We start from the raw sequence: 57,671 nt of genomic DNA, 5'->3' as shown, positions 1-57,671 counted from the left end.
ATGAGGCTTGTAAAACGGCACAGGCGGACCCGGATTGCGTTTCTCGCTGCCAGGACAATGCAAAAAATGAATGCCGCCAGGCTGGTGAATAAATGCGGTTTGTGGGTAAAGGGTCAGCTTTCATCAGGGAAAGCATCATTGTAAACAGCCGGCAGGCTGTCTTCATAATAGCGCTCCCCTTGAAAGATCACTGTTTTCCCTGACAGGGCGGCAATGCGTTGACCAGGCAGGATAAAACCGACAACGTTGAGCGGGTCAACGGCCGCAATGTGAATGGCTTCCCGATGAGGCGCTTTGTTTTTAATGGCCCGTAATGAATCAACGGCATAGGGAAGCGCAAACTGTTCGCCTAAAAAGCCACTGACAAAGCGGCCGCCGCGGATTTCCCCCCGTGCCTCCAACCGGCGGAAAACAAGGAGTAACTCGCGCCAGGTAGGAATTAATTTTTCACGTGCAATCAAATCACGAAAGACAACCCCGTAACGTTTCAACAACAGCCAGCAGAGGGCTTCCGTCTGGTTGTCGGGGTTGGTCTGGGGTGTTTTAAGGAGACTCCAGCGTCCGGTGCTGTACTGATGGCGTAAGGGGCGACGACGCTTTTTGTTTAAACGGCGTTTTGGATCAATCAGTGATCGCAGGTTATCAAACCCATCCGCTGTGGTTAATCCAGCGGTTACCAGCTCCCATAAAGCCATTTCAATTTCTGATTTCAAGGCGTGAACCCCTTCGGCTATCTCATTGAAAAACGAGGCCCCCTGGTGTTTAAGAAAGGCGTAAACGAGGCGTGCAACATGGCTTAGATGCGATAACTCATCCTCCTGTTCCACCGGTTTGATGGCGGGCATCCAATCGGCATTATCGCGTACAAAAAAGGTGATCGGCGCCACACTGGTGGGAATAACGCGCTTATTTTCGGATGCCATGTCGCTGGTCTTTGATAGACGGCCCCAGCCAATAATACCCATGAGGCAAAGCCGGTCAAGCATACCGGGATCATAGTGCGCGACGCGTTTGGCAAAAATATCCTTTTCCCAGGCTTTAGCCGGAATCTCAACACCCTGAAGCTGGCTTATTACCTCAATCAACCCCTGTTCATCCCGTAATTGCGTACCCGGTGTGACATGCTGCCAGGTGAGTAGCCACTGCATGAATTTAATGGCAGTCACCGGCTCAATTTCCCGTCGCAGTTTGCCAAGGGTTAAGCGATGAATACGGGCCAGGAGCCGTCGCTCGCACCATTCCTGTTTCCGACCAGTAAAAGACCCGCGCAATATAACGCCGCTTGCTTCAAGACGGAGCAGCGCCTGCTCCGTTTCGCTTGGGGTAAGCGAAAGAATCCTGGCTAATTCCTCTGCGCTGATGGGCCCGCTTGAGAACATCCAGCCACGGATTAACTCAATCAACGCCTCCTCACGCAGCAGCGGCTTGTCTTCAATGGCCGGCAGGGCATCCTGAATAACGGCCTCAGGGTAAAGATGGGCAAAGGTTTTTGCTTTTTCAGCCGCAAACCAGAGTGTCTCGCTTCCCAGCGTCGCAGAACCGGCTCGTTTTTCCTGCCGTAACTCATTAAAAAAAATCGGCCACTGTTCATGAAGCGTAAGCGTTTGCAGAAACCTTACCGGTAAGGCAATCAACGTTTGCAGCGCATCCTGCAGCTCGTCCTTGTCGCGGACATCAGGCCAGACCTGTTGTTTGACCTCGGCAATGATGTCTGGATCGAGCTGGCCTATCTCATCCAGCAGCGACTCAGGCAGAATACGCCTTAAAGTGACTGCCCGGGCGCGCCGCTCTTCCAGGGGGGCATCGTCTAGGAAGGCATAGGGATTGGCATTTAAAATTTCATGGGCAAAGGCCGATGGGGTCGGCGTATCGACGGCCAGGTAATTGATCTCTCCGCGTTTGAGGCGGTCGAGCACAGTGATTAGCCCCTGCAAATCCAGGGCTTCCGTCAAGGCATCCTTGATGGTTTCGTTAATCAGCGGGTGATCCGGCAATTCAATGTCGCGCCCGCCGAGGTTATCCTGACATGCGGCCGCATCTGGGAAAACAGCGGCAAGCAAATCATCGGCGAGCATGCGCTGGATGTTGGGCGGTACTTTTTTGCCATTCCGAAAACGAATCAGGGCCAAGGCGCGGCCGGCATCCCAGCGCCAGCGGGTAGCGAACAGGGGGGATTGTAAAACGGCCTGGGTCAGGACCCGGGTGATGCTTTTGGGATTTAAAAAGGCGAAGACATCCGCTAAGGGAAAGCTGTGCTGTTCAGCCAGGGCGATATTAATGCCGTCGTCGGTGGCTGAGGCCTGTAATTCAAAATTAAACGAGCGGCAAAAGCATTTGCGCAACGCCAGACCCCAGGCTTTATTGATACGGGCTCCAAAGGGGGCATGAATTATCAATTGCATCCCTCCGGCTTCGTCAAAAAAACGTTCGGCGATGACGGTCTGTTGCGTGGGTACAGCGCCTAACAGCGCTCGCCCCTGCAGGATATACTCCACCAATTGCTCAGCACCTGCCCGGTTGACCTGGCAATGATCGATGAGCCATTTAAGCGCGTCCTGCGTGAGCGTCAATTGTTCACTGGCCGGGGCAGCCGGCAAACACTCAGCCGGCAACAGGTCGCTTAAGCGCTGGCGTAAGGCCGACACCTGCAGTGACAGTTCGTTTGTTCGTCCTGGGGCTTCACCGCGCCAGAAGGGCACAGTGGGCGGTGCACCATGTGCGTCTTCAACCAGCACGCGGCCGGTTGCGCTTTCAATGCGGCGAATCTGCCAGGACGTACTGCCAAGCAGGATAATGTCGCCGCGATTGCTTTCGACGGCAAAATCTTCATCCAGTGTCCCCACCATGGCGCCGGTGGGTTCGGTGATGACGGTAAACAGGCCGTTTTCAGGGATGGCGCCGCCATTGGTGATGGCGGTTAAGCGGCTGCCGCGGCGGCCTTTGACCCGACCATTGACCCGGTCACGGAATAAATAGGCGCTGTAGCGGCCACGTGAACCGGCAATGCCTTCAGCCAGCATCTCAAGCACCACATCAAACGTTTGCCTTGACAGGGCGCGATAAGGGTAGGCGCGCCTGACCAGGGCGAATAAGTCGTCTTCCTGCCATTCATCGGTGGCACAACTGGCTACCAGTTGTTGAGCCAGAATGTCCAGGGGGGCCTCAGGAATGATAAGTTCATCCAGATCCCCGTCACGGATAGCGTAAACCAGGGCCGCGCACTCCAACAATTCATCGCGGGTGGTGACAAACAGGCGGCCTTTGGACACCGCGCCATGCCAGTGTCCTGCCCGTCCTACCCGCTGAAGCATCACGGCAATGGCCCGTGGTGAGCCTAACTGGCAGACCAGATCCACACTGCCGATGTCAATTCCCAGTTCCAGGGACGCGGTGGCGACCAAGGCTTTTAATTCGCCATTTTTTAATTGATTCTCCGCTTTCAGGCGTAATTTTCTGGCTAAACTGCCATGGTGAGCCGCCACCTGATCCGCGCCTAAACGCTCGGCCAGATGATGAGCCACGCGTTCAGCGACCCGCCGGGTATTGGCAAAAATCAGGGTGGAGCGGTTTTGTCTGGCCAATTCAGCCAGGCGATCATAAATTTCATCCCACATCTCATTGGAGGCCACAGCCCCCAGTTCAGACGAAGGCACTTCCACAGTCAACTCCAGGTGTTTCGCATGGCCAATGTTGATAATCACCGCCTTGTCTTCCCGGTTACCCATTAAAAAATCAGCCACCCGCTGCAGAGGCTTTTGGGTAGCGGATAACCCAATGCGCAGTGGCGGTTGATGGGTCAGTGCTTCCAGACGTTCGAGCGAAAGGCTTAAGTGACTGCCGCGCTTGTCGTCGGCCAAGGCATGGATTTCGTCAATAATGACCGTTTTTACGCTGCGAAGGATTTCACGGCTTTTCTCCGTGGTGAGCAGAATGTAAAGTGATTCTGGGGTGGTCACCAGAATGTGCGGCGGTTTTTTGGCCATGGCGGCGCGCTCTTTTGCTGGCGTATCGCCGCTTCGGACGGACACATTGATTTGAGCCATGGGCTGCTGGTAAGTTTCAGCCAGTGCCAGTATGCCGTTTAATGGGGTCATTACGTTTTTTTGAATGTCATTGCCCAGGGCTTTTAATGGTGAGACGTAAAGCACCTCGGTTTCATCGCTTAATGTGCCGGCTAAGGCTTTTCGGATTAATTGATCCAGGCAGGCTAAAAAAGCGGCAAAGGTTTTCCCGGAGCCAGTTGGCGCGGAAATCAACGTGGCCTTGCCGGCGAGAATGGAGGGCCAACCCTGACGCTGCGGTTCGGTCGGTTCGCCAACCTGATTGATAAACCATTCGCGGACCAAAGGATGAGCCCAGTCGAGACTGTGTGCCCGTTTCATGACTGATAACGCTTAGAGGATGATATTGTGTAAAGTATACACTATATCGATTTTGAGATACCCGGAAAAGCATTATAATGGGGAGAAAAAAGGGGGAAGGCATGCAAAAGCTACTTTACGCGGTTGTTTTTTTTATCCTCAGTGCGGCGGCTCACAGCGACGAACGTTGCTTTGATTATAAAAAAGGCAAGGCTATCCTGAAGGAATTAGAAGGCATGGTGGAGTATACACTCTGTGCTGAACCGCTTCCCGCGGAACGGGTGCGCTCAGGAATAAACGCCGTGTTGCCGAGGGTAATGAATAAAGCGTTTCTTGGGGTAGACCCGCCTGACAATTGGCAGGCAATGGTGAATGAGGTACAACAAACCTGCCTTAAGGATCATGGTAATCTGTGTTCAGACGCTGCCCAAAGGGAAGTGGAGGCCTGTGTTTCTGCTCAATTGCCTGCGTTAATTCTGTTCTGGGCCCCCTGGTTTGCCGAACATTGCGAAGCAATCAATAAAGCCGTTATTTTAAACTGGAAGCAAAAGAAACCTCAGGTTCAACAGTGGATCAATGCGTTTAAACAGCAAGCCATTAATTAACTGACGGGGAGGATTTTTCCTCGCTGTCACGCAGAACAGGGCCTTCTTTTTTTTCATCGTAGTCATAGGCGGCAAACAGGTCTTCATCCTCAAGCGCTGTTTCTTTGATCCCCTGTTTAAAAGGGATATCCATGCGCTTCGCTGTCCAGGCGCCATGGGTGTAGCTTGTGTATTTGCCGATTCGCTGATTGGACTCAGGCGACACGTCCGTGGAAGGGCGGATTCCTGCTTCCTTAAAGGCCTCTTCAATTGCGACAATGGCTTCTATCCATTCCTGTGCTTGTTTCTCCGGGTTGGCATTGCAATAAATGACGATTTCACGGCCAATCATGTGTCTGCCTGGATCCCTGCTGGTAAGCTCTGCCTGCCCCTCGGCCATGATTTTAAACACACCCAGATTGAATGTTTTCGCACAGGAGGCCATAATCACAAAGGCTTTTTCCAAATCATCCTTGTGGATGGCCAGGTTTAACTTCCAGTCGAGTTCATCAATGGCCTTGATGGGGGGATGGTGTCGCTCACACACCAGCCAGCGGGTGGCTTGAGGCATCATGTCTGACGTGTGGAACATACGCAGTTTCAGATTCAGGGCCGGGTGTTCTTCCCTCGCATAGCTTTTTTCCTCCATATCCAGCCCCTGCGAAGATTTGCGGTAATAGGCGCTGATTACCCCCTTCAGATTATCAGCGCCCTGTTTTTCAGTAGGGCGCTTTTCAGGTTTAAAGAGAGTAAACACCTGATTAACGGCTGCCCCGACGGTGCGGGTAAAAGAAAAGGTGTCTTTGTTGGCATTATTCTCATTGCTTACCGCCGTTTTTTTGATAACAGGACGGCCTTTACCCTGGGCAAGTTGCGTAGCCTTGATGGCGGTATTGTCTTTTTTGTTCTGCGAAGCGGCAAGTTGCAGAAGCGGCGAATGGCTCACCAGGTAGACAAGGTTGCTGTTGGTGTATTTCGCCGAAGGATCATAGGGTTCGCGACGCAGCAGTTCGAGGTAGGCTTCATGCAGGACGACCAGATCCGCAATCTGTTGCTCCGTGTAAGTGGATTCACTCTGAGTATACTGTTCAGAGGACTGGATCACTTCAAAGGCTTCATCCAGGAGCTTTAATTTGAGACAGATGTCCTTTATCCCCTGCAGGCGCAACATGACAGCATTGGCTGTCATGGGCTTTTGTTTTACATCACCCAGCAGGGGAAAGAGGACAAGCTGATCCAACGGTTCGGCGGTATTAAAGTAACCCCTGTTTGAGGTATTAAGCAGGGTGATATACACCGTGATGATCGCCTCGAGATACTCGCTCTTTTCCTTGACGCTTAAAGGACTGGACAACACGTAGTGTCCAAGGTCTATCAGAAGTTTAATCTGGTTTTCCTCGCTCAGCAGGGCCTCGCTCTGAAAGGTGATGAATTGCTGTTGGAGTGCTGAGAGTTGCCTGGTTATTTCTTCTGCGCTCAAGGGTTTTTTATCATCAATCGCCTCGCTGCAGAGGACAACGTGTAAACCGTTAAAAACCTCCGGCGGGTCGTTTTCAAAAAACAACTGGCAATACAGGAACATCTCTTTGGAAAAGAAGGCTTTAAGCAAATCCCTGCCTGAAGGGGCATCTTTGGCAATCAGATCAGGAATATTGAATAACAATTCCTTTTTGTTATGGAGCTTGTAAATGGCCGAAAACGTGTTTTCCTTAAACACCTGCGCCATCACCTGAAGAAAAGCGGCTCTCAATGTCATTATTTTTTGAAAGTTTTCCACCTCAGGGGGAGAGTAGGGGTGGTGATTTATGGCGGAAGTAATGGCATTTAATTGATTAAATGTCAGGGATTTAATGTGTGTTTGTACCGGTTTTGCAAACGACAGGGAGGAAGCCTCCTCCGCGTCTACATCGCTCCCTTCCCTGCTTTTTTCAATGATTTCCGTGAGTTTTTTCAGTTGCACGGGCGTGACGTCGATTTCAACCGCAGTGGCCGTGGCTTTATCAAAATAATACACTTTGTCATCACTGGTTAAGACATAAGCACCGTCATCCGGGGTGGTTTGCACCAAGGCTTCCCTGTCGAGCGGTGCCTGTGCTGCGATAAAACTGACCGTGCGTTTGGGTTGCTTAATGCTGCTTAATGCTTCTTCCAGAAAGGTAAATTGTTGATGAACGTCAAAATAGGAGCTTCCATCCTCAGTCTGATAGGCATGGGCCATGTCATACAACCAGTTTAAGACGTCTTCGGTTGTGGGTGGAGAGGAGGATTGAAATCGCCCTGGCAACGCATTTTTGATTTTTAATTCGCCTAAATCCGTGTGCGATTCACGGTAATAACGAATTACGTCAGACCGTTTAAACGCCTCCTTGAACACCACATAGAGCGGCGGGATAACGGAGGGGATAAAGGCGTCTGCGTGTTGCTCCAGCCGGTAGGCGAGCATGGAATTTTCATCTGTAAGGAAGGCATGGGCCTCAGAGTAAGGTTTTTGAGCCAGAAGCCGCAGGTAAGTCACCCGGATAGCCAGCAGGGCTTGAAACTGGGTTGGGGTTAAGCTTTCCAAGGGATCGTTCCAGACGTATTTACTGAGGTTGGCACGATTGGCGATGGCAAAAAACAGCTTTTCCAGCTGGGTCAGTTTTTCTTCCAGCGTAAACTGGTCATTCAAAGCCAGTTCCTGATGGAAATCAGGGACTTTACCGCGATCAATGTCGCTCAACCAGGGTAAATCGCTGACATACTCTCTGTAGGCTTTTTCCATGATGTCCTGTTGCGAGGCATTGAGATGACTCAAGAGTTGTTTCCGCCGCTGGTTAATGTATTTCGTGGACTGTTCGCGGTTTTGATCGAAGCGATATTTCTGTTTATGGAGGTCGATAAAAGCTGACGGCTGCAAATCGAAATCAGCCGCTTGCGCCAGGGTGTCTTCCATGGTCTGGTAGGATTGACTCATGGCGATGATTTTAGTCGGCATGTCGCTTAATCTGACCCAGCTGATTTTATCCTGGACGTCGAGAGCAATAAGCCGTTTGCCTCGATTCATCGCATTGCCGGGCATTTCAACCTGACGCAGGGCGGCTAAATTTTTATCTTCCTCGTAGTGTGCGGGCAAATAGTCAAAGACATGCTCGTATTTGGCAAGTTCCCCCAACGCCGCAAGGGTGTACACGGCGCAATTATAGCTGTCGCGCTGCAAACCGGTACGGCAGGATTTGATTTCGAAAGGCAGTCCCATGCTGCTCAGCTTTTTATACAACAGATTGACTGCTTCGAGATGCCTGGGATCGCCCGCTGACTCAAAGCAAAAAACCCGGTAATTGCCGTCTGAGTCACGCTCAACATCAAAGCCAATGGCATGTTCCTCATTCAAATGATAATAGAAAAATTGTTTTCGCTCGCCCTTGGCCAGGTTAGCAATCGCCTTGGCCATTTTTCTTACTGTGGATTCGGAGGCATAATCGGCGCAACGGATGACCGCAAGATTGGCATGCCGCCCCAGCATCGCAAAACGACGGTTTTTAGCCATGATCAGCGGCAGAACGTCGCTTTCAATGAGCTTGTGCTCGCCTTTAAGCCGAAACAGCAGGGTTTTATAGGTTTTTTCCAGGTGCAGGTAGTCGCTGCTGCCAAGCTCATCGACTACGTATTTAGGTAGACTGCGCTTTAATTCCTGTTCCCGAATATAACCCGTCAACACTGTGTTAACCTGATTGAGCAGTTCTTGCGATGGATTGTCGGCATCAATGGCATGAGGTTCGATGATTTTCTTAAGCTGGTACTTAATAAACGAGTTAAAATGAAGCCAATAAGCCAGTTCCTTGAGGTTTTTTTCTTTAATAAGCTGGCCTAAACGGGTTTGGGAAGCGCTTTCGGCGAGGGGGTGGCGTTCAGCGCTGGCAATCATCAATTGCGCAAGAATCAGGGAATACGGGTTTTTAAGAGGCGGGGCCTCTTTTTCTTTCTTTTCGGATGTCATAACCACTCCGAAGTGTACACATGTATTAAATATAGACAACCAGAAGTTTAATTATTGGATTTCCTGTCATGAAATTATATAGTGGGCTTAAGGCTTTCTTAAACCGGTGAAAAATGCCTCTTTTTTTATTTAAGGACATCGAAGAAAAAAGTTGTGACGCAGCCAAGGAGCAATTTGGGATTAGTGAGGATGCTGTGGTCCTCGATGAGGACTCGTTGCCCTCACTTGGCAGCGCCAAGTCGCCCTTTGTGGTCCTTGGGCATACGCAGGAAGTCATTTACGATTATGCCCTGTGGCAAAGCAAAAAACAGACATTAGGCAGCCTGACGGCGGATGAGATGGCTGAGCGTTTTGCCGACATGATCCCCAAAGAGAAGCGCGGCGAACTGAAGGATTTGTACCTGATTGCCTGTGAAGCCGGCTTAAACGACTCCGCTGAAAAGCCTTGTTATGCACGCGAACTGGCTTACCGATTATATCGCCAGGGGTTTACTGCGGTTGCTGTGCATACAGTGACCAGTCCGGTGTTGAAGGGCACGCCATACGTTGGCATGCGGGTGGAGCTGGTGACCCAAATCGGCATTGAGGGCAAACTGGAAGGAATACAGCTTGGGCATGCTCGTGCATTTCTGACCACGCAGGACTACGAGGACCTCTCTGAAAAAATCAGCGCGATGGAAATCGAAATGCGGGAGATCAAAGCGCACACGCCTGAGGCGGTAAAACGACGATCAGATTTAAACCGGCAGATTTTAAGCGGCAATGGGCAGTTGCATACAAAATCCCGCGAGCATTTGATCATGGATGTGGCGGATTTAAAAAAAGAGCTGGACCGGCCCGAAAATACGTTTCGCGCTCAAGACTCGCTGAAGGCCATTGAGGCGAAACCCAAACAGTTATCCATGGAACGGCGTGGTGTCGAACAACAAAAAATTCACCGTCAGCTTAAACCCGTTGTCTCGCAAAAAATGCAGGATGACGTCTACGGTCCCCTGATCGAACACGCGCGTTCAGACAAACGGTTGCTGGCGGTTCTGTCCGAATTATCCGAATTACAGCGCCGTTACCGAAACGATACGAAATACCTGAAAAACATTGACGTGCTTGTCGCCCGCATGAAAGAAAAACAACACAATTGGCAACAGGCCATTTTTGAAAAAATGGATGCCTACCACGAATTATCCGTTTTAGAGCAATTAAAGACCAGACGTTCGACTTCTTCTTTCTATGATCTGATGCTGCATCTGGTGAGGGAATACCGTCTTAAGCGCATGGATATCGATGCTTCTCTGGAGGAACGGATTAAAAAAGCGGTCCCTGAGCAAGCAATTGAGCAGGTTATTTTCAACAAAAATAAAGAGAAGCTCGCGGTGACCCTGGTTTCAAGGGTGGGGGAGAAAGTCTCCCTGATTGAATTCTCCTTGAAAAAGCACGAACAGGGAAAACTCTCACCGGCGCTGATTAGGAGAAAAATCGAAAAAGGCCATAAACGGGAAGAGGAGAATAAAAAAACCTACGCCGCGCAGGCCACGCGTTCTTCCGACTGGGAGGAGGAGCCGTTAATTCCAAAACCTGCCCATCCCTTACCGGCTGTGAGCCATTATTACCTGTATACCAATCGCCATCATTTCTGGCCGGCCACTATCGACAAGGGCCGATTTGCAACCCTTCGTGGTGATCAATTAAAACAGGCCATTCTCGCTGATTTTAAACAACAAATTGAAGCCTGCAATAGCGACAATGGTCTTAAACAATGCTCAGGGCGTTTGCGTCAAAGCGCAGAGTTCCAGGTGTTGTCCATGGCACAGGATCGGTTCACTCATTTCTTCAGATGGCTGCCTTGGGTTAAAACCTCTTCAGAAAAAGCCTTTGAACAAATGCTCAGTGATCAGGCGTCCTATTTGAGTTTGTCCAGGAAAAACCAATAAAGGGACGTGAGCAGGGCAGGGTAATCGGAGCGTTTCTAGTGCGAGCAGTCCTATTCCAACGGCGGAAACGCCTGCAGTGGGGTTGAGGAAAAATACCCTGTCTTCATGCAGGCTAAGGTCAAAAGCATTTGCTGTTTTAACAGGGGGGTTTTGCAAAAAGGCCCGTGCAACGCATCCCTTAATCGTCCCATGAGGGGATGAGAAGATTGAAACCAGGGAGTCACAAACCGGCTTGCGTTTTGATAGAACCGCAGTTGCGGCCGACGTGCTCTGGAATAACAGGCTAAGGCTTGCGGCACCTCACCCTCCGCCAGGCACTGGGCCAACACCCAGGCATCAATTAATCCCAGATTGGCACCCTGGCCAAGTTGTGGGCTCATGCCATGGGCTGCATCGCCTATCAGGACAACGCGTTTTTCATGCCAGGGATACATCCTGACGTCTAAATAAGAGGCCAGGGCAAACTGGTCATGACGGGTAAATTGGTCGAGAAAAGCCGCCAGTTGCGGCCAGAGCGTGACAACCTGTTCTTTCCAGCGCGTCAATGGCGTAGTTTGCCATTGACTGAATTGTTCCCGCTTAAGACTCCAGAAGAAACTGATTAAACGTCGGTTGTTCTTATACCCCATCGGCAGCATGCCGGCCATGATCTCGGTTCGGTGATAAACCTGTTCCAGCGTGTGCTTAAATCGATCGTCCTCATCGTTTCCAATAGCCCATAAAGCACCCCACTCATAGGGTTTAACCCGTGCGGGGATAGTCAGGCCCTGGCGAAGCGTGGAACGCGAGCCATCTGCCAGAACGACACAGTCATAAGGACCATAGCGGTTGCCTTCACGATCGAAGAGGGCGGCATGATGAGGCTGGTTGTCAATGCGGGTAATTTCACAGGGGTTTTTGATGACGATCCCCTGCGACTGCATGGCCTTGAATAATTCCTCGTACAACACGGCACGATGCAGACCTAATCCCATATGATGCGGAACCAAATCCCGGTATTTTAAATCCAGGACCACCTTGTTGTTATGGTTTCTGCCGTGCAGCCCGTGGATGGGAACACCTTTTTCAAGCAATGGCTTGACAAGATCGAGCTTTGAAAGAACATGAAGACCGGCGGGTTGCAGGAGAAAACCGGCACCGACTGGTGCCAGTTGGCTGACTTTGTCAAAAACCGTGACTTGAGCGCCGCTTTTTTTAAGAAACAGCGCTGCCGCGGGCCCCGCAATACCGCAACCGACAACGGCGATATTGAGCATGGTCTATTCCTCGTTAGTCAACCACCGGATTGACTGATAGTGTGGCTTTCAATGTATTGGCAATAAAACAGGCGGTATGGGTTTCCTTGAATAACTGTTGTAAAGTGGCTTCATCCGGTTTTTTATCGGCCTGAAAGCTTACTTCAGGTCGAAGAATCACTTCAGAGACAGCCATGAGGTTCTCATCGAGACTGCAGGTGGCCTGGTCGCTGTAATGGTCTACCACATAACCCTGTTTGCAGCACAGGGCAAGGAACGTGAGTAAGAAGCAACTGGCCACAGAGGCGGCTAACAATTCTTCCGGAGCCTGGTATTGAGGATTGCGCAGCAGATTGGCGGACGAACTGACTTCAATTTTTGGACCACCATAAAAATAGACCGCGTGCCTGCGATCATAAGAGTGGTATTGAAAATCAGGCGTTGTTCGTTGCCATTGCAGCCTGACATTGTAATCTGACATATAAAAAATCCAATTGCCGTGATAATACAATTGTAAGGCAGCTTACGCTGTTTTGTTAGTCATTCTGAATTAATTTTTATTGGAATGCCCTCAAAAAACAGTGGAAAATACGGCCAGTGAAGTATTTGTTTACAAAGGTTTTTTTGCTCTTTACAATGGGCTAATGATCTTTGAAACAGATCAGAGTGGGTGCGGCTCTATTGGGACAAATAGGCGGCCTCTGAAATTCTCCGAAGTATTAAATATCATCACAGAAGGACTCTGAATGAAAAGTAAAATCGGTTTAGCTCTGGCTATAGCATCAACGTCAGTGTTTGCAGGAACCATGGGGCCTGTGGTTGCATCAGAAAAGTTTTTTCTAATCGAAGGCGGTCTGGCTTTTACCCATGCATTCTATAAAGACAACGCGGTTTTCGCTGAATCCTTTACGCCCGTAACCCCGGCTGGATTTTCAATCAATCCCAACAATTTTTACCCTAAAAATTTCTGGGGCGGTTACATGGGGCTGTCTTTTTATTTCCCAAGCTGGCTGCTAAATGCTAGATACAGCCTTTATGAGAGTAAGGAAGAGACCAATTACGCAGCGGGTACGGTCATTGAACTGCAACCTGCAAAGCTGGCCTTCACCGCCGACAAGGTATGGGGAAATATTAATCAGCTTTCTTATGGACTGGGTGGCGGTGCGATTGTTGAGACCTTGAATAAAGGGGAAGCGCGAATCCATATTTCCGCTGACAACCCGGTATCAGAAACATTCCAGGGCCGCACTCAGATTAACCCTCTGGTTGAAGGCTTTGTTATGTACCGCTTCGCTAATAATTTTGGTGCGAAATTCAATCTGGAATATCAAATTCCGGTCAGCAGAACCTTTGGTGATGGTGATTTGAATTTAAGTCTGGGCATTAACTACGCATTACCTGTTTAATTAACCTAAGGAAGCTAACATTATGGACAATTTAAACCGTCAGGATACTCTCGAAGCGGAAGTTTTGTTTGACGACAGTGAATTTTTCGAGCCTTCACTGTCTTCCTGCTGCTGCTGTTGCACCGCGGCGACTTCAGAGATGGCTGATACCACGGATGCTGCGAAGTAAGTCTCTGACTTCATCTCTCGGAAAAGCCTGGTCATCAGCCAGGCTTTTTGGTCGGATAAAACAGATTCCCTTATAAGCCCGTTGCACCCTTCTTGCAAAGGGTGTCGCCTTTATTCATTCCAAGACGGTGTATCATGAAGTTAACTGTAAGCCTTAATGGCAATTTTCTTTGTCCTTTCCAGGCGTTCGTTGATATCGCCAAAGCTCTGTCGCCTTTACCCGCTCTGCCGATGCAGGTTTTTACTCCAGTCTGTGAACTGACCACCATCAACGACTGGATTAACCTGGAATCCTTAGGCCAGCCTACTGCCATTCGGGCGCAGGCTTTAAGTCTGCAGGTACAGGCTTTGCTTCGCGCAAAAGAGGTGAATTCGCTGGAATTGCATGTGCAAACCGACGAAGGGTGGTTAAGTCGCGATAATCTCTACCTGTTTTTATTTTTAAACCATTCAGTCAGGGTGCGCTTTGTTTTTTATGTAAAGCCTGAACACCTGCAGAAACTTAAGCAGACCCTGTCATCCGTCGGGGAAGCGTCCTGGGACATTGACTATCAAACCGATTGGACTCCTACCGTCCCGTGTCAGGACGTGCCTCAGACTTTGCTTGAGGCGGTGGGTTTTGATTTTAATTTTGAGAATGCGTTGACGCTTACCGAAGCAGAAGTGCAAAAATTAATCGGTTATGCCTGGGTTTGCCTTAAGGCCGGTGCGCCTGAAGCAGGGGGCCGTGTCCTGGATGACGTTTTGGCGCGTTATCATTTATCGACTCCCCAGCGGGAAACCCTGCTGATGCACCTGTTATTGACCCGCTTTCTTGCCCACCAGTATGAAGAGGTCACCGCCAAACCGCTTCCTGATGTCCTGGTGAGCCTCAGTCCGGCAGATGCCGCAAGCCTGCATTTTATCAAGGCCTACTCTGCTACGCTGACCCGCAATCTTCCTGTGGCTGAACGCCATTTTAAAGCCTGTCAGGTTCATGAAGGCATGCCGCTTACGGATGAAAATTCGCTCTATCGTCTCAATCTTTATGCACTCTTTCTGGTTCTTCAAGGCCGAGAAGACACCGCATTAGCATTGGAAATGCGCATTAAAACGTTCATTGAAGACCATCAGATAACCATTACGGGCTTAAATTACGTGAATTTCATTAACATTGCCCGTTTGTACAAAAAAGCGAAACAATTCGATGACGCATTGCACTATTATGAGCTGGCTTATAAAGAAATCAGCGGCGGGGGCTACACCGTTTACGATCAGATTTATTACTGCATGAACCTGGGCGCTGTTTACGAGGCGCAAGGACATCATGAAAATGCATTGCATTTCTGGGTAAATGCCGCCTTGCACTGGCTGGCCTGCGACAATCCCTACGCCTTGTCCTGGCGTCCACGCCTGATTCTGGCTCAGGAAAAAATAACCGATATTTTAAAGCCATTGTCGGTGGCGCAGGCAGATGATTTTCTGTACAGAAAATTGATGCAGCTGTTGACGGCAGGCGGTATGGACGTACCCGCTGATAAGGAATGTCTGTATGGGTTTACCGCCAAAAAAACTGCCGTAAACACCGCCTATGCGAACCGCCACGTGATGGTTTATTCGACAGCAGCCTCGTTACCGTCTCGCCCTGATTTTTCGCCGGCCCGGCAACGCCTGCAGGCTTTTGTGTCGCGATTCCTGAAACAGACGCTCGCCATGGATGAGAACCATACCGTCCTGTATGTCGATAGCGGGCAGGAAAGGCTTGATGTTTCAGCCGATGAGGCCTTTCTGATTGCTGCGATCAACGGATGTGAAGCCTGTTATTACCGGGGCAGACGGCTTGCCTTGAGTGAGGAAAAGAAAAACGCGTTGCTCAATGAAGTTCAAGTGCAGCTCACGCCCGCGATTCAATCGATAGAAGCGAAGGAGGGGGGCTTCGAATTAAAATACCACCGCAGTTTCTTAAACAAGCGCCTTTCGGATCCGCTGGCGATCGAATTAATTAAGCGGCTTAAGTCCAGGGAAGGGCTTTATTATCATCAGTTTAAAGCCAATGAACAGCTTGCCTTGCAAGGCCTGGTTGAAAAAAAAGTGGTTATTTTCAAGAGTGTCCTGCGGCAGAAACTTGAGGCAGCGGCGAAAAGACCCTGCACTGAAGAGGCCTAAACCCTGATTTAAAAGGCCAATCGTTGACGTTTTGTATAAGGATGAATGCGGTGTATATCATTAATGACTATGAGTTAATCGAAACAGATCTGGAATTGTATTTAAGTAACTACGGCAAGGGCATCAAGATCCCGAGCCAAACCTTAAAGGCGGTGTTGTATGCTTTAAAAAATCAACCCCGGCTTGAAATCAGCCAGGACCATCTGGCAGCCCTTGCCGTGAATCATGGGGTTGATGTAGACACCCTTAAAAAAGTATTAATAAGCCAGCTTAATGTGTTAAAACCCATGCAGGCAAGGAAGTTTCCCGCGATTTACATTAACAGCGACGACACCCTGGTGGCGGAATTACTTCAGGACACGCTGAAAAAAGAATACGATTGCCATCTTGTAACGGCATCGCATCCTCATCACTACTCCCCCTCAAGCCTGGTGATTTTTTATCGTAAAAATTACTCGCATGCTGATTTTAAAACCTTGTATCGGGAGATGCCGTCTCAGGTCTATTTCATTACCGCCGGTGTGCTGCACAAGCTGCTTATCATTGATAATCTTTATTTTAAAGACAGCGGGTTACCCAGCCATTTTTCAAACCTCCATCAGCTGATCGGCTACCTGAAAAGCGACATCCCTGCAACAAAAAACAATTGGTTATTGTTTTACCGCGAGCTGCTAAAACAGGGAGCGGATCAATTCCCGGATTCACCGGTTAATGCCTGCCAGCAAGGGTATATAGCTTACTGCCTGCACCAGTTTGCCGCGCAGTTCACCCAGTTATGGGGCGCGCCAACCCCGCTCGATAAAATCAATTGGTTCTGGCATGTGGATTTGAGCAGTTTTACCGTGCATCAGGAAATCGCTGTGCATTCGCCCTTTGCCGAAGAAGACAGGCGGCTTGACTTATCCAATCGGCAAGAGGAGCGTGTTGAATGAGCGCCACGTTTAAAAAGCCGTTTATCAGCGGGTTAGTGGAAGGGCATCTGGACGCGCAGGTTTATCAGGATATTCTGAAAACGCATGCCAAAGAGAGCATTACCATGCTGGATTTTGGTAATTTGGCCATTACCAATGTGGATCAGCGCGCCATCAGTCGGGTTCAGTTCACTGAATGTGAAATTTCGCCATTTCATCACCATGACGTGGCCTGTCAAACGCCGGAAGAGGCCTTGTTTTCCCGCGAGGCGTCCACCACGCGTTTTGCGCAAAAAGCAGTTGATTTCCCGCTGATTGAAACCCTGTTGATTCATTCGTTTTCACCCAATGACAGCAATCATCGCCCTTATCCTTCGGCAGGTGGGTTGTACCCGGTTGAACCGCTGGTGTTTCTGTTTGAGGAGCGACTCACTCACTCTGCCTCAGTCACCTCTGGCGCTTATCATTTCAGACCAATCAGCAACACATTGCAACGCATAAAGACTCTGTCGAGCGCTGTTTTTTTTGAGCAATTACTGCACGGATTAATGACGCCGGAGAGTTGTCCTGCCTTTGCTGTTTTGTATATCGCTCACATTGGCAAAGCTCTGTTTAAATACCGCTACCGCGGTTATCGTCATGCGGTCATGGAAGCGGGATCCATGTATCAGCAGGCGTTGCATACAGCCCAGACGTTGGGCCTGCGAAGCACGGTGTGGTCGTCCTTCAGTGATCATCAATTAATGCACGCACTGGATTTGGATCCGACGGTCTACCTGCCTTTAACCATGCAATTATTTGGATACGGTGCGTCAAATGACTGACTTGAATTTAACCCGGCAAAAGCATCTTCCTTATGCCTCAGCGTCCCATGCCTCCATTCACCATGCCACGAAATTCAAGCTGTGCATGGACAGCAACCTGTCCACGCCGCGATCAGCGGTGATAGACGGCATCATCAGCTATGGCGGGAGTACGGGCATTGGACTTAACCTCCCCAGAAAAGCCTATGGCGAATTTTATGAACGCAATCATTTGTTTACCAAAGTACCTGTGGATGCCAAGAAAAAACTGACCGACGTGAAACCGCTTTCCTGGCAGAAAAAATTACTGTCCCTGTGTCAGGAAAGCCGGGATGCCGAGGCCTGCCTTGCGCATGAATTTGCCTTTACCCGGGTGTATAATCTGTTTGACAACACGCCCACTGATTATTTCCATAATGCCATTTCGTTAAATGGGCGAAAAGAGGATGCACCTTACCTTCATTTCAGCGACAGTTGCGCCTGTGCGTCTCACCCTGTTCGGGAAAAAGCCCTTTACAATTCGCTGATGGAATTCATTGAGCGCCAGGCGCTCCTGGGCAGTTGGCTTTCACAGCGGTGTCACTATGCCATCGACCCGCAATTACTGAAAGAACTCACGCCCTACAGGGAATTGACAGAGCGTTTGCTCGATAACGGGAACCTGTTCATTTTTGCCAATGGCAATCATCTGCCAGGCCATACGGTGATCCTGTTTTATTTTGCCCATTCCCCGAACGACATGGTGCAGTATTCCATCGGTTCAAGCAGCGGCCTGACGCTTACGGAAGCGTTAACCTCTTCCCTCGAGGAGCTTTATCAGTGTTATACCTTTTTGTATAACATGGAATGCTCGGAAGGTTTGGCCAATAAAGCCGGCGCTGGATACCACCTTCAATTTCAGCAATGCAATCATGCCGGAATCAAAGAAACGATCCCGTTTTTTAAAACAGCGATTCCGTGTAAAGTGGCAACCCTTGATGATGTGCATGCGCTTAAAGAATACCGGTATGAAGAGGTCTTATCGGCTTTAAGCACCTTAAGTACCGATATTTTCTATTACCATGCTTACGATGAGGCGCTGGGGCTTCATGTTACCAAAATCATGAGTCCGGATTTCTTTGCCCACATGTCGCTCAATAATGGACTTAATATTGATAACACCTATGCCAGGGCGTTAAACATTACTCGTGAGAATGCCTACCTTGCAAAAATTCCCTTTCCCTAGGCAGGATCGACGATTTTTGCTGTGGTTGCAGGGCCGGCTGGCAGCCGGCCCTGCGCATCGAGGTACCCGTATTGCTGCATGATTGCGGCATGCTGTTTCACAAGCTGGTGTGCTTGCGTTTCCGTCAGCGTATTGAGCCAATCGCCGGCAATGCCTTTACGGAAGAAAGACCCGTTTTGTTTTTCCTTAAAACCAAATTGCCGCTCAAAATCCTGCAGTTTTTCAAACGACGAATCCTCAATGGCTTGAGTAATTTCTTCCAGGGTGAAGTGAAGATTCAGAAAATGCAATGCCTTGCTGAATGAGGTCACTGGGTCCATCAACATGTCTTCGTAACGCAGAACCAGCACCGGGAAATCCGGCAGCAGCGTCCAGCTTTCAACATGCAGGGACCAGGACAATAATTTCTGGCGTAGTTGTTTGTCACGTTGGCCGGGAAGGGGGACTTCGAAACCGGGCTGTCCCATCATGTGGATACTCCAGTCCAGTGGGCATTGCACATGATGTGCCAGTGAAATGGCCACATCGAGGGGGTTGCGGATAAAATAAATCGCACCCAGACAGCCCTCGTTCGGAAAGAGCGGCTGATGTTCATCGATGAACGTGTAGGCATCGTGGACTTTAATATACACTGGGCGCTTAAGCGTCGCCGCGTAAGACGCATAGGTTTTGGGACGTAGCTTGTCCACGTCATCATCGCTTAACGCGGCGCTGTCAAAACCTAAGGCTTTATTCATCCATCCGCGGTTGGCCACCATCGGCGAGCCCAGGATACTGTCCATTTCGTTAATGACGGTTAAGTGGGAAGCCGGCTGTAATAATTTCGACAAGACAATGCGAAACCAGGTATTTCCAGATTTCGGATACGAAGCCAACCAGAAAATACCTTGGGTTTCAGGCATAACGACCTTCCTTTCGTGTGAATGGATTAACATCGCGGGTGCGCTTGAGTTTGTGCAACAAATTCCTGCTCAACAACATCACCGCCAGAATAAAACCGCTTAAAAACCCAAGGCGCAGACCAATGGGGCCGCCGTGCAGGGGAAACGCGGCTACCGCGGAGAAGGGCAATGAAACGCCCCATAAAGCCAGCAAATTAATGCGGCTCGAATGGCTTGAGTCATGCAAACCACGCAAGGCAGAAGAGAGCAGATTACGCAATCCATCAATGACAAGAAAACTGGCACTCAACAAAAAGAAAGCCTTGGACAGGGAATAAAATGAATGCGGCAGCAGCGCTTTGCCAAAATAAAAACGGGTTAGTTCGTTAGAAAAAAACGAAAACAATACAACAACGGGCAGCATGTATGCCGCAAAAAGGCACACGGCTGCGAGAAGAATGTCTGGAAAGGCCGGTTGCTGCTTTCGTCGTTCCTCACTGATTTTTAGTGCCAGGGCTTGGGATAAACCAAAATTAAGCATAAAAAAGAGGAGAGCATACTGATTGGTTATTTGCAGTGCGGCCAGGGCATTGACACCAAAATAACCCATCAGGTAGGTGGCAAAAGCCATGACTGCCAGTTCCCCGCCGAATTGGATGCCGATAGGCAGCCCGAGAGTGAGAATCTCGCGGCACAACCGCCAATCGGGTGTCTGAGCCTCGTTCAATAACCGTTTGTTCTTGCGCCAAAGTAGGTAAAACAGGCCGCACGCCATCAGGAGTTGTACGCATAAACTGGCGAGAGACGCCCCGGCGAGACCCCAATGCGGTACCAGCCCATAAGCGGCGGCAAGGGTCAAGGGCATACTGACCAACTCAAGCCATAACGCCACCCGCGCGTTACCGGTCCCTAAATAAAATTGCACTATAACCGTAAGCCACAATAAGGGAAAAAGACCCAAGGCTGAAAAGAAGAAATACTCTCGCGTTAATGCGACTAAGGCGGCGTCCTGATGAAATAAGAGCAGTAATTTATCCATACAAACCAGGCTTAAGGCCGCAGGCAGGGCAATGGCTGAGGCTAAAAACAAGGCATTCACAAGGAGTCGCTGAGGGTAGTCGGAAGGCTCAGGCTGCGAGCGAATAAGGATGCCAGTAGCGTAAAAGATGGAGGTGGTCAGGGTTAAGATAACCATGTAGCTTGAAATGGCCAGAGAACCGGCTGCGAGTTGCTCTTCACCGAGCCGTGCAACCATCATCATCACCGTAAAATGACCGCAAACATGAAGCAGCCGGCTTACACTGATTGGTAAGGCAAGACGTAAAAGCGCCAGAAAGGGAGGCTTGCTTTTTTTTACTTCCTGTAAAGGGGCGATGTCCATTTTTTATGACGAATCAAGGCGTTAGGCGCGGTAATCATAAAAGATTATTGCCTGTTTAACAAGACGGGATAGAACGGGATGAATAACCGCTGGCGTCCCGGCCGAGTGTGATGGGTCTGATGACTTCAAGGGGTGCCCGGAGGGTGGTTCGCTACGATTAATCGACAGATTTCATGGTGTTATTCAACCAGAGAGGGCCTCATGTATTATACTGTTGAAAAGTCTGTATTGAGTAACGATGATGCCGTCCACCCAGGCCCCCCTGATTTCGTTGATGAGAAAATTTGGCTATACCGCAAATCATCAAGGGATATGCGCGGGCTTAATCTGCATGATGGCCTTTGCGGAGTTGGTTGATGAAGAAGAACGCTTTGACCAGCGCATCGAGTTAATCAACCAACTTCACGCCGCAAAAATAACGTATGAAGGCACAACCGATGTCAGGGAAATGCTGCGACTGATTCGTGATAAAGTGAAGAAACACAACAAATTAACGTCCTTTGAAAAACGGATGATGGGCATTGATGCGTTTTTTGCCGGCATAGAGCTTGCCCATCATACCGAGCGGTATCGGGATTTTTTGGGTGAATTTATCGCCAAAGCGGACATTGAACAATTATCCGACGTGATTGGATCTAAAAAAATCGCTGCACGGGGCGGTGTGGAAAAAGTGTATTCCGAACCGTTTATAGGTAACGAAAAAAAATTAAAGCGTTATCTAAACGGCTTAAGCGAGGTTTTAACCGAGTATGAGAAGAACGCTGGCGACAAAACCAATACCCGGCTTTCCATCAGCCTCTACAGCCCTCTTCATCGCCTTCGCATCAAATACCTCCCGGCCGAAGAGGCTTGGCTTTTTACCGATCCCAATCAATTGCCCACAAAAAAAATCCCTTCCAGGCAGTTGGCGTCTGAGATAATCAGTGCATTTCATGACAAAACGAACAGCGCCTTTGAAGTGCAGGTTTTTACGGTTGCAAAAAACCCATGCCTTAAGCCCGTGCGCGCGCAGTTTGATCAGTTCAGGCAATTCCGGACAATAACCAAAGACGACGCAGAGAAAGCAACCAAAAAAACCGCGGTGCAAACCGGAGGCACACGCATTGCCCATGTGGCAGCCATGCACGGCGATGTGAAGACCTTAAGGCACTTGGCGGATTTAAACGGAAAATACCTTCAGGTTGAGGACAATGACGGTTATACCCCCATGCTCTATGCTGCTCAGTATGGGCATGAAGAGGCCATAACCTTCCTTGCCTCACAACACAGGAGTGACTTGATAAAAGCAACGGCCCTGGGTTTTTCTCCCATGGATTTAATTATCCTGAATGACCACGCGCATCTCATCAAACCCCTCGCTCCCTATGGCACCTTATGGGCCGGGTTGCCAGAAAGCGAGTCGCTGATTTTTAAGGCGGCAAGGCAGGTGAAACTTGGGGTTCTGGTTGCGCTTCTTGAACTGGATCCTCCATCAGTGAATCGGGCTGACTCTCGCGGTGAAACCCCCGTTCATCTGCTAATGAGGGGGGAGATCGAGGCGAGTATGATTGAAACGCTTGCTCGTCATGGCGCTGATTTTATGAAATCCTCGGCTCAGGGGGTGACACCGCTGTCGCTTGCGATCAATAGAAAAAAATGGGACTGGGTGGCCATCATGCTGCTTAATCAACCCCCGGCGATCGAAATCCCTAAGAGCATGGATGCGGCTGCCCTGAGGGAAGCGGCTCTGACATACCTTCAGTCCTTGCCGGATGCGGACAGGGAGCTTTTTATCCAGGGGATTAAAACGAAAAGCAATGGGTTCGGTCAATGGCTTTTTAATCAGTCTGCAGCGCTTAAGGCCCCGTCCTTAAGGCTGTTCAAAGAAGAAGCGACGCCGTTTGCTGAATTTGCAGGTGAATTGGACAAACGGTTTCCTGCCGGCGGCGGTTTAACCCTGTAAAAGCGGCTTCTTTTGTATTCACCTGTTTGGAAATCAAAAACAAAAAGGCAGGCATGCTGCAATCGTTGGCAGAGTAAGATAAGATAACCGTTCAGAAAAGGATTACTCGTGCAGCGAAGACAGGGATGAAACAATGACGTATTTAAAATTCTGTTTGGGCGCCGGCTGCTTGCTCCTGAGCTCGCCGGCGTTGGCGATGTCGGAGGGTCAGGGCTGGTTTGTTCGTGCAGGCGCAGGCCTTGGCGAACCTGATTTCCATTCCACCATGACCGTTAATAATGGTTCCGGTTTCCCGGCCCCACTGAACAACGATGTGTATTCAACCCGCAAAAAAACGGCAACAACCGTTAATCTGGCAGCAGGCTACCGTTGGGCTCGCCAGCAGACCTGGTTGCCTGTTTTAAGTGCAGGGTTAACTTACCAGCATTTATTCAGCAACGAAATCAACGGCACAATCACGCAATATTCCTTACCGCAATTCGCCAATTACCGCTACACGTGGGCAGTTGAAAGTGAGGTGTTGGCGATTTTTGCACGCGCGAATCTCAGGCAATACCAGCGTTTTCTGCCTTATCTGGACGGCAGTATCGGATCGGCATGGAATACAGCGTCGCATTACCGGGAAACCGCTTTTTCCGGTGTGACGCCAAGAATCAGCCCAATGTTTCGTCATCATACCGCGACGGACTTCACCTATAGCCTGGGGGCAGGCATTGACGTTGTTCTGACAGACAAAATCATGCTGTCGTTCGGGTATGAATTCAGAGACTGGGGCACCCTCACGTCCAAATCCGGTGAATTAACCTGGTCGCAGGAACAGTTGAATGCCGGGCATTACCGTACCCATTCAGGCTTGATCACTGTGACTTATCTGTTTGGCCAATCCACAGCGCCTTTATCAAAATAAGAGATTCTGCCATGTCTAAAACCAATTGTTTATTACGTGTTGTGTTATCCCTGTTTCTGAATGCCGCGTTTGCTTCCGATCCCGTTTCCTGGACATTGACTCCGGCAGGGGGGTTCATCCCCACGCAGGTGGGGCATCAATCGCATGTCACATACACCTTAACCAATCATTTGCCTCTGGCAGCTACAATTGACACATCCATCACGTCCACCGGGGGGAATTTTTCAGTAGTGAACGGCTGTGCCGGCAAAAATCTGGCGACCAACGCGCATTGCAATATCACCATTGCGTTCGCTCCTTCCGAAGTGGAAGTATCCACCCTGCAGTTAACCTACGGTTATCACAATAACCGCATCCCCTTGCCCACCTTGAGGGCACAAGGGACAGGCGCGCCAACAGGCGGGGTGCAGGGCAGTATCGCCGGTCTCCCGGCGGTGATGACGTTAAACCCACTGCAAACACCTGACTTTACATTAACTTACACCAACACCAGTGAGGTGGCGATCACGGGTTTTGCCGGCAATGCCATGGGTACTGATCTTGTTACTGTGACGCCGGCTGTTGCCAATGTGGCTGTGTTGGAGAATAACTGCGGAACGCCGGGAGTCCCTGTGGTATTGCAACCGCATGCTTCCTGCACGGTCACAGGACAAATCACCCCCACCCACACCGGGCAACTGGCTTTGCGCGGGTTATTTACCTATGGTACTCGTTCGGCAGAGGTGCGGGCTTCTGCCGTCGTTGAGCAGGGCAGCGGCAGCTGCACCGTGCATGGTCAGATGGCATTGCCCTTGCCGGCAGTCACTTACCAGTACAGCGACAATACGGTTAAATTCATTTTTGAAAACGAATGCAGCGCCCGCGCCGCGGCCTTAGGTCAGGTGCAGGTGACGACCAGTTTTACTCCGAACAGCGGGCAGAGGGCCACGACCACGGTGTTGCCGATTTATGATACCTGTTCAGGCCAAACCTTGCCGGCTCAGGGACAGTGTTATGTGATTGCGTCGGTTATTCCCCAGGACACGGCTCAGGAAATGAAAATACAGGCGAGTGTTCTGGCCGGCGGCGTCACGGCCACGGCATCGACTTCAGCGCCCGTGCGTGCCAATAACAACAGCAGTCATACCGTGCATTTTGTTAACCAGTGCCCTTTTAATGTCTGGTATGGCATTGCCAACGGGTCGGGCGGTATGTTTTCACCGGATCCAACCCCGGGAAGCCAGAGCAGCAGTGGTGCGCCAGCGAGTTCTTACCTGCTTCCCAAACAGGTGACCGGTCAATTGCCCAGCACCATTGATATCGCGGTGAGTGCTTACGTCAATGGCGCCATCTGGCCACGAACCGGTTGTGCGTCGGATGGGGTCAATTTCGCCTGTGAAACGGGCATGTGCAATACACTGTCAGCCACATCGGGGACCTGCGTGGTGAGAGGCGGAACACTGGATCAGCCGTCACCGCCCTATACCAAGTTTGAGTTTACCATCAAGTCAACCCCGGCCACCGATGGCGTGTACGATGTGTCGGTCATCAATGGCATGAATGTGCCGGTCGAAATTAAAGGGCTTGGGCCTGTGTCGGCGGGTGCTCCTTTCCAATGCACCGGCGCGGGTGCGCTGATGCAACCGCAGGGCAACAGCCTGGGCTCCTGCCCCTGGACATTTGATCCTTCCTTCTCCGGCGTGACGCCGGTGGATGTGGTATGGGTCAGTGCCGGTGCTGATGATGGCTGTTTAAGCGACAGTGACTGTTCTAACGGGCAGGTTTGCGGCATGGCATTTAACAGTGGTCCTGCCAATGCCCCGATTAACCGCCGCTGCGGTGACTTCATCGGCTACACGGCCATTACCAATTTTGTCGGCTATCCTTTAAACGGTCAGTGGGGCAGTCAAAACCTTTACACCAAGTATGATATCGGTACCCCCATGACGACCATTTCGGCAAAAAATTACGGTACCTTTGGCGGCAATCCAGCCATTTTTGGTAATCTCCTGGCCTGCCAGGTCACCAGCAATGATTCAGCCAATACCTGCTACAACAGCGGCCTTCCCAACCTGGCCAATTGCTGCGGTTGTGTCGATTGGCCAAATAGCAGTGTCCCTACAGCGGTAAATTCTAATTGCGCCAGTACCAATGCTGATTGGACAACGACAGCGGGCACAGAAGTCACGGGACAGAATGCCATTTTGTGGTTGAAGAAAGCCTGTCCTACTGCCTATTCTTATCAATTCGATGATCCATCCAGTTCCTTTACCTGCAATCCCGGCGCAACGACACGGACAAGTTATCAGATTGTTTTCTGTCCAGGAGGCCAATCCTCGCTGCCTGCGGGTGCGGTGGATGGACGATAGGCTTGGGAAAACCGCGGCGTGGCCGCGGTTTCCGTGGTTTAATGGAACAACGCTTTGACAATGTGTGGAAAAAACACCGTAAAAATTAAAATGGCGATAATGAGGGTGAAATTGATGCGATTGCCAGCATTAATGGGCTTTTCACCACGATTGACATTGACACTGCCAAGGCCTTCGTTGGAGCTGTAAAAGGTATCCTGATCCACAACAATGGCCTGAGGAAGAAGCTGTTCAGATTCTGTTTTGACGGTGCTTAATTTCTTGACCGCCGTACCAATGGCAAGAAATTCAATCAGGCCGTTACCCAGTTGATAAACATAGGTTTTTACGCCAACCACGTCGTCTGCGCCGATGGCTTTGGCTTCTTCGTTGATGATATTCAGCGCGTTTTCACGGGCATCATAAAGCAGGGTCGTCAGTTCGGTGATTTCGCCACGCACAAAGGATTTTAATGCCGACGTGATGCCGCCAATGAATCCCAGGGAATACACCGATGTCCCCAGCAGCAGGCGCAGGGGCGCATACCCCCGGTTGGCCATGTTCCACATTTCGATGTTGGTCATGTCACTGGTAATGGGTTCTTGCATTTTATCGCCGGACAATTGGGTGCTGTGTGAGGCAGTACCAATCATCAGCATTTCATTGACGCCGCCAAACGGCAAAATGGTGGTTCGGATTCCAAGCACGGCATTGGCATTGTATTCGATGGCATGCGCGACGATCCGTGACAGGGCTAAGTGTCGGGTGTGGTTGAAAATATGAGAATACTCTTTAATTTCTCCACGGCCCAAGGTTTTCAAACCACCCAGGATCCCCCGGCCTATCCCCATGGAATAGGCGACATTGCCGAAAGCGAAACAGATCGGCCGATAACCGGCATCGAGCTGGGCATACAATTCCTGACCATCGGCCGACGTCGAGAATTTATTGGGGGACGCGTTGGTGGCATGAACACCTGAGCCTATGGCTAGAAATTCAATATTGGAGCCATGAAAAATCAAATGGCTGTTCACACCGGTAATGCCGGTCGCCCCATGATTATTCGCTTCCTGTAACAGACGCTGATAGGCTGTTTGTCGGCCTTCCTCAATCAATTGGGTAATCTGGGTCAGTTCGCCGCCCAGCATGGATTTAAGACCGGAGCCAATACTGCCTAAAATCCCAAGGGAATGCGTGCTGTTCCCTACGACAATATTGCCCGGAGCATAACCCTTGGCGGCTAAGCAGAAAATCTCGTTACCCGATAACCCTGTGGTGACGGTCATGGATGATCCTCGTCATGCTTTTTAACAATAATAGTCGATACCCAGGGGTTTAACACGAGACGAGCTTACCCTTTGTAAACCGTATCCAACGCTTGCGATTCCTCATAGGAATGGCTGTCGTCCTCTTTTTCTTCTTCTTTCTCTTCCTTTTCATTTGAACATGGAGGTTTTTTTTCGTTTTGTTTGCGCCAGATGGCCCAATCCCGTACGGCTCGGCACAGATTGGTTACTTTGCCTTCATAGCAGGTCGTCAGCGAATTGTTCCCCAATTCTTCCAACACCGACAACGAATCACCGCTTTCTTTCTCTTTTTCCATTGTTCCGAGAATTTTTGTTAATTCTTTAAGAATCAGGAATTGAGGCGAAGGCGGCTTGCCGGTGGTTGCATTTTTGACCGAAGCAAAGAAGGAAGTGAAGGAATATCCACTCTCATTTTTTATACGCTCCTCAAGACGTTGCAGTTGGGTTGCTGTGAGCGTTTTAAGGATGAAAAAAGACGGGTTCAGCTGATGGAAGTCCAGCAGCAGACTGAGGTGGTCCAGCATCACATCAACAAAATCCGGGTTTTTAAATACGGTTTTGACCGCTTCCTCACTGGGGTCGAGGAGGCAGCGATGAAATAACAGGCTGGCCTTGAGTTCCGGGGTAATCGCCTGCGGAATGTATTCTTTGTCAAGTCGCTCAAGGTAGGCGGTGTCAGAAAGGGCTTTTATTGAGGTCAGCGGTTTTTTTTCCTGGGCCTGTTGTCCATAGCGATCAAAACTGCCCTTGTAATCCACGGACACGATGCGGTCCTCTTGTCGGGTAATCAGCAGGAAACAATAACCGCCGAAATCCAGCGTGGGCGGATCAGCGGGGATGTTATGGCTGGCTGTGTGATAGCGAAGGTGTTTGAGCAGGTGCATGTTCATCGTGCCATGGCCCATGACAATGCGCATATCCGTCGAATTCGTTTTTTTTCCAACCATTCGGCTGTAGGCGATATTAAGACGTTTCATAAACGACAAACCGTTTTCACCCAGAATGAAATGATCTTCTGTAAATCCCGCACGATAGCCTTCTTTTTCAAAATCAGCTGCAATATCGGAACAATGACGCGATGCACGTCCACTGGCTATGAACGTTGTATCGTATTGGACTTCCGCATAATGCGGATCAACAGTGACCTCATTGATGACCGAGGGAGAAAAGCTGGCATACAGGCCGGTTTGATAGGCGCGGGCGACAGGAGAGACTTTCATTTCAACTTTTTCCATGGGTTGAAATAACGTGAAATAATGGAGTGCTGTTGTTTTGAAATGCTGGGCCAGGTTTAAGTTAAAGTTGGATTGCGACGCACCGAGCGTAAGGGCATCAAGGCCCGCGTCCTCCTTCAATCCCATGCCTTTATTCAGTGTAGAGCAGACTTCATGTCGATGAAGCATCAATACCTCTACCGAAGCCTTAGGGTTGCTTTTTTTGGTTTGTGAAACCCATTCGGCCTGTTTAACTGCACGAAAGTAGGCAATGTGTTCAGCCAAAAGCCGGGATTGGGTATGCAGGTAAGCATTGATGGCAGGATCGATGGTTTCACGAATGCCGACAGTATTTAAGTGGCTTTTAATGGTTTCCCGAAGGCTGGAGAGGATGCCTATTTTCGAGATGTAGCTTGGTTGCATCTGACTGTAAAGATCAACCAGTTCGTTTAAGCGTCTGCATAAATCATCGACGTTATCGGCAATCATTTCCGGCATGGCGGAGGTTGGCGCGGCGAGAATGGCCATTATCTTCTTGATACGGTCTTCGACTTCCTCGCTGCTCAACGCTGGATTAGTCAGTGTATTCATGTTACTGCGTAAAGCGGATTCCAGACTTTCCTTATTATCCTTAAGTTTTTTTTGCCATTTCACGATGGCCTCTGGATAATAGTTTTTTTTGTCCTGCTCTACCCGCACCATGATATTGGCTGAAGAATTCATACTCACCTCGTTCCCTGAAAAAAAAACATTATACAGCAAATTATTTTATTTCCGACTTGTCAACAGGAATTGCAAATTTAAGCAAAAATGGTCAAATAAGACAGAAGGCCGCACGTTAGTCTAGTGTTTGATGGTAACAAACTGAAAGTGAAACATGAAATACGAAACCCGGCTTAAGAAAGCCATAGCCTACATCGGCAGGCATCTGGATGACGACTTGTCGCTTCAGCGATTAAGCGAAGTGTCCTGTATTTCGAAATACCATTTTCATCGTTTATTTACTGTCTTTACCGGGTTGTCCTTGTCCCAATACATTAAATGGCTGCGCCTGAAACGGGCCGCCCATCAACTGATTGTGGACAAGCAACAATCCATTTTAACCATTGCAATCAATGCGGGTTTCCAATCCCACGAAGCCTTTACCCGGGCATTCAAAAAGGCCTGCGGCTCTAGCCCGAGCCAATATCGCCTCGGAACTGGATGGTCCCACTGGGAAGAGCCGCCGTATTGTTTGCCTGAACGAGGCCTGACTGATATGAAAGTAGACATTAAAACCATTCCACGCACGCGCCTGGCGGTTGTGGAGCATCGCGGCGATCCTCGGCGCGTTGGGGAAAGCGTCAATCAACTGGTGACCTGGGCCAAAGCACAGGTGATCAATGTAAAACCAAAACCCGGTGAGGCTTTCGCCTTGGGCTATGATGATCCAAAAATCACCCCGCCTTCTGAGTTTCGTCTGGATTTAGGCATCAAGGTTCCTGACTCATTAATGCTTGAGGGGGTAGTTGAAAAGTATCTGCCGCAAGGGCGTTATGCGTCGGCTATGCATTATGGCTCACGTGATAGCATCGGCGATACCGTGTATGCGCTTTACCGGGACTGGCTGCCTGCCAGCGGCGAGCAGCTGGGTGATTTGCCCTGCGTCTTTTGTTACTACAATTTTGACCATGAAGTGGCTGAAACCGAACTGTTAACGGAGTGTTGGCTTTTATTGAAATGACCTTAAGGTCTCCCGCTGTGAAGCGGGGGATGCCTGCCTGCAAAATCGCGATTTTTACTGCATCCTGTTTTTAATCGTCTAAAGTTAAATGAGGTACTCCCCATCCGACTCATGGGGTTATTACAGGGAGAAGTCAATGATCACAGCGCACTGCCTTGGGTTTCCACGCATTGGATGCAGCCGTCAAATGAAATTTGCTGTTGAATCCTATTGGAAGGGGACGCTCTCGGAAGCGGATCTTTTAGCGGCGGGCAGGATGATACGCCAGGAAAACTGGCAGATGCAGTCCCAGGCTGGTCTTCATTGGGTAACTGTTGGTGATTTTTCCTGGTATGACCACATGCTGGATCTGTCGATGACTTTAGGGGTTATTCCTGACCGTTTTGCGCATGTTGGCACGGAACTGGCGACCTGTTTTGCCATGGCCAGAGGCTGCTCATCACCGGACAAGCCCATTGCCGCCTGTGAAATGACCAAATGGTTCAATACCAATTACCATTACATTGTGCCGGAGTTTTCACCCCATCAATCCTTTGTGGTCAACACCAGACGGCTTTTTGCGGAGATCGACGAGGCAGAGGCTCACCATTATCCTGTCAAAGTCGTTATCCCCGGGCCTTTGAGTTATTTATGGCTGGGGAAAACGTACCCTGCATTTGATAAGCTGACGCTGTTGCCGGCTTTGCTTGACGCCTACCAGCACCTGCTGTCTGAATTGAGTGCCAGAAACGTAAGCTGGGTACAACTGGACGAACCCATTCTGGTTCTGGATCTCCCCTTAGCCTGGCAGCATGCGTTCATGCAGGCTTATGACAGCCTTCAATCCGGTGGTTGTAAGCTGATGCTTACAACCTATTTTGGAGGGGTGGAGGAAAACGGTGACTGGATCTGCCGTTTACCGGTCAGTGGATTGCATGTCGATGCCGTAACGGCGCCTGAGCAGGTCAAGGCGCTGATGCAGCGTCTGCAGCCGGATACCTGTCTTTCCGTCGGCATTGTCAATGGCCGCAACATCTGGAAAACCGACCTGATGAAGGCTAAACAGTTTTTAGAGCCGCTGCATGAGCACTTGCAATCACGGTTATGGATAGGGGGATCCTGTTCCTTCCTGCATTCCCCCATGGATCTGGATTTGGAAACATCCCTCGATCTTAAGGTTAAATCCTGGTTGGCCTTTACCAAACAAAAATGCCTGGAGCTTGCCAGTCTGGCGCGTGGATTTAACGAAGGGTGGGATGTGGTCAAAGCCGTTCTGGCCGACAATCAACGCGCCATGGAGCAAAAGCAGACCTCCTCCCTGATTCATAACCCCGGGGTTCAGGCACGTCTTACCACCTTGGGCGATCTGAATACCGAACGCCCTCCTTACCCTGAAAGGCAGGTCGCGCAACAGCGCGCCATGCCGTTGCCAATATTGCCGACCACCACCATCGGCTCGTTCCCACAGACACCTGAAATCCGCAGGCTGCGTCATGATTTTAAGCAGGACAGGATTAGTCTTGCTGATTACGAAAACGGTTTGAAGGAGGTCATCCGTGACGTCATTCACCGTCAGGATGCGTTGGGCCTGGATGTGCTGGTTCACGGTGAGGCTGAGCGTGCGGACATGGTGGAGTATTTTGGCGATCAGCTTCAAGGGTTTGCCTCCACAGAGCATGGCTGGGTGCAAAGCTATGGCTCCCGTTGCGTGAAGCCGCCTGTCATTTATGGGGATGTTTCCCGTTCAGAGACCATGACCGTTCCTTGGAGCCAGTACGCGCAATCGTTGACCAATAAACCCGTCAAAGGCATGCTTACCGGCCCGATTACTATTCTGATGTGGTCATTTGTGCGTGATGATCAACCGATTGGTGACACTGCCCGCCAGTTAGCCCTGGTATTACGCGATGAAGTGATGGATTTGGAGCAGGCCGGCATTGGGGTGATTCAGATTGACGAGCCTGCCTTTCGCGAAGGATTGCCGTTGCGCCGCCGTCACTGGGAGGAGTACCTGACGGAAGCTGTGCGCTGCTTTAAGTTGACCGCGGGTGGGGTGAAAGAGAGCACGCAGATTCACACGCACATGTGCTATTCCGAATTCAATGACGTGATTGAAGCCATCGCAGCCCTGGATGCCGATGTCATTTCCATTGAAACATCGCGTTCAAAGATGGAGCTTCTCGATGCCTTTAAACATTTTTCCTACCCCAATGCCATTGGCCCCGGGGTTTATGACATCCATTCGCCGCGCATTCCGACGGTGGAGGAAATGATGCAGCTCATTGACCGGGCGGCCGCATTGATTCCGGTTGAGCGCCTGTGGGTCAATCCCGATTGCGGCTTGAAAACACGGGGTTGGTCGGAAGTGAACACCGCATTAGCGAACATGGTGGAGGCTGCAAAACGTGTGCGGCAACAATTTCTCAACAGCCGATAGCGGGGTAGCGGTATGAAGACGCTTCGCGACAAAATTATGGAGGCTTCGCAGCCGGTGATTTTTTATGAATTGTTGCCGCCGACGGGCGAAAAGGCAGCCAATACTGATGCCTACATTGATTGTGCCATTGATTTGTTAACCAGTACGCCAGTGAACATCGATGGCGTTAATATTCCTGAAATCAGAGATGAGAATAAGGGGGAGCAACGCACGGATGAATTTGTTCCAAAAATGGATCCGCGTCATTTTGCAGAACGGCTGGAGCAGGCTTATCGCAACATCAATGTGGTTCTCAATCACTGCACGGTTTATGAGGGCTGGGAGGAGCAGAAGGCATGGCTTGAACACTCTGCGAATCAGACGAATCTTCGAGCGCTCATTCTGGTTGGCGGAAGCAGCAGCAAGATTGACTACATCGGCCCTTCGGTGATTGAGATGCTGCAATACATCCGTACTCACTATACCAAAGACCTGTTTTGCGGCGGCATCACCATTCAAACCCGGCGCTCTCATGACGCCGTCAGGGATGAACCCCATCGTCTCCTGGCTAAAAGCTTAAATGGCATGGAATTTTTCACCAGTCAAATCATCTATGATCCCATCAGTATGAAATTTTTATTGCGCGATTATGCTTACGCCTGCCGAGAGGAAGGGATTGAGCCCAAACGCATTTTTTTAAGTTTCGCTCCGGTTTCCAGTCACAAGGATCTTCATTTTTTACGCTGGCTTGGGGTTTTTATTCCCAAAACCGTGGAGGATGAGTTATTTAAAGCCGACATCGGCATTGGCTGGCGTTCCCTGAAAATTGCCACCAATAATCTCCTTGAAATTCTGCAATTCATGCACAAGGAAAAAATTCAGGTGCCTTTGGGCTTAAACATTGAACACGTCAGCCGTCATAACTTCGAGTTGTCGCTTGAATTTGTAGAAAGACTTGGCGATCTTTATTACAGTCATGTCAGCAAATTGCCTTAACGATTTATTTTTCTCCCATTTTCCCCCCGCCTAAGCCTTTGTAAAGTGTAAATTTTTGTTCAAGTTTTTTATCTGTCGCCTTAGTTTTAAATTTATACATGTATAATTAAATTTATACAGTTATTTTAAAGGGTATCCTCATGAAAATGGTAGAAGTGTACTTAAGCACGGCATGGCTTAATGAAAATACGCAACGTCAACGATTCAGGGACCGGGAAGTCAGCGATTTGGTTTCGGCGTCACAAAAACTGCTTAAGGCCGCGCCCATGGTTGCACTGGCGGGGGCTGGATTCAGCAAAGGCATGGTAAATCCCAGCCTGACTTTAATGAATATTAGCACGCATACCGTCAAGGAAATTCATAATGGGATTGCCAATGTGGGTAAAAACAATGGCCGCTTCTATGAAGGCATAGACAGTGCAAAACAACCGCAGATGAAGAAAAATGCCCAAAGCAATTATGCCGGTCCTCTGGTTAAATTATGGTTGGTCACTGATGATGACGAAGCCAGCAAGGCCACTGTGGGTAAAGGGGTTTTGTTTCATAGCCAGACTGAGGCGACACGCTTTAGGGCCATGTATAGCAACCTGGATGAGTATTTATCGTCTAAATTTTATAAACAAAAAGAAATCGTAACCCTACGAATCAATGAAAGTGATTTTCCGCTCTTTGAAAAGGAACTCCTGCATTACCTCGATGCCCGTGAAAACAGTCTCCGCTCGGAACTGTTAGTCAGGCCCAAGTTAAGCCCGCAGAATTTTGCTCTCTCACGGGTGTATGAAGAAGAAACCGGCGCCCTGATTCAGGGAGACGATGGGGAATACCTGATAGAAATCGATTTCCCCGTCGCTGTGGGCAGGCGCACGCTGGCGAAGTATTTTCCCGAAACAATCAGTGCCAGTGTCAAAGCAGAACTTTCTCTTTTTTCCGAAGCCATTGTTGATTTAGAGCGTTTTGAGACGCTTGCAGACGAATTGGATGTGTCCGAGGACGACATCACCAGCGACTTGGATTCTGCTTCTCAACAAAGCCCTGAAGCAGAGGATGAGGAATTTGAAGGACCGCCCACGGCTAAAGGCAAGGAAAAAGCCAAACGGCATGATCGGGAAGAGGTCAACGCGCTCAAGGAGGATGTAACGCCTAAAGCGAGCGATCGAGTTTCTGCCAGGCAGTTATCCCATGTCGGTGTATTTAAGCACGCCGATGATCCGAGACCAAGCGAGGCAGACAGTGAGCTAACCTCGTCGCACACTCGTTCAGGGAAAGGGTAAGTCAGGCGTTAACAGAAATCGTTTCGGTTCCCAAAGGCTTTCCTGAAATCGTATTCACGGGTTGAGCGCAGTTCGTCGGTATTAAATCGCACAGTGAAAGCGCTCACCTTAAGGTAATGCTTGCCTGTGGTGGTATCCACTGGCATGGACAGTGTTGCGGATAAGGTACAAATTGGAACGACCTGACCGTTGGTAGCGCGGCTGACTTCATCAGTGCAACGTTTATTCACGAGCTCCAGTTCATCGTCATTGATTTCCAGTAAGGAAATCCCATCGCTGCCTATGGCATAAAATGTTGGCATGGCGTCCTTGTTGTCAAGATCGCATTGGTTGAAAGTCAGTACATCAAGCGTGACCTGACCGACTATTTTACTGTTTACTTTCGTCCAGTTAATATGGCCTTTGACCAGACCGGGTTGTATTCCCTGTTTACCCGACTGTTTAAATTCAGTGGTATGGCTGAATTCATTGAGCATAATCGCCTCAAGGAATTGGCCGCCGAACTGGTAAAGTTTATTGGCAGGCGTTCCTTCATAGTCAATGCTGGTGTTGTTTCCAAATCCTTGAATGGCTTGAATAATGGCCGGATCCTTGTCATTGTTACTGTGTAATGGGTACACCACCGTTCCATATAACGTCACACTGCGGCGGGCAAAATCCTTTACCGATGTCGATTTGTCCGGTAAATGCGGGGCTTTGCTTGTGTTTTCCAAATCGTGAAAAGCCTGGGATTCGTCCAGCATGCTTTGTTCATAATCAACCTTGCTCACAGGCAATTCTCTGGCAATATGAACAAGCGAGAGTTCCAATTGGCCTAGCAAAACACAATGCAGCTTCCGCAGCGTCGCAACGAGGCTGACGTAAGGGCATTTAAGACCACCCGAAGCCTTGGGGGCATCCGGTACAATGTCGTGCAATAAACGGTACCGTTCATGGTTGAGTAACTCGTGCATAAAACGGAATTTGGAGGTATTGATTTCGATGTTTTCAAGGATTGCGAGGGCACTGATTAATTGGTCAGGGCTCATAAAACGGTTCAAATCCAGGTGCTTTTGCAGTGAATCGATAAACGAAAGAATGCCGGTGCGGTGATAAAATCCCACGTCGCTCTGTGCTCTGCATTTAAGGATCTCAAAATCCCCACGCAACAGAGCACTTAAATCATTTTGGCTTTTCATAAATCACAAAGAAAGAAAGTTATTCATTGTGGGTAATCATATGATATAAAGATTAACTGCGTATTAACTGCAGAAAATAAGCACAAGGAGTTGCCATGTTATTTAAAAAATCCGCAGAAGTAGCCCCTCAGGACCAAGGCTGCTTTTATATTCCCTGGGTTGAACGTCCGCGAAATCTGGAAAAGATGAAGGAGAGTGGGCATTTATGGACTTACTTGACCGCTAAAAACATCTACCGGCATTTCTATACCGCCCCTGAGTGTGTGCCTCGGGACAATCATCACGTAGCGATTTGCTTTAAGGTGCGGTTAACCAGCGAGCAGCAATCCCGTCTTGAGTTGCTGAAAACCGGTGTTACGCGTGTTTACCGCGGCGATTTGTCATTTGAGCCTGACGCCATTGAAAGCTGTCTTGTCCTTACGAGTCAGGAGTCGAAAGAATACCGTCGGGAGAGTGCTGAGGAAAACCACCCCTCTCCCATGACCCTTTAAAGAAATCGGCTATTGTTCACCAAAGGCTTTGATGTACTCGTTTAAATCGTCAATACGCCGTTTGTTTAATGTGTTGTAGCAATCCACCTCGTCAATGGCCTGCATGGAGCCGCCTTCGTGTTGCAAACCGGTGAATTTGCACTCTTTGGCGCGGAAATCCAGCCAGGCTTTTTGAGCGCTGATGAGAGCCGCCTTGTTGTCTTTGGATAGCATGGTGGAGAGCGAGCGGTAGGTGTTGTTTAATATTTTGTCATAATAAGTGTATTCCTGATTGGCGCACTCGTGAATGGCTAAGGTGGTGGCTGCTTTGTCATAACAGGCTTTAAACGAAGCAGGATCGACAGCGAAAACGCCCTTGGCCATGAGGAGCAGGATCAGTAACAATGGAATGGAATAAGACGGTCTGTTCATTGATTCTCCTTAATCATCAATCCCTTAACGACTGACTATAGCATGAGAGCATCCATTGAGCGATTTATTTTACAAAAACAGGTAGACTGATCAGGTCTTATTGGAGCCTAAGCATCATGACCGACCAGATTTCTGATTTATTTTCAATTTTGAAAAAGCAACTGAAAGCCCAGGGACTTACTTACAAAACGCTGGCTCAGAAATTATCCCTGTCTGAGGCCAGTATTAAACGCCTGTTCAGTCAGCAGGATGCCAATTTAAGCCGCCTGCAATCGATTTGCGCCTGCCTGAATTTGTCCTTATCGGAAGTGTTTGAACTGCTTCAGAAAGATAAAAAATTAATTGTGCATTTGACTGAAAATCAGGAAAAGGAACTGGTCAGTGAGTTAAGGTTACTGCTGGTGGCTATTTGTGTGCTTAATCATTGGACGTTTGAGGATATTCTCCGCTTTTATACCATTTCCGAGCATGAGTTAATCCGTTATGCGGCGAAACTTGATAAAATGAAAATCATTGAATTGCAGCCGGGGAATCGCTTCAAGCGCCTGATTGCACCTGATTTTCACTGGATTGCGGACGGGCCTATCCAGCGGTTTTTTCAGCAGACCATCCAGGATGATTTTTTTGACTGTCAATTTGAAAAGCCAACGGAACTTTTTCTGGTACGCAGCGGCATGCTGAGCGAGCAGGACAACCGGATTTTCCAGCAAACCCTGCATAACACCGCCAATGAATTCGTTAAGCGCTGCCGCGATACAGTGGATGTGCCTATCGATAAACGCCATGGCACGGCCTTAATTATTGCCATGAGACCCTGGGTCCCACGTATTTTCGACAACTTGAAACGACAAATCCCCGAAGAGTAATTGAGGGGCCGCGGCAGGTCCCTCAGGTGGCACGCTGCGCCTGCAGCCACTGTTTGGCGGTCACATAATCCCGTTTGCCATTACCCAGTTTGGGCAATTCCGCCATTTGCCGGATGAATCCCGGCAGCATGATTTTGGGCAAGTCGGTCGCAAGCAGATGCTGTCTCAATTCATTTTCAGAGAGAGGGGCGCAATAAAGCAGAGCCAGTTCTTCCCCTTTTTTATCATCGGGTAAGGCGAGGGCCATCAATTCGACTTCGTTGCCGTCGAGTGCTTGCTGCCAGGCCTGTTCGACCTGACTTAAGCTCATCATTTCACCGCCAATTTTGGCAAATCGGGAGTAACGGTCGACAATGGTGAGAAACCCATCCTGGTCTAAATGCCCTTTATCGCCGGTTTTATACCAGGTGTAATTGTCCTCGTGAATCAGAACCGCTTCCGTTTTTTCAGGCTGGTTTAAATAACTGTCCATCACCTGAGTGCCGCCAATCAACACCAGACCGTCTTCACCCAGAGGTAAATCCTTGAATGTCACGGGATCCACGACGCGAAACGCACAGCCTGGCAGCGGAAGGCCCACAGTACCTGGCTTGTGAGCCTGATGAATGTGCCAATCCTGGGTTGAAATCACGTCAGGTAAATTGCAGCTCGCCACCGGCGCCACTTCCGTTGCGCCATATCCTTCATAAATTTCAAGATTGAATTTTTCTTTAAAGGCGTTGCAAACCCCAGGCGACAATTTTTCAGCCCCGGCAACCACCATGCGTACTGAGCGCAGCATCTGCGGATGCACGGAAGCATTGCGTGCATAGAGGCCGAGTAAACTGGAGGTTGAGCAGAAGAGGGTGACGCGGTATTTGCAGATTAATTTGGCAATGACTAAGGATTTGGTAGGATCCGGGTAACACACCATGGGGATGCCTTTCAGCAAGGGCATGAGTGTGGTTACCGTTAAACCAAAGGCATGGAAAAGAGGCAGCGCATTAATCAGGACATCGTCTTCCTGCAGGCTCAATACGGTGGCCACCTGATTAATATTGCTTAACAGATTAGCCTGGGTCAGCTTAACCCCTTTCGGTTCACCTTCACTGCCACTGCTAAACAGAATTGCCGCGATGCTTTGGCTGGCTGTCGCCCGAATGAAAAAGAATTTAACGAGAGCTGCCGGTAATGCCTTCGCCAGCAGAATATACCCCGGCAGGACTGCGCGGCGATTTGAAAGGAGATCTTCGAGATAGATGAGTTCACAGGGGGCCAGTGCTTTTTCCAGGGCAAGGCCCCGGTCGCTCAGTTTCCTTAAAAACAGCCTGGATGTGAGGATTGTCGTCAGCGAGGCCTGACGAATGGCAGACTCAAGTGCGGGTTCACCGGTTGTAAAGTTAAGATTAACCAGAACCTTACCCAGTGTCAGCAGACTTAAATTTGCGACCACTCCGGCAGTACTGGTGGGTAGAAGAATACCCACATGGTGCTGGTGCATCAGTCTCTTTTTCAGTTGTCGATTAACCCACAATACCGTTCCAAGCAGTTGGTGTGTGGATATTTCCCGGCCATTTTCTTCGATAATGGCGGTTTGAGAAGGATTTTTTTTAACCTGATAAAGCCATTCGTCCTGCAGGCAGCCGATGGCTTCAATGTGGTATTTCCAGGCTTTGATGGATAATTCAGTCACTTTCTGCTTCACTGCTTTGGCGTTGCTGGAAATCGGCAGGGCCTTCCCGTAAACGAGAGTAATGCGGCGATGATGACCACTTTTGATTTTTTTACTGTAGCGATGACCATAGGACACTTTTGAACCCCACAGGCCATGGAGATAAAAGGGAATAATCACGGCATTGGCATTCATCGCACTGCGCTCAAAGCCGCTGCGAAAAAGACCCATCTGCCCGTTTTTAGTCAGCCGTCCTTCAGGAAAAAGAGCGACCACCTCTCCGGCATTCAAAGCCTGATTGATTTCTACCAGAGCGTCCTGGCTTGCACCCCGGGCGATGGGAATCACGTTGAATTGTTTAAGAATCCAGTTCAGATACCAGGTTTCGTAGATGGAGCGCTCCATGACAAAACGAATAGGGCGCGGGCAGGCAATCTGTAAAATGGCCCAGTCGATGAAACTGACATGATTACCCAGCAGCAACACGCCGCCGGAAGAAGGTAAATTATCGAGCTCGTAGACACTTAGACGGTAAAACTGGGAGGTAATGAAGTAAAGCACGTAACGCACCAGCGATTGTGGCATCGTCACTAAGGTGTAGAGGGCGCCTGCGGAGGCGATGATAAACAGCGAATAGAGTAAAACCCGGCTGTCGATTCCAGCGAGGCCCGCACCAACGGTTAAGCCTAAAAAAGACAACATGAATGCATTTTGTAAAAAGTTGTTGGCCGACAACACCTTGCCGTTTTCCTGACGCGGCGCATTAAACTGAATTAACGCATTCAGGGGGACAATTAACATGCCCCCAAAAAAACCATAGCCGAGAAAGAGTAGAACAATACCCCATTGGCTGGTGAGGTGAGGCAGAATAAAAAGGCCAACAGCAATGCCTAAGGTGGCAACCGGGATTAATCCGGTTTCTACAAACCCCTTCGATACTTTTCCCGCGTATAAAGCGCCCAACAGGATACCAATACCGCCCAAGGCCAGGGATCCCTGGGCAAACATCACGCTGACATTGCCGATGTGTTCTTTCAAAAAAGCCCCGTAACTGGCCAACAGCACCTGATTGACCGCCCAGAATACGGACAGGCCGATGATGCAGGTCAAAATAACCGGTGGATGCAGGGTTTTGTTTAAGTAGGATTTAAGATAGTGGCCGGTAAAATAATTGGCGGGATGGTATGTCGATTGCGGGTCAACGGCGTCTTTCCTGATTAGGCGAAAGCTCATCAGGGTTTCAAAAATTGAAAATAAGACAATCAAAAAGCCGGCTGGGGCAAAGGCCTTAAGCAGCAGGCTTTTGTCGTTGCTGTGTTGCAAACCGGCGGCATTGACGTAATAACTGAAAATGGAAGTAAACGCAAAGGTTGCCCCCAGAATGGCAATGATTGTCAATGTCTGGACAATGGCATTAGCCTGCGAGAGCTGTTCCTTACCAAACACCTCTTTGATATAGCCGTATTTGGCCGGAGAATTCAAGGCGCTTTGGACTGCGAGCAGTAAGGTCAGAGCAAATGCCCCCCAGAAAAAGCCGGTAAAATAACACCAGGTGGCTAACACGGTGAGGGGGATGGCGGCTGCCGCGGTGACCTGCAATACCCGCGCCTTGGAGTATTTGTCAGCAATAAATCCTGACGGTGTAAACAGCATCAGATAGGGCAGCAGGATCAACGCGTTGATGATGGCGGAAAGGACCGTGTAGGCGGAACCGTCCGCAGTTTGGTAAAGCGTGTCCTGCAATAGAATTTTGTGACCTAAATCAATGAAGGTATTAAAAAACACCAGAAAGAGGTAGGGGTAAAATCCTTTGATTTGGCTTAACTTCATTATTGTCTCCAGAAAGGGATAACAAAATTATATCTTATACGTTGATTAATACTATTCATACCGATAAGGTATTAATTAATGCGCCTTTTGGTGTCTGCCTGTACCACTTGCAGGTGTCCTCTCCTGTGCAGATAGGCGATTACCGAATCCACGCTGACAATGGAATAGCGATGCGTCCGGTTTTCAATGTCAGGGTGATCATTAAACCGGATAGCGGCATTGGTTAGCGAAACGCCGAGTCTGGCCGTCGCAGTGATGGTAACCATTGACGGTTGATAACCTGTCCTTTGCAGAAAATCCTGAGCCGATTGCCTTGTGTGGCGAGCGTTGGGATTATCGGTATCTGCTACCATTTCCAGAACCCATTGGTTGGAGTTTTGATACCGGCTTGAATAAGGGTAGGCAATCATGCTGTATTGGTTGCTATGCAGGCGCTCAATAAGCGTAGGTTTAAGGGCTTCATACAGTCGAGCCTGCAGGCGTTGATCGGGAATGGTGATTTGATACTCCTGACTGTATAGATTATCCATGAAGAAGTTCATCAATCCCTGAGCATACAGCGAGGAGGTGGGTCTGTTGCATTCATTTAACAAATGAATCACCGTCCATTTGCCCGGTTGACCGGGATAATTTTTTACCACAAAGGCCACATGACTGTAACGGAGCCCGTAGCGGCTCAAATCTGACCCCACCCGGGCCAACAAGGCGACTTTCGCCCCGCTGTGATCCAGTGTTTTTGAAACGGCGAGCGATGTGCGGCTGGCATTGTAAAAATCATCCACCGTGGCGTTGTCATTTTTACAGACAGTTCCAGCGAGGGTGCTGGTTGTGCTGCCGAAAAACATCAACCAGGCTGTTAATTGGGCTAATTTAGTCATCGGTTAAGCCTTAAATTTGACTGCTGAAAAGGAACGATTTCCCGAGTTCATTGGGAACATAGGCAATCAAACGTCCAGCAGAGGTTAAGATAATGCCGGTGCCGGTGGTGACTACTCTGACCCATTGACCGGCTGCGAGCAGACTGTGTCCTGCGACATGGCTTGAGACCTGAATGGTTGTCACGGCGGATTGGCCGGCCGCCTTCAGGCTGATGTAAGTGACATCGCCGACAGTTTTTACCGCAACAATCACCAATTGACTGGCTGCAGCAAACAGGTTGGCGCTGCCATCAACGACCTGACTTATACCCTGCGCGGATAAATCAGTGCTGGCCGCCGAGGCCTCGCTACCGCCGCTGGCAAAGGCGGTTGTGGTTAAAAGAATCAGCGGGAGGGCTTTTTTAATCATCATTGTCTCCAAGTTGTTTTCTGGATACAAGGTAGGGTGAATTAATAAAAAATTCTACTTTATTGCTTTTGTTTCATATTATTAATACCAATAGTATCTATTTTTAATACTTTATTGGCCAGATTCCATCAAAACCAGGGTTTCCCGCCTTACAGGAAAGACAGGCTTTAAGTGTTCCCGTGTCATTTGTTGCTCCTCCGTTATCTCCCGCACAGACGGAGAGCCATTTCCACTCAATGGGTTTTAATAAAGCGTTTATGCTACAGTGAAAGGAGGATGATTAATTCCTAACGGAAGAAAGAATATGGAACACTCTGAACTGTACAATGGACTGGCAGGGGAAATTATTCGAAAGTACCTGAGCGGATCGACTTTTTTGAGCGCCCTGCCAATCATTCTTGTCTGGTCTGTACTGGCATTGGTTATCTATCTTCTACACAATCAAATCGATAAACGTTACCTGGACGTGATGCAATGGCTTGTGACGGTGCTTATCTCGCTATGGATGACAGGGCGATTTGCCTTAGCCGCCAGTCGAGGCGATATTCATGCCGGTTTTTTCAGTGAGGCTTACTCCGCTGCTGAACTGCTTTCCTACACGGGTCGTGCTCTCTTATATAACCTTTGCTGGTTTTTACCGGCTCTTGCCCTGGGTCTTTACTTAACGCATTCGGATAATGCCTTGCGATTGTTTTTCTTCCTGAAATTAGGCATTGGTTTTGGCTGGGTGGGTATCGGCTACGCCTTGCTGGTGATGTTGAGTTTTTTTGGTCCTTTGCTGGCCGCAGCCCTTGCAGTTTATACTGAATCTCTGCGTGAAGTGTTCAGCAGGGAGCCCTGGCAGTGGCTATTTCATGAGCGTCGTGCCGATCTCGCCTGTTACTGCTCGCAGACGATTGGGGGCATTGTGCTGTTTCTGCTGACCTTTTTTGTCGTCATCGTGGCTTTGCAAATTCTGGTTTCTTCCGTTTCCATTCGCGCGGGATTTTATTTCAACGCGGCGCTTTCCTATCTACCGTTCATACTGGGGCCTATTCTTGTTGGAAGGCTCAGCGGGGCTTTGGTAGCAAAAGACGAAATAGCCTGGGTAGAAGCCTCTTCCCCTTCAAAGGGACCTCACAAATCAGAAAAGCCTGTCAACGCGCGTTCTGTTTATGAAGACTTAATCAGGACAATCCCTCAGATGACCAAGGAGGAAGCTGAGGCGCACATTCGACAGATTAAAAGCGAAGAGGCGACAACGGATCAAGGGCTGGCATTAAGCTACCTGTATTCTCAGGCAGGTTATCCTGAGGAAGCCATTCAACAGGCCAAACTCGCTTTGCAACAGTGCCTGGCCGAGGATCGGGGAACAGAGGCAGTCAAACTGTTCCGTTTCTTTAGCAAAGATAAGAGTAAACTCGGCTTGAACGATCATGATTTGGATAAACTGGGCGCTCAGTTGAGCCTGCAAAATCATTATCAGGACGCAGCCTGGTGTTATTTCAGTGCGGCAAAGCAACGGCAGGGGGAGGCTCAGCTGCTGATGCAGAAAAATTACTTGCGAATGTGTGATCTTATTCGCCAATCCGGGGGGGCGGAGGCCGCAAAAGGATTGTACATCCTGTTTTGCAGGCATTTTCCCGAAAGCAGCTTGTTTGAGTTTGCTCAAAGTCAGATCGAGTCTTAGAACGGCTTAGGCTCCGGTTAGCGATCAGCGCCTCGCTTTGTGCTTTTGCAGCAACCAGTAGGGATTAAGCCAGGATGGAAAGAAGAACGGTGTATTTTTCTGGTAATCCAGATAAGCCTGTCCCCGTGCCTGGCGTGAGCCTTCCTCGGTCATGGGGCCGGTAATGCGGGTCATGAGCACATACAGGGTTAAGGGTGAAATGAGACCCAGCCAGCCGAAAGCATGAGAGAAGGAAAACAGCGAAAAAGAAAGCCAGATAAGCCATTCGAAAAAATAATTAGGGTGCCTTGAATAAGACCATAAGCCCTGATTGCACACTTTTCCGGGGTGGTTTTTTTTAAAAACCTGCAGTTGATAATCAGCCAGGGTTTCAGCGCCCAAACTCACAACGGCGAGTAATGCCGCCGCATAATCCAGCCAACCTGGCTTCGTTTGCGGCGAAAGGGCTACGAAAAGCCAGGGTAATGACAGCAGCAGAATAAAGAATCCCTGAAGTTGAAAATTCAGAAAAAACCCCAGCGGTTTGGCAATTTTCCAATCCTGACTGAGTGTCAGGTAGCGTTTATCGACGATGCCTTTGCGGATGCGGGTCAGCCAGAGGAAAAGACCCAACCGTAAACCCCAGAGGCAAAGCAGCACGCTTAAGAACAGGGTTCGCGGCGACAGCGGAGTGGCATTTAAAAAGACAAGTCCGCTGATGGTCAGTCCTAAAGCCCAGCCTACATCAACAACCGAGGGATTATTGGTAGCGCGGTACCACAACCAGACTAAAGTCATGTGCAGAAAAACAATGAAAGTCACCAGTCCGAACAACATGATTGCACCGGTCATTTCGCATGGACAAACACAGTAACCAGTCCGCTGGCTGTGCACAAAACGATGCCCCATAGCCAGTCAATCAGCGACATCCCTACCGGCCAGTCTTTAAGAATGGCAATGCAGGTCAGATCATAAACGCCATAGGTTATTAAGCCCAGCAAGGCCCCAAAACCCGCGGCATGAAGGAGTTGATTAGCGGACAGAGGCACGACAAAAAACACCACACCGGCAGCTAAGAGCAGGTAGACAATAAGGGCTGCCCACCAAACGGGTTGCAATTGCCCATCGGTCAGGCGCAGCCATTCGCGGTAATGGTGGAAATACAGTGGTTTAGCGATAAAACCAAGCCAGACCATGTCCAGAAGAATAAAGGTAATGAGGGCGGTAAAAAACAATTTAAGCTGGGGCATCTGCACGTCCTTGGCAAGACAGGTGTTGTTATTATTCAAATTTAAATGCTGAGCGTCAATGTATTGGTCAAAAAAAACAAGTGTAAAGAGAGTTTAAAGTTCGCGCGTGACAGAAACAATAAAATCCAAATTGTTTTAAAATATAACAAAGGACAGCACCGCGAGGTCATCATGGTCAGGAAAGCACTCATCAAGGCGATTCAAACCCCCGATTCCGCATTACTCAATCAATTGGCCAATGCACAAACCATCACTATTCAGGGTAAGCCCATCAAGGCGGTTCCCTTAATGGAAGACGGCGGCAAAAAACAGGGCGGGGGGTTTGCCGAAGCAGTGTACCTCTATCAGAACGATCAAGGGGAATACCGGGTGCTTAAAAAAGTACACCCTGAGCAGTCCAATGCTTACGGGGGTGTTGCACGTAAAATAGACACGTTCAACGGCATGTACAACAGCATTTATGACGGCGGATTTTCCGATCTGGCAACGGCCAGGCCTTTTGAGAATTCAAAAGACATTATGGACATGCCTTACATAGGGGGTAGCCCTGTGTCATTTGATGAAGGCTATAATCTCATTGACGAGGGGCCACAAAAGAAATTATTTGAACAGTTTGAACAGAGCGGCTATTTCATTACCGACTATCGGGTGCCGGGGAATGTCGTTGAGGTGACTGACTCCCTAGAGGGGCGAAGTTACCTTCTGGTTCGTGATGTGGACCTTCTGGGGCGAAGAAACAGCCTGAACGTCACGCCCCAATTGCTTCAGGATGAATTTCCTGAAAATCAACGCAAAATCCACTATGAAAAACAGGAAGAATATCAAAAATTCAGGCACATCCATGCCGATCAATCCACGAAGTCTTTACCGAAAAAAACAGGCCTTGAACACGATTTTGAACAGTTGCAGCAGGATCTTCTGGCCAAAATGACGGCTAAGAAAATAAGCGGTCCTGTGCGGGAAGGGGTTGAACAGGCAACCCATTTTGTGGCGCTATGCAATGCCGCCTGCCAGCACCATACCCCCCTTAAGTTTTATAACAGCGATGAAACGCAAACCATGGGATTATTGCGTGATTTATTGAAAAAAGGTCACTATCCCGATCTTAAAAAGACGTATCAGTTCGATACAGAAAAACTGCTCAATGTCCAGCTTCGATCCATTGGCGCGACACGAAAAAACATCATGGAGAATACTCTGGCGAAGCAAGGGGATAACCTTAAAAAAGCCAGGGATTTTTTCAGGGAATTGTATCATGTTGATTTTAATGGCGAGTACGGCAATAAAGTGAAGGAATCCCTGGCTACCCATGCGATTTTTCATGATAAAAACTACTTAAACGAGCTTAAATCGAAGTTAAAAGGATTGAAAGAAGCCGATCAGAAGGAATCGACCTCACAAATCAAACCCTTTAAATAACGAGGTAATAAAAGGCCGAAAGAAACAAATTTAAAAAATATACACTATAGTTAATAGTATTGCGGTTTGGGTAAGTTTATTTCAATATGATAAAGACCAAAATTATCACAACGGATAATTTACTTGAATTATTTCAGAAAAATTACGTGGACCTGGCAAAAAATCAGGTTGGTTTGGATTATTTTAAACAGGCCAAAGTTCGTATTTTCTATCGAGAATCTGAAGAAAAAATGCTGGCTGGTTTTTGCATTAACTCTCGAGCCATTTACCGAACCTTTCTCCCTTTAAATGCTGAGCAGTTGCAAACGCTCTGCCAAACCCATCATTTTGACAAAACACCTCCCCATGAAATCAGCTGCCTGTGGATAGAACCGGCTTCACGCCATTCCAGTTGGGTCATTTATTTCTTTTTAAGAATGATGATTGACATGCTCAAGCTTCGATCGGCGCCGTTGATTTTCGGTACCCATGGGAAAAACGTCAATAATTACTTCGCCTACCCGCTTCCTGAGGTTATTTTTTATGACCAGTTATTCGTGGCGACTAAAGGGGGCGTGTGCGATTTCTGGATTCGGAAAGGATCCAGAATGCAGATTCTCAAAGGGTTTGTTGTGTTAGTCGTCGTCCGCCTGCTGGGCGGTTACCGGGGATTGGCAAAATTTCGGTTACGGCAAGAGAAAGACAAGTCAAATTCCTAGCACTCAGGAGTTTTTTATGCAAAGCAATGCGATTGAGATGGATCAATTGGCTATGGATGGCGGTGAACCTGTCCGGCGAAAACCGTGGCCTACCTACGACAAGGGGCACGTTGTTCTCGATGAGGAGGATGCCCAATCCTTAATCGACGTGATGCAGAGCAAACGCTTGTTCCGATATGACAATCGCTGCCTTAATGACACAAAAGTCGGGCAGTTTGAAAGCGAGTTAAAGCAGTATTTCAATACGGACTATGCGCTGGCCGTGAGTTCAGGAACAGCCGCCTTGTCGCTGCCTTTGATGGCACTTCAATTACCTGACAATGCCCTTGTGGGTTGCCCGGCTTATTCCTTTACCGCAACGCCCAGCGCCATCATTCAGGCCAAATTAAAACCCCTGTTAATCGAAGTCGATGCCAATCTGCACATGGATTTGGCGGATCTTGAGAAAAAACTGCCGCAATTAAAAGCCTTGATTGTCGTGCACATGCGGGGATTTCCAGCCCCTTTGCCTGCCATTAAGGCCATGGCCGATCGCTACGGGGTACCGATCATTGAGGACGCGGTGCCCAGTCTCGGATGTAAATTGCGCGATAAATTTTTAGGCACATACGGTTTGGCCGGCGCGTTCAGTACGCAATCGGACAAATCACTCAACACCGGGGAAGGCGGGTTTATCTTAACCAATGATAAAGCCCTTTATTTAAACTGTGTCATTATGTCCGGGGCTTATGAATGCCTGTATGAAAAACACTGTGCCAATGAGGCGGCCATTGATTTTACGCGATTGCCCGTCTTTAATTTTCGACTTGATGAGTTGCGCGGCGCATTAGGGCTTAGCCAGTTAAAAAAATTAACCGCCCGGCTTGACCGGTTATCGAAAAATTATTGCCATATTCTTGAACGCATTCAGGATTTGGCCTACGTTAAGCCGCGGGCCGGATGGGATGAGACGGTCATGCCCATTGGTGATAATCTGCTGCTTAAAATGAAGGGCACAATTGATGATTGCTGCTGGTTTGCCGAGGCGCTTTGCGCGGAAGGAATTGATGCCAAAGCCCTGGGTGATTGTAGAAAAGTCAATGTCAGGCGGTTTTGGGATTGGGCTTATCTGTTTGACACGTCCTGCCGCGAAACCATTAAAAGCCGGCATGCGGCCAGCGCTGAGCACATCAGTTCCTACATTGATATCGCCCTGTCGCCCACCTTAATTGACGAAGACATTGACGATTTCTGCACGGCTCTAAGGAAGGTTCACCATCATTATGAACAACGAAAAGCAGTTACAGCATAAATTGGCCTTAATCACCGGCGGCAATGGCGGTTTGGGATTGGGCATGGCGCGCGCGTTGAAAGAGACGGGGGCCAATGTGGTGATCTGGGGACGGGATGAGGCCAAGCTTGAGAAGGCGCATCAGGAAGGGTTCATGTCTGCCAAAGTGGATCTGAATTCCGAACAGGCCATTCGTGAAGGGTTTAAACAACTGGTCGATGAATTTTCAGGCCTCGATATCCTGATTAATAATGCAGGCATCTACGAGGATCAGCAGATCACGGCATTGTCGCGTGAGGCCTGGGACCGTTTCCTAAGCAATAATTTAACCTCGGTGTTTTTGTGTTCGCAACAGGCGGCACGTCTAATGAAGCTGAAAAGGCGAGGAAAAATCATCAATCTAGGCTCCATGTATTCTCTGTTCGGGCATCCTCATTCCATCGGGTACACGACCACCAAAACAGCCATCCTTGGCTTAACCAGGGCTTTGGCGGCGGAATTGGGACCCTGGAATATCCAGGTCAATGCCATTTTACCCGGCTGGTTTGAAACGGCAATTAATGGCTCTTTACCCCAATCTGAACGCGGGGAAGAAATTAAGAAACGCACGCCTCTGGGGCGTTGGGGACAGATTCCGGACATTGGACCGTTGGCGGTGTTTTTATCCTCGAGCGGATCGGATTTTATAACAGGCACAGCCATACCCATCGACGGGGGATACAGCATCTCCGATCGCGACATGGGGATTCAGGGATAAGGGGATTATTTAATCGGTTTGATTTTGGTTGGCTCATTCTGCGCGAATAATTGTATTGTTGGTTTTTTTCTTTTAAAGTGTGGACCTGGTTGAAGGTAAATCATTACCGATCGGGATTCAGGATCAGTTCCAGGTTGACATAGGAATGCCCCATGACGCTTTATGAGATTCGGCAGATAGTCCATCACTACGATAAAAAAATTCACTTGCGCAGATACCGCCGTATGGAGCAGCTGCGGAACTATCTGACACAGTTCGCCGATTATGACGACGAGTACCAATTAACGGCGAAGGATGTTTTGGATTTGTTAAAAGCCATCCCCAAACTCACTGGCGACAACCGCGATTTGCAACCCATGGAGCAACTCAAGGCTGGACTGGATAATCATTTTCTGTTTTGGATTTATAGCGTACTCCATGACGCAGACGTGATGACCGAAGCTCATTTTACCGAGATTTACCATCTTTCCCCTACAGGCAGGCAGCACCTGGTGGATTTTCTGTGCGAGGTTTCACCTGACAAGGACACCTTGCCCATCATTCTGACCATGGCCGCCAGGCAATCCCCGTTTGTCAAGAAGATGGGGCAATGCTTGAGGTTTTTTAAGGAGAGGGATGGATTGACTCCAGCGGCCCTGCTTTTGCTCGAGAGCAAGGGGCATGAGGCGCATTGCCTTATCAGGACATTAAACGCCTTAGACCGGATGGATGGTTTGAATGAAGCCGCTTATGCGTCGTTAACCGCCTGTGAATCGCTGTATCAGGTGGATGAGTTGCTTGACTTATTGCCTCGTTTCAACCTGACGATGACTCAGGAATTACTTGATGCCATCGCCTCAAGCGCGTCGCTAAAATACCTGGTAGAGATTCTTCCGGTGATTAACCCAGCAAAAGTGAATTTAACGAAAGACATACTCATCCACCTTCTAGGCAAGGATTTCAAATTCTTTTTTGTAAGAAAATCAGTGCTGAAGCGGCTTGGCGAAGACGGTTTGCTCACCACGCCGATCTGGCATTACGTGTTGAAAAATGACGTTTTTTCATTGAAGCAAATCCTTGATATTCTGGCTGCGGCCTCCCTGTTGAAAGACAATGGCGCAGTGTTGAACCGGATTGTGAGTAATACCATCGATTGCTATGATCTGGGTGGAAGCATTGGTTATTTGCAAAGGGCTGGGCTATTAACTCAACAATCGCTTGAGTCCTGCCTGCAATTGCTGCCTAAAGGTCCGGCGCCGGGTCCTAAACGCGCGTTGCTTGATTTATTCAGGCAATTGGATGAAGTGGCCTTTAGCATTAACGCATCGCAACTGACGACCCTTTTTGCCCTGTCCCCGGCAAATACCCTGCGACTTCGCCATCAAGTCCTCCGTCTTGTCGATTATAAACTCCTCAATGAGTCCTCTTTCACAGAAGCCCTGCAACGGGTAAGTCAAAAATTACCGCCTGTCAACGACGCAGTGGCTGATAAAAAAAGCCGTAAAGCATCGGGTGCTGCCCGGTCGCAAATCACTGTGACTGACGGCCCTTTGTTTTTCACCGGGCACGATAAACACTGTGAAAGCGGGGGGTTTGGGAAAGTCAAAAAAGGGTATCCGTCACTGCATGCGCCAGAACCGGTTTACAGCATTAAAAAATTATACGAAAAAGACGAGCAGAGTGCGCAAAAGGAAGCCGTTCGCGAAATTAAGCACCATCGTTTGCTGGGCAGGCAGGCTTTTTATTATACCCGCCAGGGCAGTACCTTTATTGTGGCTGATTGGCAACAAGGTAAAGCCTTGCATCGTTACAGCGCGGATGAACTTAAGAAAGCGCCCATGCAAAAACGCCTGGCCTGCCTTCGCGACGCCTTGTCGCAACTCAATACGCTGCATGCCCATGCGCGGGTGCATGGCGACATCAAGGATCAGAATGTGATCCTTGACTTCCATGCCTTGTCGATGAAATTGATTGATTTCGGAGGCTCCCACCGCCAGGCCTCCAGAAAATCCTTTGCATTTACCCCGGCTTATGCTGATCCGCGATTCAAAGGGGACCATTATTGCAGGGACATGTATGCGATGGGTCTTGTCGCCATGCAGCTATTCCCCGAGTTGTTTACTGTCCATGTCGATGCATTGACCGTGCGTGTTAAGACCCATAAAGTCAGGCCCACCCTGATTGAACAGGCGGTATTAGACCTGATTGCCGCCATGATGTGCGATAATGTGGATACACGTTGTACCAGCGAGGCGGCCTTCCAGTATTGTGACAGCCTTCTGACGCAGGACACCCTTGACAGGAAGGGGTTAGAGACCATTAAAAACACAACCATTGCGCGCTGTCATAAAACCGTGGAAGACGTGCTTCGGATGTAAGTTAATCAGACCCGGCCAGGGACTGTCTCTTCTGAGTCAGGGATTGTTTCATTCTCCCTGTCCGCTAAGGCTGTGATGGTGGCTTCATTAAAGCCAAACAGAGCACACAGGGATTGCATGAGTGTTTTTGGAGCAAAAAAACTGAAGAAACCCTGTTGTGGGCTACGAAGACTTCCGGCATGAGCCTGGTACCAGTCCTTAAACTGAACTTCGGTAAGCTGATTAGTGCACAGAACCAGTTGTTTCAGGGCAACCAGGGCATCGATTTCAGCTGCAATGGCCAGGGCCCGGTTTTGATGCGAAGGTTGCTGCAACTGGTGCCTTAAGGTGATGAGTTGTTTCTCAATCATCCAGGCCGCCGTGAGCCGGTGGGGTTTGCTGCCATTATGAATTTTATCAAACAGGCGTGCCGTCAGGCGAGGGGATATGCGTTGAGTCACGCCCGTGATGGAGCCGCTGAACAGGCGGAAAAGGATGTCCTTGGGTAAACGGCTTATGGCATGATCTTTGGCATGGCAGAAGAGGGTGTAGGTCTTTAGAACGTTCTTGATTTGTTTATTCTCCGCCAACCGGTTCTGTAAGGTCTGAGTCAGCGTTATTCCCGGAGGAAGGCGAAGTTCGGTGAGGGTATGGTTGGTTTGAAGCGCTGCATCAATCATCGCATAAAACCGGTGGCTTTTCAGTTGGGTTGCACTAAACGCCGTTAAATTGAGCGGTGACGCGTTTCCCATAAGCGACAGAGCCAGATTGAATTGTTGAGCCTCGCCCGACAAGGCGGCAAAATGGACAATGCTTTGGCCCTTGTGATTCAGAGCACGGATTAATTCAGGGCAATTTTGTTTTACCCACACCAGGGCGGCCGGGTTAGCCGAGGCGGCGGCCCAATGGGCCAGCGTATCGCCCTGATGATTCCTTTCTTTTAGACGCTGCGGTGCGTTGCGCTTAATCCATTCCAGGGTAGGCACATCCCCAGACAGGGCCGCGCAATGCGCGAAGGTGCTGCCGGTATTGCTTTTAAGGGTCAAAAGCCCAGGGTAATGGGTTTTAATCCATTGCAAAACAGGGATCTGGCCAGCTTTGGCTGCAAAATGAGCCAGGGTGAAGCCCTCATGGCTGAGTTGGGTCAGCAGGGAGGGGCACTGGTTTTTTACCCACTCAAGTACCTCAATATGACCGGCCATGGCCGCGTAATGCGCCAGGGTGTTACCGGCCTGGTTCGTTTGCCTGAGCATCATGGGGGAGGCGGCTTTGATTAATTCAAGGGCGCCTTTGTTACCGGCTAAAGCGGCATAATGCCCAAGGTGATTGCCAAATTGATCAAGGCGATCGAATCGGGGATGAAAAAATCGATCCCAGAGCAGTGCCCCTAACTGCCAACGTTCTTTAATGAAGCCGGGATTGAATCGTTTAAGTATTCGGTACAGGGATTGGCATTGGCCCTCGGAGAGGTATTTGGGAATGAGGTATTCGTCAATCTCTAAGGAAACGAGCAATTGCCGGTAGCGCGCTTCAGTCATGCTCAGCCAATCGCATCAGTAATTCTGCCACCAGTTCGTCTGTGCTTCGCCCATGGCAATCCGCCGTGTAATCGGGGTTGATTGGCGGTTCATAGGGACTTTGCACGCCTGTCATGTTGGGTAATTTCCCTTGCCTTGCCTGGTGATAAAGACCTTTGGGATCCCGCTGTTCGCACACAGCGAGGGGAGTATTGACATGGATCTCAAAAAAGCGCGCTTTGCCAATCAAATCGCGGACCATTTGTCGTTCATGCCGGAAAGGCGAAACGAACGCGGCAATCACAATCAATCCGGCATCCATCATCAAGCGGGCGACCTCCGCGACACGGCGGATGTTTTCTACCCGGCAGGCTTTGCTAAACCCCAGATCCCTGTTTAACCCATGACGTACATTATCGCCATCGAGGAGGTAAGTGCGTTTCCCCTGTTGATAAAGCGCGATTTCCAACGCATTGGCTAAGGTGGATTTTCCTGCACCAGAAAGCCCGGTCAACCAGATGACTTTCGCCTCATGCCCATTTAAGCGTTCCCTGTGCGCCCTGCTGATGGTCAATGCCTGCCGGTGAATGGTTTTATCGCGGTACAGGCTGTAGGCTATCATGCCGGCGGCTACCGTCGCATGCGAAAAACGATCGACTAAAATAAAACTGCCTAGGGTTTTGCATTGGTCATAGGTGTTAAACACCAATGGCTTGCTGACAGCGAGATGGCAGAAGGCCATGTCATTCATTTGAAGCGATTTGCCCGGTGTCTGAGTCAGGGTGTTGATGTCAATGACCTGTTTAATGGCGGTTATCGATGCTCCCGTCCATTGCGTGGCGAGTTTCAAATCATAGCTTCGGCCAATCAAGCCTTCCTCTTGGTGCAGCCAGACGATGGTTGCAGCGAATTGTTCGGTGGTCTCAAGTGGCGCGTGGCTTAAAGTCAACACATCGCCGCGGGAAATATCCAGGTCTTTATCGAGGACTAAGGTGACGGCTTCGCCGGCTTTGGCACGACATGGGCGGGCGTTCATGCGAAGGATGTCAGCGACGCGGGCCAGTTGACCGGATTTGGTCACCCTGATTTCATCCCCCACTGCCAGGGACCCACGGGTGATCGTGCCGCTGTATCCCCTGAAACCGGCATGGGGATGAGTAACGAGCTGCACCGGAAAGACAAAGTCCGCGTCATTGTCTGTTTTTAACGGCAGGCGTTCAAGGCAGCTCAGGAGTGGTGGCCCGCTATACCAGGGTGTATGGGGCGATAGCTGGGTGATATTGTCTCCCTTTAACGCCGACAGTGGGATGGCGGCCACCGAACTGAAACGCAGGGAGGCGGCAAATTGACGAAATTCCTGCTGAATCGGGTGATACCTGTCGGCGCTGAAATCCACCAGGTCCATTTTATTAATGGCGAGAATGAGATGACGTATGCCTAGCAAATGGGCTAAATAGGCATGGCGGCGTGTCTGGGGGAGAAGGCCCTGGCGGACATCAATTAGCAAAATGGCGGCATCAGCCGTGGAGGCGCCGGTGATCATGTTACGGGTATACTGTTCATGCCCGGGCGTGTCAGCAAGGATAACCTTGCGTTTCCCAATGGAAAAATAACGGTAGGCGACATCAATGGTGATGCCTTGTTCGCGTTCAGCCATCAAACCGTCGACCAACAGGGCGAAGTCGAGGTTTTCACCCTGGGTACCGTACCTTTTGGATTCGAAAGCCAATGCCTGACGCTGATCGTCTGCCAGTTGTGACGATTCCCAGAGCAGGCGGCCAATGAGGGTGCTTTTGCCGTCATCGACGCTGCCGCAGGTAATAAGGCGCAGGAGCCCGTCGGCCTGTTCCGTGGTTGTTGACGCTGGGCGCTCAATGGCCGCCGTGAGTTCGCAGTCCATCAAAAGTACCCGTCCTGTTTTTTAAGTTCCATGCTGCCCGGGGCATCCTTGTCAATGAGCCGGTTCTGCCGTTCGGAGTAACGGCTTTGGGCTAATTCGGCAAGTATTTCCGGCACGGTCGTAGCAGCGGACTCAATGGCGCCGGTTAAAGGGTAACAGCCCAGGGTTCGAAAGCGTATTTTTTTTACCCTGACGGTTTCGTCCGGGCGCTGGCGAAAGCGTTCATCGTCCACCATGATAAGCTGGCCATCGCGCAGAACCACGGGCCGATCGCTTGCGAAATACAAGGGTACAACCGCAATGTTCTCGTGATGGATATAATGCCAGATATCCAGCTCAGTCCAGTTCGACAACAGAAAGACACGAAACGTTTCACCTTTGTTTTTTCTGGTATTGTACAGATTCCAGAGCTCAGGGCGCTGATTTTTCGGATCCCAATGATGGGTTTTACTGCGAAAAGAGAAAACACGTTCCTTGGCCCGGGACTTTTCTTCATCGCGCCGTGCGCCGCACAAAATCATATCAAACTGATAATGATCCAGGGCCTGCTTAAGTCCGTCGGTTTTGGTGATTTGGGTGTGCAGGGCGGAGCCATGATCAAACGGATTAATGTTTCTGGCAATGGCTAAAGGATTGGTGTAAACCCGTAAATCGATTTGATTGTCCCGAGCCACGCTGTCCCGGAAAGCATACATGGCGCTGAATTTCCAGCGTGTATCAATGTGCAGCAGAGGGAAAGGAAGAGGGCCCGGGTAGAAGGCTTTGCGAGCCAGATGCAGCATGACCGAGCTGTCTTTGCCAATGGAATAAAGCATGACCGGATTGTCTGATTCGGCCATGGCTTCGCGAATGATGTAAATGCTTTCGGCTTCCAGACGTTCAAGATGGGCAGGCAAAAGGGCGCTTGGCGATGCGGGTGCTGAAATCATGGTGACTACTAATCCCTGTACTGTCGTTTTCGAAAGCCTTGAATCTGACTTTGGCTATCCTGTTGTCTTGAAGCGAAAGTCAGGGGAATCATCATAGCAGATGGCCTGTAAATTGAAAGCAGGGTATTGAAAATCATGAAGAAAGCCTGGGCGGAACCTCAGGATTAATGGATAAACCGGCTGTTAAATCCGCTATTTTGGTTGGCGGCAACATGAAGTAACATAAAGAATCCATTATTATTCTGGCTTATCATGGCAACGACCAAGGGACGTATCGCTGCAGGAAAAACCGTTCAGCCGCCGATCCAATGGCTGTTACTGGTGTTAGGGGTAGGTGTGCTTTCCGGTGTGGCGGGCTTGTTTTCAGCGCTTTTGCTCAAATCAGCGCAGCACCTGGCTTACGGTTATAGCCCGCTGCAACTGGTGAGCAATGAAACGTTCCTGCAGGGGGTCAGCGCCTCGTCCCCGCTGCGGCGTGTGATGATTCTTTGCCTTTGCGGATTAATTGCCGGTTTCGGGTGGTGGGCTTTGTCCGCTTATGGGCAGCGGTTGGTCAGTATCGCTGAGGCTTTGAAAAGTAAAAAGCCCATGCCGGTTTTCTCAACCCTTGTTCACGCCATTTTGCAACTGGTCACTATTGGTTTGGGCTCACCGCTGGGCCGTGAAACGGCGCCGCGCGAGATAAGCGCCGTATTTGCAGAACAGGTGTCGATCAAGGCGGGATTAAAGGCTGAGGAGTTACGTATTCTGGTGGCCTGCGGTGCAGGCGCTGGTTTTGCCGCGGTGTATAATGTGCCTTTAAGCGGCGCCTTGTTTACGCTTGAGGTTTTGCTGTGCACCTGGAACTGGTCTGTTTTATTGCCGGCGCTGACAACCTCGGTCATTGCCACCGCGGTGTCCTGGATAGGACTTGGCAACGAACCCCAATACCAAATCGCCGCTTACACGTTCCACCCTCATCTCATTCTCTGGGCACTGCTGGCCGGGCCCCTGTTTGGTTTGGCCGCTCATGGGTTTATTCGCCTGACCGCGATAGCCAGGAAACAGGCCCCTGAAGACCGATCGCTATGGGTCACCTGTTTTATTAATTTTCTGCTGATTGGATTATTGGCTATTTATTTTCCGGCTTTGCTGGGGAATGGCAAAA

At 49.5% G+C, this 57,671-nt stretch carries 43 protein-coding genes (2 of these 43 cut by a window edge); 25 read left to right on the top strand and 18 right to left on the bottom strand.

Going from position 1 to position 57,671, the window contains the following annotated elements:
- Window positions 1-92, top strand: the 3' portion of a protein-coding gene (locus DYE45_RS08800) for a hypothetical protein (protein WP_108292639.1). Its footprint begins 133 nt before the window's first position; only the last 92 of its 225 coding nucleotides appear in the window; its start codon lies off the left edge, out of view; its stop codon occupies window positions 90-92.
- 21 nt (window positions 93-113) lie between these two features.
- On the opposite strand, the gene DYE45_RS08795 is transcribed toward DYE45_RS08800, so the two are convergent.
- Window positions 114-4,382 carry a DEAD/DEAH box helicase gene (locus DYE45_RS08795; RefSeq protein WP_108292637.1) on the bottom strand — a complete coding sequence of 1,423 codons (4,269 nt, stop codon included), beginning with the start codon at window positions 4,380-4,382 and terminating at the stop codon, window positions 114-116.
- A 101-nt stretch (window positions 4,383-4,483) separates the two neighbouring features.
- On the opposite strand from DYE45_RS08795, the gene DYE45_RS08790 reads away from it, so the two are divergent.
- Window positions 4,484-4,966 (top strand): hypothetical protein, encoded by a 483-nt coding sequence (locus DYE45_RS08790; RefSeq protein WP_108292635.1) that lies wholly within the window; start codon window positions 4,484-4,486, stop codon window positions 4,964-4,966.
- Here the strand turns inward: DYE45_RS08790 and DYE45_RS08785 are convergent.
- Window positions 4,959-8,921 (bottom strand): YopJ family acetyltransferase, encoded by a 3,963-nt coding sequence (locus tag DYE45_RS08785; protein WP_108292633.1) that lies wholly within the window; start codon window positions 8,919-8,921, stop codon window positions 4,959-4,961. The genes DYE45_RS08790 and DYE45_RS08785 overlap by 8 nt on opposite strands.
- 113 nt (window positions 8,922-9,034) lie before the next feature.
- On the opposite strand from DYE45_RS08785, the gene DYE45_RS08780 reads away from it, so the two are divergent.
- A complete protein-coding gene (locus DYE45_RS08780) occupies window positions 9,035-10,849 on the top strand; it encodes a hypothetical protein (RefSeq protein WP_115300780.1) in 1,815 nt (604 codons plus the stop codon).
- A gap of 50 nt (window positions 10,850-10,899) precedes the next feature.
- Here DYE45_RS08780 and DYE45_RS08775 read toward each other — a convergent pair whose 3' ends face one another.
- Together DYE45_RS08775 and DYE45_RS08770 are read right to left on the bottom strand one after the other, a co-directional pair.
- Entirely contained in the window at window positions 10,900-12,105 is a 1,206-nt protein-coding gene (locus DYE45_RS08775; protein WP_108292629.1) for an FAD-dependent oxidoreductase, read from the bottom strand.
- Window positions 12,106-12,118: 13 nt separating this feature from the next.
- Window positions 12,119-12,565, bottom strand: a complete 447-nt coding sequence (locus tag DYE45_RS08770; RefSeq protein ID WP_115300779.1) for an OsmC family protein — start codon at window positions 12,563-12,565, stop codon at window positions 12,119-12,121.
- A 265-nt stretch (window positions 12,566-12,830) separates the two neighbouring features.
- On the opposite strand from DYE45_RS08770, the gene DYE45_RS08765 reads away from it, so the two are divergent.
- The 6 genes from DYE45_RS08765 (at window position 12,831) to DYE45_RS08745 (ending at window position 18,742) form a co-directional block, all read left to right on the top strand.
- The gene (locus DYE45_RS08765) at window positions 12,831-13,490 is read left to right on the top strand and encodes a hypothetical protein (protein ID WP_108292625.1); all 660 of its coding nucleotides are present in this window, start codon (window positions 12,831-12,833) and stop codon (window positions 13,488-13,490) included.
- Window positions 13,491-13,512: 22 nt separating this feature from the next.
- Window positions 13,513-13,659 carry a hypothetical protein gene (locus tag DYE45_RS14710; protein ID WP_160160707.1) on the top strand — a complete coding sequence of 49 codons (147 nt, stop codon included), beginning with the start codon at window positions 13,513-13,515 and terminating at the stop codon, window positions 13,657-13,659.
- A gap of 134 nt (window positions 13,660-13,793) precedes the next feature.
- Entirely contained in the window at window positions 13,794-15,803 is a 2,010-nt protein-coding gene (locus DYE45_RS08760) for a tetratricopeptide repeat protein (protein WP_115300778.1), read from the top strand.
- A 41-nt stretch (window positions 15,804-15,844) separates the two neighbouring features.
- A complete protein-coding gene (locus DYE45_RS08755) occupies window positions 15,845-16,735 on the top strand; it encodes a hypothetical protein (RefSeq protein ID WP_108335302.1) in 891 nt (296 codons plus the stop codon).
- The gene (locus tag DYE45_RS08750) at window positions 16,732-17,538 is read left to right on the top strand and encodes a SagB/ThcOx family dehydrogenase (protein ID WP_115300777.1); all 807 of its coding nucleotides are present in this window, start codon (window positions 16,732-16,734) and stop codon (window positions 17,536-17,538) included. Before DYE45_RS08755 ends, DYE45_RS08750 begins: the two co-directional genes overlap by 4 nt.
- Window positions 17,531-18,742 carry a YcaO-like family protein gene (locus DYE45_RS08745; protein ID WP_115300776.1) on the top strand — a complete coding sequence of 404 codons (1,212 nt, stop codon included), beginning with the start codon at window positions 17,531-17,533 and terminating at the stop codon, window positions 18,740-18,742. Before DYE45_RS08750 ends, DYE45_RS08745 begins: the two co-directional genes overlap by 8 nt.
- On the opposite strand, the gene DYE45_RS08740 is transcribed toward DYE45_RS08745, so the two are convergent.
- Both DYE45_RS08740 and DYE45_RS08735 read right to left on the bottom strand, forming a co-directional pair.
- Window positions 18,739-19,644, bottom strand: a complete 906-nt coding sequence (locus tag DYE45_RS08740) for a sulfotransferase domain-containing protein (RefSeq protein WP_160160706.1) — start codon at window positions 19,642-19,644, stop codon at window positions 18,739-18,741. The two genes, DYE45_RS08745 and DYE45_RS08740, sit on opposite strands and share 4 nt — an antisense overlap.
- Window positions 19,637-21,004 (bottom strand): MATE family efflux transporter, encoded by a 1,368-nt coding sequence (locus DYE45_RS08735; protein ID WP_115300775.1) that lies wholly within the window; start codon window positions 21,002-21,004, stop codon window positions 19,637-19,639. Before DYE45_RS08735 ends, DYE45_RS08740 begins: the two co-directional genes overlap by 8 nt.
- A 238-nt stretch (window positions 21,005-21,242) precedes the next feature.
- Here DYE45_RS08735 and DYE45_RS08730 point away from each other — a divergent pair, with 238 nt between their 5' ends.
- From DYE45_RS08730 to DYE45_RS08720, 3 genes are all read left to right on the top strand, one after another.
- A complete protein-coding gene (locus tag DYE45_RS08730) occupies window positions 21,243-22,946 on the top strand; it encodes an ankyrin repeat domain-containing protein (protein ID WP_115300774.1) in 1,704 nt (567 codons plus the stop codon).
- Window positions 22,947-23,079: 133 nt separating this feature from the next.
- The gene (locus DYE45_RS08725; protein WP_115300773.1) at window positions 23,080-23,853 is read left to right on the top strand and encodes an outer membrane protein; all 774 of its coding nucleotides are present in this window, start codon (window positions 23,080-23,082) and stop codon (window positions 23,851-23,853) included.
- 11 nt (window positions 23,854-23,864) lie between these two features.
- Entirely contained in the window at window positions 23,865-26,201 is a 2,337-nt protein-coding gene (locus DYE45_RS08720) for a thaumatin family protein (RefSeq protein ID WP_115300772.1), read from the top strand.
- Between the two features lie 38 nt (window positions 26,202-26,239).
- Here the strand turns inward: DYE45_RS08720 and DYE45_RS08715 are convergent, their stop codons facing one another.
- Both DYE45_RS08715 and DYE45_RS08710 read right to left on the bottom strand, forming a co-directional pair.
- On the bottom strand, window positions 26,240-27,466 hold the full coding sequence (locus DYE45_RS08715; protein WP_108292607.1) for a heavy metal-binding domain-containing protein: 1,227 nt from the start codon (window positions 27,464-27,466) through the stop codon (window positions 26,240-26,242).
- Between the two features lie 65 nt (window positions 27,467-27,531).
- A complete protein-coding gene (locus DYE45_RS08710; RefSeq protein WP_115300771.1) occupies window positions 27,532-29,424 on the bottom strand; it encodes a hypothetical protein in 1,893 nt (630 codons plus the stop codon).
- A 154-nt stretch (window positions 29,425-29,578) separates the two neighbouring features.
- Between DYE45_RS08710 and DYE45_RS08705 the strand changes: the two genes are divergently transcribed.
- The 4 genes from DYE45_RS08705 to DYE45_RS08690 all read left to right on the top strand — a co-directional run bounded on the left by DYE45_RS08705 (window position 29,579) and on the right by DYE45_RS08690 (window position 35,086).
- Window positions 29,579-30,424 carry an AraC family transcriptional regulator gene (locus DYE45_RS08705; protein ID WP_108292603.1) on the top strand — a complete coding sequence of 282 codons (846 nt, stop codon included), beginning with the start codon at window positions 29,579-29,581 and terminating at the stop codon, window positions 30,422-30,424.
- Window positions 30,425-30,560: 136 nt separating this feature from the next.
- A complete protein-coding gene (gene metE, locus DYE45_RS08700; RefSeq protein WP_108292601.1) occupies window positions 30,561-32,840 on the top strand; it encodes a 5-methyltetrahydropteroyltriglutamate--homocysteine S-methyltransferase in 2,280 nt (759 codons plus the stop codon).
- Between the two features lie 12 nt (window positions 32,841-32,852).
- On the top strand, window positions 32,853-33,815 hold the full coding sequence (locus DYE45_RS08695) for a methylenetetrahydrofolate reductase (protein ID WP_108292599.1): 963 nt from the start codon (window positions 32,853-32,855) through the stop codon (window positions 33,813-33,815).
- 140 nt (window positions 33,816-33,955) lie between these two features.
- Window positions 33,956-35,086: a hypothetical protein gene (locus tag DYE45_RS08690; protein ID WP_108292597.1), complete on the top strand. Its 1,131-nt coding sequence runs from the start codon at window positions 33,956-33,958 to the stop codon at window positions 35,084-35,086.
- 8 nt (window positions 35,087-35,094) lie between these two features.
- Here the strand turns inward: DYE45_RS08690 and DYE45_RS08685 are convergent, their stop codons facing one another.
- Window positions 35,095-36,264, bottom strand: coding sequence for a hypothetical protein (locus tag DYE45_RS08685; RefSeq protein ID WP_108292595.1), 1,170 nt, complete (start codon window positions 36,262-36,264; stop codon window positions 35,095-35,097).
- A 95-nt stretch (window positions 36,265-36,359) separates the two neighbouring features.
- Here DYE45_RS08685 and DYE45_RS08680 point away from each other — a divergent pair, with 95 nt between their 5' ends.
- Window positions 36,360-36,755 (top strand): hypothetical protein, encoded by a 396-nt coding sequence (locus tag DYE45_RS08680; RefSeq protein WP_058531497.1) that lies wholly within the window; start codon window positions 36,360-36,362, stop codon window positions 36,753-36,755.
- 9 nt (window positions 36,756-36,764) lie between these two features.
- On the opposite strand, the gene DYE45_RS08675 is transcribed toward DYE45_RS08680, so the two are convergent.
- On the bottom strand, window positions 36,765-37,166 hold the full coding sequence (locus DYE45_RS08675) for a lysozyme inhibitor LprI family protein (RefSeq protein WP_108292593.1): 402 nt from the start codon (window positions 37,164-37,166) through the stop codon (window positions 36,765-36,767).
- Window positions 37,167-37,282: 116 nt separating this feature from the next.
- Between DYE45_RS08675 and DYE45_RS08670 the strand changes: the two genes are divergently transcribed.
- Window positions 37,283-38,032: a helix-turn-helix domain-containing protein gene (locus DYE45_RS08670; RefSeq protein ID WP_115300770.1), complete on the top strand. Its 750-nt coding sequence runs from the start codon at window positions 37,283-37,285 to the stop codon at window positions 38,030-38,032.
- 22 nt (window positions 38,033-38,054) lie between these two features.
- Here DYE45_RS08670 and DYE45_RS08665 read toward each other — a convergent pair whose 3' ends face one another.
- The 3 genes from DYE45_RS08665 to DYE45_RS08655 all read right to left on the bottom strand — a co-directional run bounded on the left by DYE45_RS08665 (window position 38,055) and on the right by DYE45_RS08655 (window position 42,803).
- Window positions 38,055-41,513, bottom strand: a complete 3,459-nt coding sequence (locus DYE45_RS08665; protein ID WP_115300769.1) for an acyl-[ACP]--phospholipid O-acyltransferase — start codon at window positions 41,511-41,513, stop codon at window positions 38,055-38,057.
- Between the two features lie 71 nt (window positions 41,514-41,584).
- Window positions 41,585-42,391 carry a DUF2145 domain-containing protein gene (locus DYE45_RS08660; protein WP_115300768.1) on the bottom strand — a complete coding sequence of 269 codons (807 nt, stop codon included), beginning with the start codon at window positions 42,389-42,391 and terminating at the stop codon, window positions 41,585-41,587.
- Between the two features lie 10 nt (window positions 42,392-42,401).
- On the bottom strand, window positions 42,402-42,803 hold the full coding sequence (locus tag DYE45_RS08655; protein WP_133138219.1) for a hypothetical protein: 402 nt from the start codon (window positions 42,801-42,803) through the stop codon (window positions 42,402-42,404).
- Window positions 42,804-43,104: 301 nt separating this feature from the next.
- Between DYE45_RS08655 and DYE45_RS08650 the strand changes: the two genes are divergently transcribed.
- Window positions 43,105-44,469 (top strand): hypothetical protein, encoded by a 1,365-nt coding sequence (locus DYE45_RS08650; RefSeq protein ID WP_108292583.1) that lies wholly within the window; start codon window positions 43,105-43,107, stop codon window positions 44,467-44,469.
- A 24-nt stretch (window positions 44,470-44,493) separates the two neighbouring features.
- Here the strand turns inward: DYE45_RS08650 and DYE45_RS08645 are convergent, their stop codons facing one another.
- Window positions 44,494-45,285: a DUF1295 domain-containing protein gene (locus DYE45_RS08645; RefSeq protein WP_242602731.1), complete on the bottom strand. Its 792-nt coding sequence runs from the start codon at window positions 45,283-45,285 to the stop codon at window positions 44,494-44,496.
- Window positions 45,286-45,296: 11 nt separating this feature from the next.
- Complete coding sequence (locus DYE45_RS08640) at window positions 45,297-45,698, bottom strand: DUF2177 family protein (protein WP_108292579.1); 402 nt, start codon at window positions 45,696-45,698, stop codon at window positions 45,297-45,299.
- 171 nt (window positions 45,699-45,869) lie between these two features.
- Between DYE45_RS08640 and DYE45_RS08635 the strand changes: the two genes are divergently transcribed.
- The 5 genes from DYE45_RS08635 to DYE45_RS08615 all read left to right on the top strand — a co-directional run bounded on the left by DYE45_RS08635 (window position 45,870) and on the right by DYE45_RS08615 (window position 52,199).
- A complete protein-coding gene (locus DYE45_RS08635; RefSeq protein WP_133138218.1) occupies window positions 45,870-47,117 on the top strand; it encodes a hypothetical protein in 1,248 nt (415 codons plus the stop codon).
- 86 nt (window positions 47,118-47,203) lie between these two features.
- Window positions 47,204-47,815: a hypothetical protein gene (locus DYE45_RS08630; protein ID WP_108292575.1), complete on the top strand. Its 612-nt coding sequence runs from the start codon at window positions 47,204-47,206 to the stop codon at window positions 47,813-47,815.
- 16 nt (window positions 47,816-47,831) lie between these two features.
- Window positions 47,832-49,106, top strand: coding sequence for a DegT/DnrJ/EryC1/StrS family aminotransferase (locus DYE45_RS08625; RefSeq protein ID WP_108292573.1), 1,275 nt, complete (start codon window positions 47,832-47,834; stop codon window positions 49,104-49,106).
- A complete protein-coding gene (locus DYE45_RS08620; RefSeq protein WP_115300767.1) occupies window positions 49,078-49,842 on the top strand; it encodes an SDR family NAD(P)-dependent oxidoreductase in 765 nt (254 codons plus the stop codon). The genes DYE45_RS08625 and DYE45_RS08620 overlap by 29 nt, the downstream gene beginning before the upstream one ends.
- Window positions 49,843-49,994: 152 nt before the next feature.
- Window positions 49,995-52,199, top strand: coding sequence for a protein kinase domain-containing protein (locus tag DYE45_RS08615; protein WP_115300766.1), 2,205 nt, complete (start codon window positions 49,995-49,997; stop codon window positions 52,197-52,199).
- Between the two features lie 5 nt (window positions 52,200-52,204).
- Here DYE45_RS08615 and DYE45_RS08610 read toward each other — a convergent pair whose 3' ends face one another.
- The 3 genes from DYE45_RS08610 to cysD are packed head-to-tail and all read right to left on the bottom strand — an operon-like array spanning window position 52,205 to window position 56,524.
- Complete coding sequence (locus tag DYE45_RS08610) at window positions 52,205-53,716, bottom strand: ankyrin repeat domain-containing protein (RefSeq protein WP_108292567.1); 1,512 nt, start codon at window positions 53,714-53,716, stop codon at window positions 52,205-52,207.
- Window positions 53,709-55,595, bottom strand: a complete 1,887-nt coding sequence (gene cysC, locus DYE45_RS08605; RefSeq protein WP_115300765.1) for an adenylyl-sulfate kinase — start codon at window positions 55,593-55,595, stop codon at window positions 53,709-53,711. Before cysC ends, DYE45_RS08610 begins: the two co-directional genes overlap by 8 nt.
- Window positions 55,595-56,524 carry a sulfate adenylyltransferase subunit CysD gene (cysD, locus tag DYE45_RS08600; protein WP_115300764.1) on the bottom strand — a complete coding sequence of 310 codons (930 nt, stop codon included), beginning with the start codon at window positions 56,522-56,524 and terminating at the stop codon, window positions 55,595-55,597. Before cysD ends, cysC begins: the two co-directional genes overlap by 1 nt.
- Before the next feature lie 252 nt (window positions 56,525-56,776).
- Between cysD and DYE45_RS08595 the strand changes: the two genes are divergently transcribed.
- Window positions 56,777-57,671, top strand: partial view of a chloride channel protein gene (locus DYE45_RS08595; RefSeq protein WP_115300763.1) — the 5' portion only. It continues 383 nt past the right edge of the window; 895 of the gene's 1,278 nt are visible here — the first part of the coding sequence; its start codon is at window positions 56,777-56,779; the stop codon falls past the right edge of the window.

Source organism: Legionella taurinensis, from assembly GCF_900452865.1.
GTDB classification, from domain to species: Bacteria; Pseudomonadota; Gammaproteobacteria; order Legionellales; family Legionellaceae; genus Legionella_C; species Legionella_C taurinensis.
Note: the sequence above shows the minus strand (reverse complement) of the source record. Positions and strands in the feature narration are given on the sequence as shown.

What these genes read in the sequence shown, in the direction of transcription:
- DYE45_RS08795 (WP_108292637.1), bottom strand. Translation starts at nt 4,382, where the DNA reads ATGAAACGGGCACACAGTCTCGACTGGGCTCATCCTTTGGTCCGCGAA.
- DYE45_RS08790 (WP_108292635.1), top strand. Translation starts at nt 4,484, where the DNA reads ATGCAAAAGCTACTTTACGCGGTTGTTTTTTTTATCCTCAGTGCGGCG.
- DYE45_RS08785 (WP_108292633.1), bottom strand. Translation starts at nt 8,921, where the DNA reads ATGACATCCGAAAAGAAAGAAAAAGAGGCCCCGCCTCTTAAAAACCCG.
- DYE45_RS08780 (WP_115300780.1), top strand. Translation starts at nt 9,035, where the DNA reads ATGCCTCTTTTTTTATTTAAGGACATCGAAGAAAAAAGTTGTGACGCA.
- DYE45_RS08775 (WP_108292629.1), bottom strand. Translation starts at nt 12,105, where the DNA reads ATGCTCAATATCGCCGTTGTCGGTTGCGGTATTGCGGGGCCCGCGGCA.
- DYE45_RS08770 (WP_115300779.1), bottom strand. Translation starts at nt 12,565, where the DNA reads ATGTCAGATTACAATGTCAGGCTGCAATGGCAACGAACAACGCCTGAT.
- DYE45_RS08765 (WP_108292625.1), top strand. Translation starts at nt 12,831, where the DNA reads ATGAAAAGTAAAATCGGTTTAGCTCTGGCTATAGCATCAACGTCAGTG.
- DYE45_RS14710 (WP_160160707.1), top strand. Translation starts at nt 13,513, where the DNA reads ATGGACAATTTAAACCGTCAGGATACTCTCGAAGCGGAAGTTTTGTTT.
- DYE45_RS08760 (WP_115300778.1), top strand. Translation starts at nt 13,794, where the DNA reads ATGAAGTTAACTGTAAGCCTTAATGGCAATTTTCTTTGTCCTTTCCAG.
- DYE45_RS08755 (WP_108335302.1), top strand. Translation starts at nt 15,845, where the DNA reads ATGAATGCGGTGTATATCATTAATGACTATGAGTTAATCGAAACAGAT.
- DYE45_RS08750 (WP_115300777.1), top strand. Translation starts at nt 16,732, where the DNA reads ATGAGCGCCACGTTTAAAAAGCCGTTTATCAGCGGGTTAGTGGAAGGG.
- DYE45_RS08745 (WP_115300776.1), top strand. Translation starts at nt 17,531, where the DNA reads ATGACTGACTTGAATTTAACCCGGCAAAAGCATCTTCCTTATGCCTCA.
- DYE45_RS08740 (WP_160160706.1), bottom strand. Translation starts at nt 19,644, where the DNA reads ATGCCTGAAACCCAAGGTATTTTCTGGTTGGCTTCGTATCCGAAATCT.
- DYE45_RS08735 (WP_115300775.1), bottom strand. Translation starts at nt 21,004, where the DNA reads ATGGACATCGCCCCTTTACAGGAAGTAAAAAAAAGCAAGCCTCCCTTT.
- DYE45_RS08730 (WP_115300774.1), top strand. Translation starts at nt 21,243, where the DNA reads ATGATGCCGTCCACCCAGGCCCCCCTGATTTCGTTGATGAGAAAATTT.
- DYE45_RS08725 (WP_115300773.1), top strand. Translation starts at nt 23,080, where the DNA reads ATGACGTATTTAAAATTCTGTTTGGGCGCCGGCTGCTTGCTCCTGAGC.
- DYE45_RS08720 (WP_115300772.1), top strand. Translation starts at nt 23,865, where the DNA reads ATGTCTAAAACCAATTGTTTATTACGTGTTGTGTTATCCCTGTTTCTG.
- DYE45_RS08715 (WP_108292607.1), bottom strand. Translation starts at nt 27,466, where the DNA reads ATGACCGTCACCACAGGGTTATCGGGTAACGAGATTTTCTGCTTAGCC.
- DYE45_RS08710 (WP_115300771.1), bottom strand. Translation starts at nt 29,424, where the DNA reads ATGAATTCTTCAGCCAATATCATGGTGCGGGTAGAGCAGGACAAAAAA.
- DYE45_RS08705 (WP_108292603.1), top strand. Translation starts at nt 29,579, where the DNA reads ATGAAATACGAAACCCGGCTTAAGAAAGCCATAGCCTACATCGGCAGG.
- metE (WP_108292601.1), top strand. Translation starts at nt 30,561, where the DNA reads ATGATCACAGCGCACTGCCTTGGGTTTCCACGCATTGGATGCAGCCGT.
- DYE45_RS08695 (WP_108292599.1), top strand. Translation starts at nt 32,853, where the DNA reads ATGAAGACGCTTCGCGACAAAATTATGGAGGCTTCGCAGCCGGTGATT.
- DYE45_RS08690 (WP_108292597.1), top strand. Translation starts at nt 33,956, where the DNA reads ATGAAAATGGTAGAAGTGTACTTAAGCACGGCATGGCTTAATGAAAAT.
- DYE45_RS08685 (WP_108292595.1), bottom strand. Translation starts at nt 36,264, where the DNA reads ATGAAAAGCCAAAATGATTTAAGTGCTCTGTTGCGTGGGGATTTTGAG.
- DYE45_RS08680 (WP_058531497.1), top strand. Translation starts at nt 36,360, where the DNA reads ATGTTATTTAAAAAATCCGCAGAAGTAGCCCCTCAGGACCAAGGCTGC.
- DYE45_RS08675 (WP_108292593.1), bottom strand. Translation starts at nt 37,166, where the DNA reads ATGAACAGACCGTCTTATTCCATTCCATTGTTACTGATCCTGCTCCTC.
- DYE45_RS08670 (WP_115300770.1), top strand. Translation starts at nt 37,283, where the DNA reads ATGACCGACCAGATTTCTGATTTATTTTCAATTTTGAAAAAGCAACTG.
- DYE45_RS08665 (WP_115300769.1), bottom strand. Translation starts at nt 41,513, where the DNA reads ATGAAGTTAAGCCAAATCAAAGGATTTTACCCCTACCTCTTTCTGGTG.
- DYE45_RS08660 (WP_115300768.1), bottom strand. Translation starts at nt 42,391, where the DNA reads ATGACTAAATTAGCCCAATTAACAGCCTGGTTGATGTTTTTCGGCAGC.
- DYE45_RS08655 (WP_133138219.1), bottom strand. Translation starts at nt 42,803, where the DNA reads ATGATGATTAAAAAAGCCCTCCCGCTGATTCTTTTAACCACAACCGCC.
- DYE45_RS08650 (WP_108292583.1), top strand. Translation starts at nt 43,105, where the DNA reads ATGGAACACTCTGAACTGTACAATGGACTGGCAGGGGAAATTATTCGA.
- DYE45_RS08645 (WP_242602731.1), bottom strand. Translation starts at nt 45,285, where the DNA reads ATGTTGTTCGGACTGGTGACTTTCATTGTTTTTCTGCACATGACTTTA.
- DYE45_RS08640 (WP_108292579.1), bottom strand. Translation starts at nt 45,698, where the DNA reads ATGCCCCAGCTTAAATTGTTTTTTACCGCCCTCATTACCTTTATTCTT.
- DYE45_RS08635 (WP_133138218.1), top strand. Translation starts at nt 45,870, where the DNA reads ATGGTCAGGAAAGCACTCATCAAGGCGATTCAAACCCCCGATTCCGCA.
- DYE45_RS08630 (WP_108292575.1), top strand. Translation starts at nt 47,204, where the DNA reads ATGATAAAGACCAAAATTATCACAACGGATAATTTACTTGAATTATTT.
- DYE45_RS08625 (WP_108292573.1), top strand. Translation starts at nt 47,832, where the DNA reads ATGCAAAGCAATGCGATTGAGATGGATCAATTGGCTATGGATGGCGGT.
- DYE45_RS08620 (WP_115300767.1), top strand. Translation starts at nt 49,078, where the DNA reads ATGAACAACGAAAAGCAGTTACAGCATAAATTGGCCTTAATCACCGGC.
- DYE45_RS08615 (WP_115300766.1), top strand. Translation starts at nt 49,995, where the DNA reads ATGACGCTTTATGAGATTCGGCAGATAGTCCATCACTACGATAAAAAA.
- DYE45_RS08610 (WP_108292567.1), bottom strand. Translation starts at nt 53,716, where the DNA reads ATGACTGAAGCGCGCTACCGGCAATTGCTCGTTTCCTTAGAGATTGAC.
- cysC (WP_115300765.1), bottom strand. Translation starts at nt 55,595, where the DNA reads ATGGACTGCGAACTCACGGCGGCCATTGAGCGCCCAGCGTCAACAACC.
- cysD (WP_115300764.1), bottom strand. Translation starts at nt 56,524, where the DNA reads ATGATTTCAGCACCCGCATCGCCAAGCGCCCTTTTGCCTGCCCATCTT.